The sequence below is a fragment of the Olsenella sp. AGMB03486 genome (genome assembly GCF_040884255.1).
GTDB classification, from domain to species: Bacteria; Actinomycetota; Coriobacteriia; order Coriobacteriales; family Atopobiaceae; genus Olsenella_L; species Olsenella_L kribbiana.
On record NZ_JBEVTM010000008.1, the window covers coordinates 57,672 to 109,508 of the forward strand.

General features: G+C 57.2%; 46 protein-coding genes, 2 tRNA genes and 1 other RNA gene (1 of these 49 cut by a window edge). 14 read left to right on the plus strand and 35 right to left on the minus strand.

Annotated elements, in window-relative coordinates; translation table 11 throughout:
- The 5 genes from ABVS03_RS05585 to ABVS03_RS05605 all read right to left on the minus strand — a co-directional run.
- Positions 1-945, minus strand: partial view of a glycoside hydrolase family 3 N-terminal domain-containing protein gene (locus ABVS03_RS05585; protein ID WP_368018368.1) — the start only. 2,037 nt of this gene lie to the left of the window's left edge; the window shows 945 of its 2,982 coding nt (coding positions 1-945); it begins with the start codon at positions 943-945; the stop codon falls past the left edge of the window.
- A gap of 57 nt (positions 946-1,002) precedes the next feature.
- Positions 1,003-1,854, minus strand: coding sequence for a PRC-barrel domain-containing protein (locus ABVS03_RS05590; protein ID WP_368018369.1), 852 nt, complete (start codon positions 1,852-1,854; stop codon positions 1,003-1,005).
- 84 nt (positions 1,855-1,938) lie between these two features.
- Positions 1,939-2,379 carry a YtxH domain-containing protein gene (locus ABVS03_RS05595; RefSeq protein WP_330972835.1) on the minus strand — a complete coding sequence of 147 codons (441 nt, stop codon included), beginning with the start codon at positions 2,377-2,379 and terminating at the stop codon, positions 1,939-1,941.
- 368 nt (positions 2,380-2,747) lie between these two features.
- Entirely contained in the window at positions 2,748-3,386 is a 639-nt protein-coding gene (locus ABVS03_RS05600; RefSeq protein ID WP_368018370.1) for a hypothetical protein, read from the minus strand.
- Positions 3,387-3,404: 18 nt separating this feature from the next.
- A complete protein-coding gene (locus ABVS03_RS05605; protein ID WP_368018371.1) occupies positions 3,405-4,763 on the minus strand; it encodes a hemolysin family protein in 1,359 nt (452 codons plus the stop codon).
- A 632-nt stretch (positions 4,764-5,395) separates the two neighbouring features.
- On the opposite strand from ABVS03_RS05605, the gene ABVS03_RS05610 reads away from it, so the two are divergent.
- Positions 5,396-6,859 carry an RNA-binding domain-containing protein gene (locus ABVS03_RS05610; RefSeq protein WP_368018372.1) on the plus strand — a complete coding sequence of 488 codons (1,464 nt, stop codon included), beginning with the start codon at positions 5,396-5,398 and terminating at the stop codon, positions 6,857-6,859.
- 603 nt (positions 6,860-7,462) lie between these two features.
- On the opposite strand, the gene ABVS03_RS05615 is transcribed toward ABVS03_RS05610, so the two are convergent.
- The 4 genes from ABVS03_RS05615 to crcB form a co-directional block, all read right to left on the minus strand.
- Positions 7,463-8,656 carry an FprA family A-type flavoprotein gene (locus ABVS03_RS05615; protein WP_368018373.1) on the minus strand — a complete coding sequence of 398 codons (1,194 nt, stop codon included), beginning with the start codon at positions 8,654-8,656 and terminating at the stop codon, positions 7,463-7,465.
- 532 nt (positions 8,657-9,188) lie between these two features.
- Positions 9,189-11,255: an elongation factor G gene (gene fusA / locus ABVS03_RS05620; protein WP_368018374.1), complete on the minus strand. Its 2,067-nt coding sequence runs from the start codon at positions 11,253-11,255 to the stop codon at positions 9,189-9,191.
- 170 nt (positions 11,256-11,425) lie between these two features.
- Positions 11,426-12,013, minus strand: coding sequence for a sugar O-acetyltransferase (locus tag ABVS03_RS05625; RefSeq protein ID WP_368018375.1), 588 nt, complete (start codon positions 12,011-12,013; stop codon positions 11,426-11,428).
- Positions 12,014-12,373 carry a fluoride efflux transporter CrcB gene (crcB, locus tag ABVS03_RS05630; protein WP_368018376.1) on the minus strand — a complete coding sequence of 120 codons (360 nt, stop codon included), beginning with the start codon at positions 12,371-12,373 and terminating at the stop codon, positions 12,014-12,016.
- A gap of 213 nt (positions 12,374-12,586) precedes the next feature.
- Between crcB and ABVS03_RS05635 the strand changes: the two genes are divergently transcribed.
- The 3 genes from ABVS03_RS05635 to ABVS03_RS05645 all read left to right on the plus strand — a co-directional run bounded on the left by ABVS03_RS05635 (position 12,587) and on the right by ABVS03_RS05645 (position 13,699).
- Positions 12,587-12,799: a hypothetical protein gene (locus ABVS03_RS05635; RefSeq protein ID WP_368018377.1), complete on the plus strand. Its 213-nt coding sequence runs from the start codon at positions 12,587-12,589 to the stop codon at positions 12,797-12,799.
- Between the two features lie 63 nt (positions 12,800-12,862).
- Entirely contained in the window at positions 12,863-13,096 is a 234-nt protein-coding gene (locus tag ABVS03_RS05640; RefSeq protein ID WP_368018409.1) for a type II toxin-antitoxin system RelE/ParE family toxin, read from the plus strand.
- 129 nt (positions 13,097-13,225) lie between these two features.
- Positions 13,226-13,699 (plus strand): HipA domain-containing protein, encoded by a 474-nt coding sequence (locus tag ABVS03_RS05645; protein WP_368018378.1) that lies wholly within the window; start codon positions 13,226-13,228, stop codon positions 13,697-13,699.
- Between the two features lie 90 nt (positions 13,700-13,789).
- Here the strand turns inward: ABVS03_RS05645 and ABVS03_RS05650 are convergent, their stop codons facing one another.
- The 3 genes from ABVS03_RS05650 to ABVS03_RS05660 form a co-directional block, all read right to left on the minus strand.
- Positions 13,790-14,221, minus strand: a complete 432-nt coding sequence (locus tag ABVS03_RS05650; protein ID WP_368018379.1) for an Hsp20/alpha crystallin family protein — start codon at positions 14,219-14,221, stop codon at positions 13,790-13,792.
- Between the two features lie 239 nt (positions 14,222-14,460).
- Entirely contained in the window at positions 14,461-14,961 is a 501-nt protein-coding gene (locus ABVS03_RS05655) for a GtrA family protein (RefSeq protein ID WP_330972618.1), read from the minus strand.
- A gap of 35 nt (positions 14,962-14,996) precedes the next feature.
- Positions 14,997-17,540, minus strand: a complete 2,544-nt coding sequence (locus tag ABVS03_RS05660) for a beta-glucosidase (RefSeq protein ID WP_368018380.1) — start codon at positions 17,538-17,540, stop codon at positions 14,997-14,999.
- Between the two features lie 390 nt (positions 17,541-17,930).
- Here ABVS03_RS05660 and ABVS03_RS05665 point away from each other — a divergent pair, with 390 nt between their 5' ends.
- Positions 17,931-18,650 (plus strand): GntR family transcriptional regulator, encoded by a 720-nt coding sequence (locus ABVS03_RS05665; protein ID WP_368018381.1) that lies wholly within the window; start codon positions 17,931-17,933, stop codon positions 18,648-18,650.
- Positions 18,651-18,731: 81 nt separating this feature from the next.
- Here the strand turns inward: ABVS03_RS05665 and ABVS03_RS05670 are convergent, their stop codons facing one another.
- From ABVS03_RS05670 to ABVS03_RS05705, 8 genes are all read right to left on the minus strand, one after another.
- On the minus strand, positions 18,732-19,055 hold the full coding sequence (locus tag ABVS03_RS05670; RefSeq protein WP_368018410.1) for an MFS transporter: 324 nt from the start codon (positions 19,053-19,055) through the stop codon (positions 18,732-18,734).
- Positions 18,952-19,926, minus strand: coding sequence for an MFS transporter (locus ABVS03_RS05675; protein WP_368018382.1), 975 nt, complete (start codon positions 19,924-19,926; stop codon positions 18,952-18,954). The genes ABVS03_RS05670 and ABVS03_RS05675 overlap by 104 nt, the downstream gene beginning before the upstream one ends.
- A gap of 522 nt (positions 19,927-20,448) precedes the next feature.
- Positions 20,449-20,994: a hypothetical protein gene (locus ABVS03_RS05680; RefSeq protein ID WP_368018383.1), complete on the minus strand. Its 546-nt coding sequence runs from the start codon at positions 20,992-20,994 to the stop codon at positions 20,449-20,451.
- Positions 20,995-21,140: 146 nt separating this feature from the next.
- The gene (locus tag ABVS03_RS05685) at positions 21,141-21,800 is read right to left on the minus strand and encodes a DedA family protein (RefSeq protein WP_368018384.1); all 660 of its coding nucleotides are present in this window, start codon (positions 21,798-21,800) and stop codon (positions 21,141-21,143) included.
- Positions 21,801-21,876: 76 nt separating this feature from the next.
- Positions 21,877-21,972, minus strand: an RNA gene (ffs, locus tag ABVS03_RS05690) — signal recognition particle sRNA small type.
- A 109-nt stretch (positions 21,973-22,081) separates the two neighbouring features.
- Positions 22,082-23,245 (minus strand): pyridoxal phosphate-dependent aminotransferase, encoded by a 1,164-nt coding sequence (locus ABVS03_RS05695; RefSeq protein WP_368018385.1) that lies wholly within the window; start codon positions 23,243-23,245, stop codon positions 22,082-22,084.
- A 179-nt stretch (positions 23,246-23,424) separates the two neighbouring features.
- The gene (gene pgi / locus ABVS03_RS05700; RefSeq protein ID WP_368018386.1) at positions 23,425-25,119 is read right to left on the minus strand and encodes a glucose-6-phosphate isomerase; all 1,695 of its coding nucleotides are present in this window, start codon (positions 25,117-25,119) and stop codon (positions 23,425-23,427) included.
- A 178-nt stretch (positions 25,120-25,297) separates the two neighbouring features.
- Positions 25,298-25,846: a hypothetical protein gene (locus ABVS03_RS05705; protein ID WP_368018387.1), complete on the minus strand. Its 549-nt coding sequence runs from the start codon at positions 25,844-25,846 to the stop codon at positions 25,298-25,300.
- 173 nt (positions 25,847-26,019) lie between these two features.
- Here ABVS03_RS05705 and trxA point away from each other — a divergent pair, with 173 nt between their 5' ends.
- From trxA to ABVS03_RS05720, 3 genes are all read left to right on the plus strand, one after another.
- Positions 26,020-26,337, plus strand: coding sequence for a thioredoxin (gene trxA / locus ABVS03_RS05710; RefSeq protein ID WP_330972631.1), 318 nt, complete (start codon positions 26,020-26,022; stop codon positions 26,335-26,337).
- A 71-nt stretch (positions 26,338-26,408) separates the two neighbouring features.
- Entirely contained in the window at positions 26,409-27,068 is a 660-nt protein-coding gene (locus ABVS03_RS05715; protein ID WP_368018388.1) for a phosphatase PAP2 family protein, read from the plus strand.
- 27 nt (positions 27,069-27,095) lie between these two features.
- Complete coding sequence (locus tag ABVS03_RS05720; RefSeq protein WP_368018389.1) at positions 27,096-27,557, plus strand: winged helix-turn-helix transcriptional regulator; 462 nt, start codon at positions 27,096-27,098, stop codon at positions 27,555-27,557.
- A 61-nt stretch (positions 27,558-27,618) separates the two neighbouring features.
- On the opposite strand, the gene ABVS03_RS05725 is transcribed toward ABVS03_RS05720, so the two are convergent.
- The 4 genes from ABVS03_RS05725 to ABVS03_RS05740 all read right to left on the minus strand — a co-directional run bounded on the left by ABVS03_RS05725 (position 27,619) and on the right by ABVS03_RS05740 (position 31,516).
- The gene (locus ABVS03_RS05725; RefSeq protein ID WP_330972633.1) at positions 27,619-28,116 is read right to left on the minus strand and encodes a metallophosphoesterase family protein; all 498 of its coding nucleotides are present in this window, start codon (positions 28,114-28,116) and stop codon (positions 27,619-27,621) included.
- Positions 28,117-28,128: 12 nt separating this feature from the next.
- Positions 28,129-28,848, minus strand: a complete 720-nt coding sequence (locus tag ABVS03_RS05730; RefSeq protein WP_330972636.1) for a LytTR family DNA-binding domain-containing protein — start codon at positions 28,846-28,848, stop codon at positions 28,129-28,131.
- A 102-nt stretch (positions 28,849-28,950) separates the two neighbouring features.
- Positions 28,951-30,297, minus strand: coding sequence for a sensor histidine kinase (locus tag ABVS03_RS05735; RefSeq protein WP_368018390.1), 1,347 nt, complete (start codon positions 30,295-30,297; stop codon positions 28,951-28,953).
- On the minus strand, positions 30,278-31,516 hold the full coding sequence (locus ABVS03_RS05740) for a glycosyltransferase (protein ID WP_368018391.1): 1,239 nt from the start codon (positions 31,514-31,516) through the stop codon (positions 30,278-30,280). The genes ABVS03_RS05735 and ABVS03_RS05740 overlap by 20 nt, the downstream gene beginning before the upstream one ends.
- Before the next feature lie 604 nt (positions 31,517-32,120).
- On the opposite strand from ABVS03_RS05740, the gene ABVS03_RS05745 reads away from it, so the two are divergent.
- Positions 32,121-32,777, plus strand: coding sequence for a helix-turn-helix domain-containing protein (locus tag ABVS03_RS05745; RefSeq protein ID WP_368018392.1), 657 nt, complete (start codon positions 32,121-32,123; stop codon positions 32,775-32,777).
- A gap of 36 nt (positions 32,778-32,813) precedes the next feature.
- A complete protein-coding gene (locus ABVS03_RS05750) occupies positions 32,814-34,550 on the plus strand; it encodes an ABC transporter ATP-binding protein (protein WP_368018393.1) in 1,737 nt (578 codons plus the stop codon).
- Between the two features lie 119 nt (positions 34,551-34,669).
- Here the strand turns inward: ABVS03_RS05750 and ABVS03_RS05755 are convergent.
- Positions 34,670-34,745 (minus strand) — tRNA-Ala (locus ABVS03_RS05755).
- A 60-nt stretch (positions 34,746-34,805) separates the two neighbouring features.
- Positions 34,806-34,882: transfer RNA gene (locus ABVS03_RS05760), tRNA-Ile, on the minus strand.
- 625 nt (positions 34,883-35,507) lie between these two features.
- On the opposite strand from ABVS03_RS05760, the gene ABVS03_RS05765 reads away from it, so the two are divergent.
- The gene (locus tag ABVS03_RS05765) at positions 35,508-36,047 is read left to right on the plus strand and encodes a bifunctional nuclease family protein (RefSeq protein ID WP_368018394.1); all 540 of its coding nucleotides are present in this window, start codon (positions 35,508-35,510) and stop codon (positions 36,045-36,047) included.
- A gap of 185 nt (positions 36,048-36,232) precedes the next feature.
- Here ABVS03_RS05765 and ABVS03_RS05770 read toward each other — a convergent pair whose 3' ends face one another.
- From ABVS03_RS05770 to ABVS03_RS05790, 5 genes are all read right to left on the minus strand, one after another.
- Positions 36,233-37,489: a hypothetical protein gene (locus tag ABVS03_RS05770; RefSeq protein ID WP_368018395.1), complete on the minus strand. Its 1,257-nt coding sequence runs from the start codon at positions 37,487-37,489 to the stop codon at positions 36,233-36,235.
- Positions 37,428-38,129 carry a CAP domain-containing protein gene (locus ABVS03_RS05775; protein WP_368018396.1) on the minus strand — a complete coding sequence of 234 codons (702 nt, stop codon included), beginning with the start codon at positions 38,127-38,129 and terminating at the stop codon, positions 37,428-37,430. The genes ABVS03_RS05770 and ABVS03_RS05775 overlap by 62 nt, the downstream gene beginning before the upstream one ends.
- Before the next feature lie 235 nt (positions 38,130-38,364).
- Complete coding sequence (locus ABVS03_RS05780) at positions 38,365-39,345, minus strand: hypothetical protein (protein WP_368018397.1); 981 nt, start codon at positions 39,343-39,345, stop codon at positions 38,365-38,367.
- Positions 39,346-39,630: 285 nt separating this feature from the next.
- Positions 39,631-42,270, minus strand: coding sequence for a hypothetical protein (locus ABVS03_RS05785; protein ID WP_368018398.1), 2,640 nt, complete (start codon positions 42,268-42,270; stop codon positions 39,631-39,633).
- Positions 42,271-42,357: 87 nt separating this feature from the next.
- A complete protein-coding gene (locus tag ABVS03_RS05790) occupies positions 42,358-42,759 on the minus strand; it encodes a hypothetical protein (protein WP_368018399.1) in 402 nt (133 codons plus the stop codon).
- 458 nt (positions 42,760-43,217) lie between these two features.
- Here ABVS03_RS05790 and ABVS03_RS05795 point away from each other — a divergent pair, with 458 nt between their 5' ends.
- Positions 43,218-45,125, plus strand: coding sequence for a glycosyltransferase family 2 protein (locus ABVS03_RS05795; RefSeq protein ID WP_368018400.1), 1,908 nt, complete (start codon positions 43,218-43,220; stop codon positions 45,123-45,125).
- Between the two features lie 83 nt (positions 45,126-45,208).
- On the opposite strand, the gene ABVS03_RS05800 is transcribed toward ABVS03_RS05795, so the two are convergent.
- The 3 genes from ABVS03_RS05800 to ABVS03_RS05810 all read right to left on the minus strand — a co-directional run bounded on the left by ABVS03_RS05800 (position 45,209) and on the right by ABVS03_RS05810 (position 48,482).
- Entirely contained in the window at positions 45,209-45,556 is a 348-nt protein-coding gene (locus tag ABVS03_RS05800) for a DUF2304 domain-containing protein (RefSeq protein WP_368018401.1), read from the minus strand.
- A gap of 11 nt (positions 45,557-45,567) precedes the next feature.
- Positions 45,568-46,248: a glycosyltransferase family 2 protein gene (locus ABVS03_RS05805; protein ID WP_368018402.1), complete on the minus strand. Its 681-nt coding sequence runs from the start codon at positions 46,246-46,248 to the stop codon at positions 45,568-45,570.
- Positions 46,249-46,436: 188 nt separating this feature from the next.
- Positions 46,437-48,482, minus strand: a complete 2,046-nt coding sequence (locus tag ABVS03_RS05810; protein WP_368018403.1) for a DUF6541 family protein — start codon at positions 48,480-48,482, stop codon at positions 46,437-46,439.
- 294 nt (positions 48,483-48,776) lie between these two features.
- Between ABVS03_RS05810 and ABVS03_RS05815 the strand changes: the two genes are divergently transcribed.
- Together ABVS03_RS05815 and ABVS03_RS05820 are read left to right on the plus strand one after the other, a co-directional pair.
- On the plus strand, positions 48,777-49,826 hold the full coding sequence (locus ABVS03_RS05815; RefSeq protein WP_368018404.1) for a glycosyltransferase family 2 protein: 1,050 nt from the start codon (positions 48,777-48,779) through the stop codon (positions 49,824-49,826).
- Between the two features lie 6 nt (positions 49,827-49,832).
- Positions 49,833-51,074 carry a lipopolysaccharide biosynthesis protein gene (locus ABVS03_RS05820; protein ID WP_368018405.1) on the plus strand — a complete coding sequence of 414 codons (1,242 nt, stop codon included), beginning with the start codon at positions 49,833-49,835 and terminating at the stop codon, positions 51,072-51,074.
- An 88-nt stretch (positions 51,075-51,162) separates the two neighbouring features.
- Here the strand turns inward: ABVS03_RS05820 and ABVS03_RS05825 are convergent, their stop codons facing one another.
- The gene (locus ABVS03_RS05825) at positions 51,163-51,723 is read right to left on the minus strand and encodes a hypothetical protein (RefSeq protein ID WP_368018406.1); all 561 of its coding nucleotides are present in this window, start codon (positions 51,721-51,723) and stop codon (positions 51,163-51,165) included.
- Between the last annotated feature and the right edge of the window lie 114 nt (positions 51,724-51,837).

A 51,837-nucleotide genomic window follows, 5' to 3' on the forward strand; every position in this document is an offset into this window, starting at 1 on the left:
GTTCGGATAGCTTGCAGCAGTCGAAAGGTCGTAGGCATAGGTATCGCTTGTCCTGCCTGAAGGGTTAACGTCACCCCAGAGGAGCTTGGGGATTGCCTTCGTACCGACAGAGCCCGTGCAGCCCACCAAGAGACATGCATCCACACCGGGGATGGACTCGATGGGGCCAAGCTCCATCGCGTTCGTGGAGTTCACGAGCACGACCACCTTGTCATAGTTCGCACCCACATACGTCAGAAGGTCGAGCTCCTGCGTCGAGAGCTCGAGATAGCTCCTGGTGTCGTCTGTCGTGACATAGCCGGTATTCGAGACCTTCGGCTGCGTGCCCGGGCAGTCGATGGACTCTCCTGCCACACGGGAGATGACGACGATGGCGGCATCGGAGTAGCTCTTCGCATTGTCGAGCATGCTCTTCGTATACCAGGCACGGTTCTGGATGGAGGGCTCCACGAGCTGGCAAAAGTCATCCGCAAACGAGTTCAGCGAGCCATTGCCAGAGCGCGGACGGGCGCTCGAATAGCGCTTGTACATGTCCGTGAGCTCTTCATTGTAGGAGATGCCGTAATCGACAAGGGCATCGAGGAGGCCTGTCGTCTTTCCGGCCACCTGTCCAGAGCCAGATCCTGAAGCCACCCACTGGGTGGAGCTCCAGCCGAAGACATTGACCTTGTCCACATCCTTGGAAAACGGCAGGACATTGTCTTTGTTCTGGAGGAGCACCGCTCCTTCTGCTTCCTCTTCCTCGGCCAGCTTCTCGTCCTGTGCCATGCGGGCATTGTAGTCGGTGGTGCTCACATCCACATAATCGGTGCTGACCCAGGAGTTCAGGGTCTTGCCGAACTTGGCCACCGCCACATTGGCAGCGACCGTGACGCCGATGAGCAGGACCATCCCCACTCCACGGACTATCTTCTTCGTGCGGGGTGCGAGCTTGGGTATAGGCATTTCTCTCCAGCCTGGGCAGCATGCGCTGCCCTTAGAACGGCCTGGCGTGAGTCAGGCCTACTTGCTTGCCTTCTTGTATTCATCCATGAAGGAGCCGAACATCGATCCCATCTTGCCGAGCTGCTTGCCGACAGCACGGGCTGCCTCCTGGCTGGATGCACCCTTCTTGGCGGAAGGCTTCTTCTTGGGCGTACCCGATGCCTTCTCGAACTCTTCCTTCGACTCTTCCATGGCCTTGGCAGTACGGCTGATGGCGCGACCAAGCTCATGCGAGCCCTTGTCCACCGCCTCGGTCGCAGCCTTGCCAGCCTTTGCGGCACCTTCCTTGCTTGCCACCTTGGCCTTTGCAAAGTCCTCGCCTGCCTTGGCAGCAAGGCCGCCATTGAGTGCAAGCTCTGCTGCGGCTGGATCTACCAGCATGAAGCCCTTTTTGTAGCCGCGAAGCATAGAGACTGGAATCTCGACTGTGCCGACAAGCTTCTGGGAGAGTCCGCCATCGCCTACATAGAAGGTCTGCGCTTCGCCGGTCGCTGGGTCAAAGGCCACGTCGTCGATGTAGCCGAGCTCCTTGCCATCCGTGGTCTTGGCATCCATGCCGCACCAGATGATGCAGGAGTCCCAAGCGATGCCAAGGCGCTTGCGCGCCGCATCGTCGAAGCTCTCCTTGCCCTTCGTGGCAACGAGGCCACGCTCGCCCACCTCGAAGGCATCATAGGCAATGAAGAGGTCTGGCCTCTTCACCATGCCTGCGATATCGGGCTGCGTGATCGTGAACCCCACGACGTGCCTGCCGTCCGGCGCGAACACCGTCATGTGCACACGGCCCAGGCTCTTGAGCTTCTCCTTGCCGGAGCGCCCTTCCTTCTTGTCATAGACATGGAGCCTGTAGAGCTTGCCGACACGAAGCATGCGTGGATTCCCCTCTTTCACAAAAAGGGGCGCAGCCACTGGCGCGCCCCTTGATACGTACCCCTACTATGAGCTTGCCAAGACCTACTCTTCGGCAGGCTTCGTCTCGGACTCGACATCCACGTGCACCGGATCGGAGGCAGCTGCAGGAGCAGCAGCGGAGCTCACGGTATCTGCAACAGAGCTTGCAGCAGAGGTGACCGTGTCGGAAGCCGTGGAGACAGCGTCGTTCAGCGTGTCGCGGAGCTGGTCCATGCGCTCGCGGGCAAGATCGATCTTTGCACGGAGCTCATCGGTGTGGGCATCGACCTGCGGACGGAAGTCGTTGAGCTTGTCGGAGACGACGCGCGACCCACGCTCGTAGGAATCGACTGCACCATCCCATGCGTCATTCATTGCATCTGCTGCCATGGCGCGGCTCTCGGCACCGGAACGGGGAGCGAGCAGAAGGCCCACGACCGCACCTACCGCAGCACCCAGCATGCTGCCGACAACAAAACCAAGACCTGCGCTCTTCTCGCTCATGTCAAATCCTTTCCATGCAGGTGCGCACTCCATGCGCAGACATTCCAAAGCCGCGCGGCATACTGCCGCCCTGTCTGGCAGATTATACCCATCCCTATCATAGCTAAGCGAGGCGAACCCTGCCAGAAGGATGCAGAAGAAGCCAAGCGGCGCAGGAGCGCTCTGAGAGCCGCCTATTCCCCTGCCAAAACTCCCTTCCCTGGGCAGGCATGCTGTGAGGATGCAGACAGGACATCTCTGCTGCCGCATCAGATAGACTGCCTTGGGCAGGCATATCTAGAAGAATCCCCGGCAGAGGGGCTGAAGCCACCTCTGCCGGGGATGGATGTCTTCTTGCGGGATGCCTGAGGCCCGCCCAGGCAAGACGCCTAATCCAGGCCTTCCCTGCCCTCGGCCCACTGGTCGACCATATCGTCCGGAACGACGGTCCAGGGCTCGCGCTCGGCGCGCTCCTTCGCAAGGCGCTTTGCCTCCGCACGCTCCTGCTGCTCCGCGACCGTACGGTCGAAGGCAGCACGCTCCTTCTCTTCCTTATCCACACGCTTCACCATGCCGACAAGGCCCTGGACGATTGCATCGATATCGGGCTCAGGGAAGCCGCCGCCTGAGAAGGCCCACTGGAGGATCCAGGCAGCAGAGGAAAGAGCTCCCACGCAGAGCACGTCATCCGGACAGACGAGCTGCACATGGTAGGTACGGGCAACGCCTTCCACAGCCTTCGTGCGCCCATAGCTGATATCGTCGCCGAGGTTCGTCCTTGCCATGAGCTCGACAGCTACATGCTCGAGAAGGTGTGCGACTTCGGTTCCGCCCATAACATCGCGGAAGGTCTTGCCGCCGTCGCCCACGCAGGCATGGCTTGCAATCTGCGGCATGAGACGCCAGACCCTCGTCGTGGCATCCAGGTCCTCGTTTGTCATTTCCGGATAGCCATCGCCTATGCGCACACGGGCCGTCAGGAACTCCGGTCCGATCGAGATCTTCTGGAACTCTATGATGTTGGACACAGCGAAACCTCCTGCACCTTAGTCCTCTTCGTGGTCCTTCGGCTGCTTCTTCTCCTCTTCGGAGGGTGCCTCTTCAGGCTCTTCCTCCTTGGCAGGCTCGGGCGCCGTGACACGCAACAGGGCGATTCTCCTTCCGCGCATGGACTGCACGCGGAACGTATACCCATCCTTCGTGTAGACGTCACCCGGCGAGGGCAGCTGGTCGGCAAGCTCCAGGATGAATCCAGCCACGGTCTCGTATTCCTCGTTGTCAGGGATAGGCCAGCCGAGGTCTGCTGCATCGTCCACCGAGAAGCGGCCATCGACAAGCCATTCGCGATCGGAGAGCTTCGTCAGGTACTTGTTATCGGGGTCGAACTCATCCTCGATCTCTCCGACAATCTCCTCGACGATGTCTTCGATCGTTATGACGCCAGCCGTTCCGCCATACTCGTCGACGACAATGACCATCTGGTCATGGGAGGACTGCATCTCCTGGAGAAGCGGGATGATGTCCTTCGTGTCAGGCACGAAGTCGGCGTCACGCATGAACTTCGAGATGCTCTCGTCCTTGTTCTCGCCGTCCATGAGGGGGCTGATAATGTCCTTGATATGGGCGATGCCGACGATGCGGTCCACGTCCTCATGGTAGATGGGGATGCGGGAGTAGCCCGTGCGGCGCATGACCTGAAGGACCTGCCCCATGGTCGAGGTGTCCTCCATCGCGGTCATATCGACACGAGGGACCATGACCTCACGGGCAATGGCATCGCCGAGGTCGAAGATCTCATGGATCATCGACTTCTCCGAATCGGAGAGGTCGTCTGCATCGGAGACCATGTACTTGATCTCGTCTTCGGAGACGTTGTTGCGGTCCTCCGCAGACTTCACGCCCAGAAGATGCGCCAGGCCATTTGCGCTTGCCGATGTGAGCCACACGAGCGGCTTCACGATCGTGGCGAAGGTCTTCAAGGGGCCTGCGACCTTCTTTGCCATCTTCTCGGCGTCTGCCATAGCGATGCGCTTGGGGACAAGCTCGCCCACGACAATCGAGAAGTAGGAGACGATGAGCGTGATGATGATGGGAGCGAGGACAGAGGCGGTCGCTGCGCTCATGCCGAGCGATACCATCCATGCTGCAAGCGGCTCAGAGAGGCTCGTGGCAGCAAATGCCGAACTCGCAAATCCCACCAGCGTGATCGCGACCTGAATGGCCGCAAGGAAGGCTGTGGGGTCCTCTGTCATCTGGGCAGCAAGTGCCGCACGCCTGTCCCCCTCCTCCGCCTCATGGTCGAGCATGACCTTCTTGGCAGTGGAGAGTGCCATCTCCGACATCGAGAAATAGCCGTTAACGATAGTCAGAAGTATCGTGACGACGATGCTAATTGCTATGTCCATGCGCGTAGGCGCTTGCCTCCCGGATACGTGCGAATCTTAAAGCCCAATTCTACCAAAACGTACTGTCCTGTTCTGGCGGAGCCCACCAGCAGCGTAAGACCATCCTGGCGGGCTGCCGAGAAATCCTGCATGCATACTTCGTTTCTACCCAAGAAACAGCTGTTCTGCCGTATTTCCGCCTCGCCAGAGACCCGGCAGACGAGAAGATGCAGCCAGCCTCACACAGAAGCCCTCTATCCGCCCTGTGGCAGACAACGGAGAGGAAGACACCTGCCCGCCGCGGCTTGCTCTCCTGAAACTGATTGAGTCTCACGTTTGAGTATCATCTTTGGATCACATAAGATGCAGAGATGATACTCATGCTGCCTGCCCAGCCGCCCTTCAGGCGTAGGACCGAAAGATCAGCACAGAATCGATCCATTCCTTTGCCAATAACATAGCCAGTCTCATCAGAGTGCAGGTCCATGCAGCCTTCAGGACCCGCGCCGATATTTGCCTGCTGTCCGCACGGTCTCATCCTGCTCAGGCCCCGCGTCTTCAGCCCTGTATTTGGGTCTCACGTTTGACTATCATTTTTGAGTATCATGAGACTCAAAAATGATAGTCAAAAATGAGACTGAAAGGCTCCGCAGATGGCTATTCCAACCACTATCGAAACGCTGCTGGACGGACAGGTCGTTGAATGGGCAAGAATCGAATTCAAGGAGACTTGGGATCCGCAGGCCTCCCTGAAGACCATCTGCGCCTTTGCCAACGATATCGATAATTGGGGAGGCGGCTATATCGTTATAGGCGTGCACGAAACCCGAGGCAGGCACGAAGCGATAGGTGTCCCTGAGGAAATGGTCGATGGATGGCTGAAGGACATGCTCAACAAATGCAAGCTCATCCAGCCTCCCTATATGCCCATCACCGAGGTCTGCACATACAAAGGCAAGACCTTCATTGTGATCTGGGCGCCCGGGGGAAGCCAGAGGCCCTATTCCTCTCCAAAATCGATGGGCAAGAAGTCAGAGAGGGTCTGCTGGATCCGGAAGATGGCAAGCACAGTCGAGCCGACGCATGAGGAGCAGGTCGACCTCTACAACCTTGCAAACAATGTCCCCTTCGACGACCGCATCAACCACGCCGCCGATATCAGCGACCTGAGCCTGCCACTCATCAGGTCATATCTCAAGAAGACCGGAAGCTCGCTCTACAGCCGTGCCGACACTATGGACTTCATCGAGCTCTGCAGAAGCATGAATATCGTCGATGGCCCGACGGAATATGTGAAGCCCAAAAATGTCGGGCTGCTGTTCTTCTCCTCGAATCCGGAGCGGTTCTTCCCCTATGCAGCCCATATCGATATTGTGGAGCTCCCTGACGGAGAAGGCGGAGACCGCATATTCGAGCATTCCTTTGCAGGTCCTCTTGATGCACAGCTGGAGGGGGCCCTGCGCTATCTGCAGAACAACGTGATCGAGGAGGCCATCACCAAGCTGCCAGACAAGGCTGAGGCCGAGCGGTATTTCAACTATCCCTATCAGGCCATCGAAGAGGCGCTCGCCAATGCTGTCTACCACAAAGGCTACGATACCCGCGAGCCCATCGAGGTGCGCGTGCTTCCCGACCGCATCGAAATACTGTCGCATCCTGGAGCGGACCGTTCCATCACTATCGACAATCTCAAGCAGTTCAGGGCGGTCAGCAGGAGATACCGCAACCGCCGTGTCGGAGAGTTTCTGAAGGAGCTCCATCTCACCGAGGGCAGAAATACCGGCATCCACAAGATGCTGCAGTCCCTCGCAGAAAACGGATCTCCTGAGCCTCTGCTCGAGACCGATGAAGACAGGATCTATTTCCTGACGACCATCTATAAGCGCAACCTTGCAGAACGGCAAGATGCCCCTTCGCCACGCTCGCAGGCAATCGCAGAGCGTCGGGAGAGGCTGCTTGTCTATCTGTCAGAGCATCCCGCATCATCTCTCGCCGAAGCCAGCGTCAGTCTGGGTGTCAGCAGGGCAACGACGAACCGTGACATGGCCGAGCTGCGTGCACAGGGGCGCATCCGCCATGAAGGTGCATCCAGGACAGGAAGATGGATCGTTCTTTGATTCTCTCAGCTATCTGTCAACGGCATGTTTTGAGTCTCATCTTCAGGCATCGCTTTGCGATGCCCTGGGTGCCAGAATGAGGCTCAACATGGGTCTGGATGCTCATGCGCCAGCATCCGCAGTGCGCTGCAGCCAGACGGACGGCCATCCACGATACGGGCGCTGAGCTGGGAGGATACGCAGCCAGCCCAGTGTCTCCCCAGCTGGATGCAGCCTTGAACCTGCATCTTCGATTCTGTGTTTGGGTCTCACGTTTGACTATCATTTTTGAGTATCATGAGATTCAAAAATGATAGTCAGACCTCTCGTACGCGAGCTCTGCTTCCACCTCTTGCCATGCCCTATGGACAGGCCCTGGTCTCTTCGCCCCCTGCCGCTATCCTGCATGATGCCCAAGCCAGCCGGATGGGGGCAGATGGTCCAGCACAGCTCCAGGCATCCCACAAGATTTCCTTCTGGCGGCACGGCCGGGAGCCTGCACCACACATCCATGCCACTCTTTTCGGTCCGACAGAGATGGAGCCGGGACAAAAGTCCCGGCTCCATTGGCAGCAGGCGCATCTGGCATGCAGTACTGCTTTGCCTCCTTCTTGATAGGAAGCCCTATGCCTCTGCCTTCACGAGGGCGATGACCTTGTCGCGGATAGCGGCAAGGTGCTCTTCGGAAGGAATCCAGTTCTCGGAGATGGTCTCGCGCACATCGAAGCCGACAGAAGACATCTCGGAAGCGATCTGCTTCTGTGCAAGCGGAGCCCAGCCATAGGAGCCGAAGGCAATGCCGATGCGACCCTGGTTCTTCGGGGAGAGGCCCTTCATGTAGCACAGGAACCCTGCGATGGTCGGAAGCATCTGGGAGTTGAAGGTAGGCGATCCCACGCAGACATACTTCGCATCGAGGAAGGCATTCATCACATCAGAGTTGTCGTTCGCCTTGATGTCCATGAGCTCGACCTTGACGCCAGCTGCAAGGAAGCCGTCAGCGATAGCATGGGCCATCTTGTCCGTGGAGCCCCACATCGAGTCATAGACCACGACAGCAGAATCCTTGAGGGTACCGGAGGTGTACTCCTCCTCGTACGCCTTGAGGATATCCTCCACATGCGAGCGCCAGATGACGCCGTGAGCAGGGGCGATCATATCGATTGCGTCCGCACCGAGGGAGCGCACGGCCTTGACGGCGGCAGCTGCCTGCGTGCGGTAGGGCTGGACGATGTTCGCATAGTACTTGCGTGCCTGGTTCAGGACGACAGAGAGCTCGTTCTCGTCGTCGAAGCGGCCAGAGGATGCATAGTGCTGACCAAAGGCATCGTTCGAGAACAGGATCTTGTCATAGGCATCGTAGGTGACCATGTTGTCCGGCCAGTGGACCATGGGCGTCTGCACAAAGGTCAGCGTGCGCTTGCCGATCGAGAGGGTATCTCCCGTCTTCACGCCATGATAGCCGAGGTCGCCGTAGTGTGCCGTGAGGCCACGGACGCCCTGGGGTGCGGAGGCATAGATCTCGACGTTCGGGGAGAGCTGCTTGATGACAGGGGTGGAGCCAGAGTGGTCCATCTCCACGTGGTTGCAGATGAGGACATCGATCTTGGAAGGATCGATCACGGTTGCGATGCGGGAGATGAGCTCGTCCTTGAACGTGATCTTGGCCGTATCGATGAGCGTCACCTTCTCGTCCATGATCAGATAGGCGTTGTAGGTGATGCCGTCCTCGGTCTTGTAGCCGTGGAAGCTGCGGGCATTCCAGTCGAGCGCGCCCACCCAATAGACATCGGGCTTTACCTGAATTGCAGTGAGCATGGGAACCATCCTTAGTTGAATGACATCTGGCATATCTGAGCATATCACGCGGCAGAGAGACACAGATATGCATCTTTGCTCTCAGATGCTACCGTTTTTCAGATGGTTCCGGAAGGCTACAATCGATAAAAGCTATCAAATAGGTGATATTTGCTTGGCGCAGAACGAGGTGCAGAAGAAATGCTTCAGCCTCCTGTCGAAGGAAGCCCATAGCAGGATGTGCGACCCGACGGGACAGGCTCTCGTGACACGCCTGATGCCATCCTTGTCCCATCTGGCTTCGACTCGAACTTGTTTAGTTCTGCTCCCGCTTGTTTACTTTTAGACCCAACTTGTTTAGCTCTAGCCCCTATTTGACTACTTTTCGTGCCTATTTGACTACTATTCGAATAGTAGTCAAATAGTAGTCAAGCAGTTGCCGAGCATCTGCGGCCATGTTTGTCCCTTGGGGCCCCTCAAAACGCTTCGGCAGCAACAAGGCCTGCAGGCTCGGATGGACCTGCAGGCCTTCTGTCTTCCTGTGTGCATGTGCCTACTTAAGGCCGGCAGCACGCCTTTCCTGATACTCCTTTGCAAGCTTCTCCTGCACGTCGTGCGGGACCTGCTCATAGCCGGAGAGCTCGATCGTGAACTCGCCGGTACCGCGGGAAAGCGAGCGCAGGCGTGTCGCATAGTCGACGACCTCGGCATATGGCACGGTCGCCGATATCGTTGTCATCCCTGCCGCTGCGCCCTGGCCTGCCTCCATGCCCTCGACGCGGCCACGCGATGCCGAGATGTCGCCCATGATGGAGCCGGCGTAGGACTCAGGCACCGACACCTTCATCTTTGCCATGGGCTCCAGAAGCACCGGCTCTGCCTGCTCGACGGCCTTCTGGAAGCCGATCCTCGCGGCCGTCTTGAAGGCCATCTCATTCGAGTCGACCGGATGGTAGGACCCGTCATAGACGGCGACCTTCACGTCGATCATCGGGTAGCCTGCCAGCACGCCTTCTGCCATGGTCTCCTGGACGCCCTTGTCGATGGCAGGGATGAAGTTCCTCGGGATGTGGCCGCCGACGACCTCGTCGACGAACTCGTAGCCCTTGCCCGGGTTCGGCTCGAGCCTCAGCCAGCAGTCGCCGAACTGGCCGGCGCCGCCCGTCTGCTTCTTGTGCCTGCCCTCGGCAGACGCGACACGGCGGATCGTCTCGCGATACGGAATCCTGAGCTTCACGGTGTGGGCAGTGATGCCGACACGGTCCTCGAGGCGGTCAAGAAGCACGGAGACCTGTGCCTCGCCGATAGCGGAGATGACGGTCTGGCCCGTCTCCTCGTCGCGCTCGACCTTGAGGGTAGGATCTGCATCTGCTGCCTTCTCGAGGAACGTATAGAGCTTGTCTTCGGTGCCGCGCTTGTCCGGCTCGATAGCAATGCGGTAGAGCGAGTTCGGGAAGCGGAAGGCAGCTGCCTCGACCTTGCCGGTGACAGAAAGGGTATCGCCCGTCTGTACCTCGAGCTTCGGCACGACGACGATGTCTCCTGCCGATGCCGACTTCACTTCCTGGGTCTCCTTGCCCATCATGCGGAAGAGGTGCGTGAGGCGCTCTGTCTTCCTTGTGCGGGCGCACACGAGCTCCAAGCCCGGCGTCACGGTGCCGGCCAGGACCTTCAGGAACGAGAGGCGGCCGTTCGAAGGATCCTGAAGAGACTTGAACACGAAGGCGACCGGACGGTCGTCATCAGGCGAGATATCGAGCTGCTCGCCGTTCACGAGCGGGATGCGGCCGAAGTCCGCCATGGCCGGGAAGTAGTCCACGACATTGTCCATGAAGGAGATGACGCCCTCCTCCTTCACGCAGGAGCCGGCAAAGACCGGCACGAAGATGCGCTCGACAAGCGCCTTGTGAAGCAGGCCTTCGAGCTCTTCCTGCGTGAGCTGCTCTCCATCGAGGTACTTCATCATGAGGTCGTCGTCTGCCTCGACGACAAGCTCGCAGAGGGCATCGCGCGCTTCCTGGAGCTCGTCTGCATACTCTGCAGGCACCGGCCCCTCGACGGGCTTGCCGTTCTCGAGATGGCGGGCTACCTGGTGCACGACGTCGATGACGCCGGAGAAAGCATCTCCTGTCCCCATGGGAAGCGTGACCGCAGCAAGACGCGGGCCGAAGTGCTCCTTCAGGCTCTCGAGCGTCGTTGCGAAGTCAGCTTCTGCGCGGTCGATGCGGTTCACGAAGACCGCACGTGCAAGGGAGAGGTCTTCTGCGGCAAACCAGAGACGGGTCGTCACGGCAGCAGGGCCGCCTTGGGCATCGACGACGAAGAGCGCCGTCTCGCAGGCGCTCATGGCTGCATAGGCGTCGCCGACGAAGTCAGGATAGCAGGGAGCGTCGAGCACGTTGATGCGGGTGCCCTTCCACTCGATCGGGGCGATGGTCGTCGAGATGGAGAATCCGCGCGATGCTTCCTCGTTATCGTAGTCAAGCGTGGGCTTGGTGCCTGCATGGCCTCCGAGACGGGTGGTCTTGCCCGTCAGGTGCAGCATGGCCTCTGCCAGCATGGTCTTGCCCACGCCGCCTTGGCCCACAAGGACAACGTTTCTGACCTTCTCATCACCCATGATGTGCCTCCTTGGTCCAACGGAGAGCAAGGCAAGTCCCCGCTCTTCCGCAGCGAGTCGCTTGCCACACACCTTACCCACAAGAGCGGGATAGAGACGCTATATATCGGGAGGCGTGAGGCTTCGCGTGCCAGACGGCACAGGAGACGGCATAAGCGCAACGAAGGAGGCTATTTCTTGATGCGATCTTCGTCTGTGATGGGACGCACGACCCTGGCAGGGACGCCTGCCGCAAGGACATGTGCCGGGATGTCCTTCGTGACGACGGCACCAGCAGCTATGACCGAGCCCTCGCCGATATGGACGCCAGGCAAAAGCGTCACGCGGGCACCGATCCAGACGTTGTTGCCGACCTCGATCGGAAGCGCGCGCTCGATGAAGGAGTTCCTTTCTTCTGCCACGAGCGGGTGCTGTGCCGTGTAGGCACCGAAGTCAGGACCGATGAAGCAGTGCTCCCCTATCGTTATCTTTGCCCCATCCATGAAGTACGCACCATGGTTCACGAAGGTATGGGCACCGATATGCACATTGAAGCCATAGTCCACCTGAAGCGGCGCCCAGAGCTCCATATCTTCGCCGACTGAGCCCAGCAGGTCTTCCAGGAGCTCCTTCTGCCGGGGAAGGTCGGAGGGCCTTGCCTGGTTGAACTCGTATGCCATGTCCTGGGCACGCTCGCGGAGCTCTGCGAGCTCCTCGTCTTTCCCGGCGTCGTACCAGACGCCTTCTGCCATGAGTTCCTTAGCGCTCTTCTTCTCCATCTATGCCACGAGCCTTTCTCCTGCGACGACAGCAAATACACCTGCAACAAGAGAGATACCCATATAGAACGCCGCTGCACCGTAGGCGCCCTTGTCGATGAGTCCCTGCGACTCGAGCGCGAACGTAGAGAACGTCGTGAAGCCGCCGCAGAAGCCGGTCTTCAGGAGCAGCTCCCAGCGCGGCGCAAGCGCACCTTTGAGGATGAGGCCGGTAAGGATGCCGATAAGGAAGGAGCCGAGGAGGTTGATGGCCAAGGTCTTCCAGGGGAATCCTCCCTGGGTGCCTACGGGCAGAAGCCCTATGAGGTAGCGGAGGATAGCTCCTGCAGCGCCGCCGAGTCCTACCATGATGCATTCCATAGCAAGCCTTTCTCTCAGATTCAGTGCATACCAGCATAGAGAAGAAGGCTTTTCCTGCATGCTCTGAGCCAGCAATCCGACAGAGTGCACGCATTCCATCCAGAGAAAGATGCTGCTTCAGGCAATCACGCAGAACTCTGCATATGCTGTGGACACGCAAAACTTTGCGGCTCTATTATATATGCGGAGCTTTGCGTAATGAGGAGCCATATTATGGATGCACATCTGATTGCATCGCCCCTTCAAGCAGGCAGTGCTGTTCGTCTGGAGCGTATGAGCATTGAGCAATGCTCCGAGCTCACAGATGGCATCGAACGAAAGCTGGATGAAGCTGATGCCGCCGCGGAACAGACCGCTGTTCGCTACTCTTCATCGGAGGTCTTTGGCAGAGCAAGGAGCAGGATCGATGGGCGCGCAGAGATATAGGCTGCTATTCAATCCCATCTTTGAGAAAGACCTGAACGAGATTACGGACTATATTCCATCCATCTGCAAAATCCAGAGGCAGCACTCCGGCTGGTCGATGATCTCGAGAATGCAATCTATAGACGGCTAGAGATTCCGCTAGCTTTCGCACCCTATCCCTCGTCAAAAGCCAGGCCCCATCCTTACTATCGAATGAATGCAAGGAACTACTCAGTCTTCTATGTTGTCATAGACGACACGATGGAAGTTCGTCGTGTCCTATATGCCAGACGCAATCTTGACAAGCTGCTGCCATGATTTTCAGCTGGACCATCTCCTGAATCAGCATGTCCGGCATCTGCCGCTGCGCACCTGGCATATGCTCTCGCAGCAGCCTTCATGTATTCAATGGGCTTTCATTGATCCGCCGTTCCCGAGATTGCCACATTGCTGCTCGGGACCTTTGCACCGCGCGAGAACATGGAGCACTTCGTCGAGGACTTGTTCTTCTGCTGCCACATTGGCGCTACCTGTGCCCATGCGAAGAACTATGCCCTGCTTTTGGGCTCGAAAAACGTTGCCTTCCTGTCTCCGCTCTATGATGTGGCATCTGTGCTTGGCTGCAGCGAGATGCGCAGGAAAGCACGTCTCGCGATGAGCATCGGAGCAGAGATGCAACTGGGACGCATGAGCAGGCAGGCTCTCGAGCGCCTTGCTGCAGCAGGCAAACTCGAAGAGCTCGGTCTGGACGTCAGCTGGTGCATCTCCCCCATGCAGGACATTGGCAAGAAGATCCTTGCAAAGGAAGCCAGCCTCTTCGACGAGCTGGCATGCATTCCAGAGATGGAAGAGCTCAGGGCACATCTCGAAGCTCCGCTTGTCGAGAATGTCTTGTCCATTCTGGCATGCATCGAGTCATAAGCTTGGCAATCTGCTTCGCCCGGCACGCGATACAAAAAAGAGGGGCAGCGCCCTGAGACGCTGCCCCTCCTGCACAGGCTACGGAAGAGATTACTGGATCTCGACCTTGGTCGCATTGGCCTTCTGCTCTGCGATCTTGGGGACGTTGACGGTGAGCACGCCGTCCGCAAGCTTTGCCGTGATGCCCTCGTTGGCGGCATCCTTCAGATACACGCCACGGCTTGCCTGCCACTCCGAGGTCTCCTTCTGCAGGTAGTTCTTGCCCTTGTCCTCGTCGGACTCCCTGTGGTCCACGGAGATGGAGAGCCTGCCCTCGTTGAGCTCGACGTCGACCTCATCCTTCGAGACGCCCGGAAGATGGGCCGTCACCGCGTAGTGGTCGCCTGCATCCTCGACGTCCATCGGGAATGCGTCGGACGCATCCACCGAGAGCACAGGCGCGAAGAAGTCATCGATCGCGCCGAACGGCCATGCCCTGCGGAGAGCCTTCTCGTAGTCGCTATAGGGAACCATTCCTGCCATCGTTACCACTCCTTCAAGTGTTCCGGAGGCCCTTCTGGACCTCCTCGGGTTTCGCTTATATATATTGCCGGCTGAGATAGTTTTATACATATAATCTCAGTTTTTCTAAGTTTTCTTAGCTCACTATATCTAAGTGCCTATTACTTAGATATAGGCCTTCCCTATAAAGGTGGAGGCCCTCCTGCAGCAATGCCACAGAAGGGCCCAAAAAGGGAGGTGTGGGGAGATACCAGGAAGCCTTATTTGTCCGGAGCGATCCAGAACTTGAGGAGCGGGAAGCTCACGATGACGGCGAGGAGAGTGTTGACGACAGAAGCGACGGTGCCGGCAAGCTCGGCGCCCATGCCCCACGTACTCTCGCAGAAAGCCGTGACATGGCCCGGCAGGATCAGGTTCACGACGACGATGACGACAGCGAGGACCGCATACTTCGGTGCGGACTTCGAGAAGTCAGCCGTCGACTTGAAGACCCACTTCATCTGGACGAAGAAGTTCACGACCTGTGCCAGCACCTCAGCGATCAGGAAGGTGATGAACCCGCCCAGGCCATGGGAGCCCGGCGTCGTGTAGTCGAAGATGAGGAACGAGAACGGGCTCGTCAGCTGCATCGCATTGATGAAGAGCGCCGTGCCGATCCAGGTGCAGATGAAGCGCGTTGCCGTGGAGATGTTGCTCAGCACCTGGAACTTGATGAATTCCCAGAGCGTCTCATGTTCCTGGGTCCACGTCTTGAAGCTCATGAAACGAATCCCTTCTCTCGGGGTGGCTGCCTATATCAGTTGCGGTCCTGCGCTGCGAGGAGCTTCTCGCCCCGTGCGTTGAGCACGAGATTCTTGATGAGCTCGTAGGCAAGCGGCGCGAAGAACCAGAGGAACCAGACGAGCAGGAAGAAGTCTCCTGCAAAGATCTGGACGATCGCTGCAGGCACAAGGCCGCAGAGTCCCCAGCCCTGGATCTCGCGGACAAGCGCATCGACAAGACCCATCGACACGAACTGTCCGGCGTTCTTCGCAAGGGCGCGAAGCGGCATGTTGTAGATGAAGAGGACATTCAGGTTCGGACGTCCTTCCTTGGCGCCCTTCTTCACGAGATGCTGGAGCACGAGCCAGACGATCCAGAAGATCGGGCTCCTGCCGTGGTTGAGGTCGCGGAAGCAGGTATTCCTGTCGAGCGTCACGCGCGGCTCAGGAAGCCTCCTGCCGAGGAGCTCCTCGAACTCCTCCTTCGCAATGCCGTGCACAGCACCCGTACGGTACTCGGGGATGTTTCTTCCCATGTAGGGATCGGGGGCATGCGTATCAGCCAGGAGCACGACTGCCTTCAAGGCCTGGTGCTCGCTCGAGCCGCCGACCTTGACCTCATAGTTGCCGCCTTCGACTTCCCAGGCACCCGTCGCCACATTGAAGTAGCGGAAGGCGCGCTCGTCGAGCTCGATGGTCACGGTCTTCTTCTCGCCCGGCTCAAGCGCGACCTTCGCAAATCCCTTGAGCTCCTCGGCGGGACGGAAGATGCGTGCCTTGGGCTTTGATATATAGACCTCGGCCACCTCGGCGCCAGCACGGGTGCCCGTGTTCTTGAGATCGAACGTGACCGTTGCGGTGGGGAGCTTTCCTGCCTTCACGTCGGACTGCTTCACATGGACAGAAAGATTGCTGTAGGCAAATGTCGTATAGGAGAGGCCATAGCCGAACGGGAACGCTACAGGGACCTTCGCCGTCTCGTAGTAGCGGTATCCCACATAGATGCCTTCGCGGTACTGGGCATCGGCATCGTCAGACGGGAAGATGCCATCGCATGGGGTATCTGCGAGAGCCTTCGGCCAGGTCTCTGCAAGCTTGCCGGAGGGGTTCTGGGCACCCGTGAGCACCTCGAGCGCAGCGCGTGCCCCTGCCTGGCCGCCGAGGCCGAGATAGAGAAGGGCCGGCACCTCGTCTGCCCAGTCGGTCGCGACCGCGCCGCCTGAGGAGAGAAGGCAGCAGATATTGCTGTTCACAGAGCTCAGCTGCTTCATGAGCGCGACCTGGTTTGCCGGAAGCTCGAAGCTCGTCCTGTCCATGCCTTCGGACTCTTCAGACTCAGGAAGTCCCAGGCAGAGCAGGACGACATCTGCCCTCTCTGCAAGAGCGACTGCCGCCTGGGCACGCTCGGCATTCTTTTCGCCCGAGCGCTCGAAGCCCGGCTCGTAGCCCACGAAGTCGAGGCCGGAGTCCTGGATGCATTCGAGAAGCGTCTCAAGCTTCGTCGGGTTCACGAGCGAGGAGCCGGCACCCTGATAGCGGGGCTCCTTTGCAAAGTCGCCGATGAGGGCAACCTTCGTCTTCGGAGCAAGAGGCAAAAGCGGCTTCTCCCCTGCCTTCTCGTTCTTGAGAAGGACGATGCCTGCGGCTGCAGCACGCTCTGCCACGGCATGGTGTCCCTCCTCGTCGAAGGAGGAGGCAGCGTTTGCTGTTGCATCATGCGTCGAGAGGATGAGCTCGAGCGCTTCGGAGACACGCCGATCGAGCAGGTCCTGGGAGATCTTGCCATCCTTCACGGCTGCGATGAGCTCGCGGGTGGAGTCGAGTCCCGGTGCCGGCATCTCGAAGTGCGATCCTGCGGCGACGCCTGCAACATGGTCGTTCGAGCCGCCCCAGTCGGTCACGACAGCACCCTTGTAGCCCCACTCGCCGTAGAGGATGTCCTGAAGAAGGTGCGTGTTCTCGTTTGCGTAGACACCGTTGACCCTGTTGTAGCTCGACATGACCGCCTTGGGCGCTGCCTCCTTGACCACGATCTCGAAGGCCGCAAGATAGATCTCGCGGAGCGTCCTCTCGTCGAGGATGGAGTCGGATGCCTGGCGGCGGGTCTCCTGGCTGTTCGCAGCAAAGTGCTTGACGCAGGCACCGACGCCCTTGGACTGGACGCCGCGCACGTAGGCAGCAGCCATCTTGCCGGCAAGGTAGGGGTCCTCCGAGTAGTACTCGAAGTCGCGGCCGCCCAAAGGGCTCCTCTTGATGCAGATGCCCGGTCCGAGAAGCACGTTCACATCCTCGACAGCAGCTTCCTCGCCCAAGGCCTCGCCGACCTCCTCGACAAGACCTGTGTCCCAGGTATCTGCCAAGGTCACTGCCGTCGGGAAGCAGGTCGCAGGAAGCGAGCCGCCGATGCCGAGGTGGTTCGCTCCTTCTGCCTGGCGCCTCAGGCCGTGAGGGCCATCGGAGAAGACAAGCGACGGCACCTCTGCATGCTTGATCTCGCGCGTGCCGAAGGCGGTGGCACCCACGAGCAGGGCGCACTTCTCTTCGAGCGTCAGCTTCTTGAGTATTGCTTCTGTATCCAAGAGTCTGCCCTTCCTCCCCTGGGCCGGTTGCATCCAGCCCTCTCTTTTTCTGATTCTCAAGATAGCCGAAGGAGCGGATGAGATGCCTCTTGCGGCACAAACGGTCACCTCCGCGACGCATGCTGCAGAAAAGAGCCTGAAAGCAGCCAGCAGCGGCTGCGGCATGAAAGGATGGATGGACCAAAGAGGAAGGAGCGGCCAGCGCAGCAGGCAGCCAGATTGCCGGATGCATCCCCTTCTCCCCACATCAGGCTATCCCGCTTTTTCCGTGTCATGCATCCAAAAGGATTCCTACTCTGCTATTCATGAGTAGAGAGAGCGGAGCCGTATGGATAGAGCAGAGCGCGGGTATGTGCGAAGCTGTCCTTACTATATGAGAGCAGGCAGAACGTGCTGAAATACCAAGCGGTCATAGACGATATCGTGGAAGGCATAGAGTCCGGCGCCTATCCACCCTACTCCCAGCTTCCCTCCACAGCGCAGCTGTGCGACAAATACGGCGTCAGCAAGATCACGATCAAGAAGGCCATGGACCAGCTCGAGTCCATGGGCTATATCTCGAGGCGCCGAGGATCGGGCTCCTTCGTGAAGAAGATTGGCGAGAAGGTGCCCGAAGCCCTCATGGGCGAGTACTCGAACCAGATGACGGGGTTCATGGCGGAACACAGGGCAAGAAGCGAGAAGGTCTCGACGAAGGTGCTGCAGTTCACGGTCGAGCGCCCCTCCGACAAGGTGGCCGAGGCTCTCGATACGGACAAGGATGGCTTCGTCTACCATATCGTGCGCGTACGCTCGGCAAACGATATGCCGCTTGCAATCGAGTACACCTATATGCCCATCGATGTCATCCCCGACCTCAAGACCGCAGCGGTCGAGACAAGCATCTATTCCTTCATCGAGGACGATCTCGGCCTCAAGATCTCGAGCGCACACAGGACCGTGCGCGCGGTGCTCCCCACCCAGCTCGAGGTCGAAGAGCTCCATGAGTCGAAGACGAGCCCCTTGCTCGAGGTGGAGCAGACGGCCTTCCTCGACGACGGCAAGGCCTTCGAGTACTCCATCTCCCGCCATGCCCATGGCTACGAGCTCTACGTGATCTCTGCGAAGTAGAAAACATACTCCAAGACGCAACAAGGCGGCAGGCAACGTGTGTGCCTGCCGCCTTTCTCATAGCGGGATATATATCTGGAGCTAGCCCTTATGCGCCTTCAGGATCTTCGTGAAGGACGTGTCGGAGTGACGTGCCCAGAAGAAGTAGATGAGCACGGAGACGACGCAGGCAAGAGACACCACGGACCACATCGTCGTGTAGCCGGCAGCCGTGATGAGCGAACCTGCGACACCGCCACCCAGGCCGTAGCCGATATCGTAGCCGCAGAGGAACGTGGAGTTCGCAGAGCCCCTGCTTGCGTCATCTGCCGTGTGCACAGCCATGGACTGGAGGCTCGGCTCGAGGCCGCCGAAGGCATAGCCTGCCAGGATAGCAGAGACGATGAATGTGGGTGTCGTCGGCACGAAGGCAAGGAGCAGGAAGGCCACAAGCATTGCAGCTATAGACGAAGAAGGCCTCGCCCTTCTCGTCCACGAGCTTGCCCAGGGTCACACGGACGAGCAGGAGCATCGCAGACATGACAAGAAAGTAGATGGAGCCAGAAGGAAGGCTCTCCTCCGATGCGAAAAGCGCGACGAAGTTCTCGAGGGCACCGAACGTGAACATGAAGACGAGCATCGTGACCGTGGCAGGAAGCGAGTCCCTGTTGATGATGGTCCTGAGGTCGAGCTTCTTGTGCGGCACATCGACCCTGGGCGCCTTGATGAACATGAAGAGAACAAGGCCAAGAAGCGCGATGCCTGCTGCGGTGGCATAGAGCACCTGGAAGCCGAAGCCATACATGAGCTCGAGACCGAGGGCAGGTGCGATAGCCGATGCCAGAGCTGTTGCCATCCCGAAGTAGCCCATGCCTTCGGCGAAGCGCGGACGGCAGATAACGTCAGAAGCGACCGTAGCGGTCGTGGAGTTCGAGAACGAAAGTCCCACGCCGTGGAGCATACGGAGAGCGATAGCCAGAGAGAGCGTCGGCACGAACACGTAGCCCAGAGGCGCCAGGCCGAGAAGCAGGAGGCCGATAACGAGGGCAGCACGCCTCACGCCGTTGTCGAGCCACCAGCCCACGAATGGACGGATGATGACAGCAACGAACGAGAAGACCGCGGCACAGATGCCGGCAATTGCCTCGGTCCCGCCCAGGCTCTGGATGAAGAACGGGAACGTCGAGAGGCTCATGATGTGATTCGTGAAGACGCAGAGATTCACGAGGATGATAAGGACAAGATCCTTCGTCCACAGCTTTGGCTGCGTGCCTTGAGATGCATTCTTCTGTGACATAGATTCCTTCCTCTACGAGCGATATTTGCCACAGCACAGGGCCGTGCCCGCAGAGGCGAGCGACCCTTTCATCAACTGGACTTACGCCAAAAGGGCCACTCATTGATTCAACTGCATTATACGACGCAGGCAGGCACTGGCCACGAAAAGCCCAGAGCTTGCCGGGGGCACGCTCGGACGAGGCGGGAATGCATCTGCACAGGAAAAGAAGCGCTGGTGCATCTGCCTGCCCGGCGCTGCGATATTCTTCGATGCCAGAACGTGCGCCTCACGCTGAAGGCTGAGTCCCAAGAAATAAGAGGCAGATATGCTTGCTTGCTGGCATCATGCGCAGGCATGGCATACGCAAAGAGGATACGAAGCGTGCCTGCAGACGGGCAGAGGTACTCATCGACGCAGCCAGATTGACCAAGAACGAAAAACACTCCGGAACGCAGGCGTCCCGAAACGATAAGAGGATGGCTCCCGTTGAGATACAGGAAGCGCATCCCGAATCGGCATGCGCTGTCCACTGCTGGCTCTTTAGGCCTCTGCTCCTTCAGAAGCTGCCTCTTCCTGCTTCTCCCCTGCATGGCTGAAGCACTTCGCAAAGACAAGGCGCGTGATGGGGCCTGCAGCAAAGAGGTTCCACAGCAGCGCCATCGGGAAGTTCTTGATGAGGGTGCCGACAAAGATGGCAGGAAGCTGCATGACCGGCATGCCGCCCAAGATGATATTGAAGAGGATGGATGCCACCATGCTCATGGTCGGGCACATGATGAGCACGGTGCAGGAAGAGCGCACGACCGTGCAGAGAAATGCGTTGTCATGGCTGGGATCGACAAGCCTGGCCGAAAGGCCTGCTCCCACACGGGTGCCCCAGAGATTCGAGAACAGGAACACGAAGAGCCACATGTAGGAAGCCTCGATGAGAGCTGCCAGGAACACGTCGTTTGTCATGTTCGAGAACCCTCCCGGCATGGTCGGGATTCCCATCTTCCAGGCAACGTTGTAGACCTCCATCCCGTATGCCATCGTCACGCTCATGAGCACTCCGAAGATGATTCCCTGCACCCTGTTTCTCGGCATGTTCCCATTCCTTTCCGCGTACACAAAAAGCGTGCAGGCCGAATCTTCGGTCTGCACGCTTTGCCCTGCACTTTTCGTCTGTACGCTACACGCAGCAACTACTCTAGCACCCACGCATGGGCAGGTCTCAGAAACGACACAGAAGCCTACTCGCCTTCAGGTGCCTTCTTCTTGCCGAACTTCGCCTTCAAGGCTCCCACGACAGCCGGGATGACAGAGACGAGGATGATGCCGACAATGACAAGCTCGAAGTGCTCCTGCACGGCGGGGATGCCGCCGAAGAAATAGCCCAGAAGCGTGAAGAGCGTGGACCAGCAGACGCCCCCGAGGATATTGAAGATCACGAAGTTCCTCCAGTGCATGCCTCCCATGCCGGCGAGGAACGGCACAAACGTGCGGATGAACGGGAAGAAGCGGCCCAGGAAGATCGCGAGGTGACCCCACTTGTCGAGGAAGTCCTCCGTCTTCTTGACGCGCTCTGGCGTCATGGCCTTCACCTTGCCGGAAGCGACGATCTTGCGTCCGAAGAAGTGGCCAATCATGAAGTTGCACTGGTCGCCGAGGATGGCGGCTGCCCAGGCGCAGGCCAGAAGCAGGTAGATGTTGAAGCCCCCGTTATGGGCAAAGAAGCCGGCAGCAAAGAGAAGCGAGTCTCCCGGCAGGAACGGGAAGAAGACGATACCCGTCTCGATGAAGACGATCAGGAAGATGAAGCCATAGGCATAGAGCGGACCTGCTGCGATCCAGGCAGCGATGGCAGTACGCGGATCGTGGATGAGCTCGGCAATCGCATTGATGAACGACACTGACCTTCTCCTTACAGAAGCCCTTTATACAGAGAATGCCTCGCAGGGCAGAAGTCCTGGAGGCACTCATGCAGTGCATTCGATGGGAACGGGCGCCCGCCCGAGGCTCCTTATGGCTGCTGCCTCCCGGCCCTGACCAGGTTCGGAACAGTGCGTCGCCCGAACCCATCGAATGCACTCGCGATGAAGAAGTATAGCGGAAAGGCTGCCTGCCACAAAGAGGATGCCTGTAGCAAGGCCAGAAGCTCCACGAGACTTCCGCTTTCAGCGGCGGAGAGCGCCTAGTCGAGGAGGCGCTTTGCCGGCACCATGCGCTCCAGGGCATCGTTCAGGATGCGGTCCTCGCGTGCAAAGTGGAAGCGGATATAGCGGCGCTCCGGATGCTGGAAGAAGTAGGAGGCAGGAACGCCTGCCACGCCGACCCTGCGTGCAAACTCGAGCGCGAAGCGGGTGTCTGACCCCATGGAGAAGCCGGAGATGTCGCAGAGCACATAGAAGGTGCCCTGTGGCTGGATATAGGGGATGCCAAGAGCATCGAGCCCGCTGCAGAAGAGACGGCGCTTTGCCGTATACGTGGCCTTGAGCGCCTCGTAGTAGGCATCGGGGAACATGAGACCGGCCACCGCTGCCTCCATGAGAGGGGCAGAAGACGAGTTCGAGAAGCGCTCGTGCACCCGCTTGGCCGTATCCACGATCTCCTTCGGCCCATAGAGATAGCCCAGGCGCCAGCCCGTGATGGAGAACGTCTCGGAAAGCGAGCTGCACATGATTGTCCGCCTGTCCATGCCAGGAAGCGTGCAGAAGTAGATATGCTCCATCGGCTCATAGACGATGTGCTCATAGACCTCGTCCGTGATCACATAGAGGTCATGCTTCTCTGCGATATGGGCGATAGCGGAAAGCTCGTCCCTATCGAACACCTTGCCGGACGGGTTGTGCGGGTTGTTGAGGATGAGCGCCTTCACGGCAGGGTCTGAGCAGGCACGATCCAGCTCCTCTTCCGAGAAGCTGAACGAAGGCGGTGTGAGCTGGACAAAGATGGGCTCAGCTCCTGCCATCCTGATATCGGGCACATAGTTCTCGTAGCAGGGGTCGAAGACGACAACCTTGTCTCCTGGCGCGACAACCGTGAAGAGCGCGACGAGCAGCGCCTCTGTGCAGCCATTGCAGACGACGACATTCTCATCGGGGTCGAAGTCCATCTTTGTGAAGCGGTTGACCTTCTGCGTCAGCGCCTCGCGGAAGTTCGCTGCACCATAGGAGATGGCATACTGGTTCGGGCCTCCGTGCGTGACCTCGGAGAGACGGTCGGTCAGGGCTTTCGGCGGCGTGAAGGACGGAAATCCCTGCGAGAGGTTGATAGCGTCATATTCATAGGCAACCTCTGTCATCGTATGGATGGCAGAGACCGGTATCTCTCCTGCACAAGGATTGAGGCTCTTCATGGGACAGCACATCCCTTCTCCGCTGGCCGAAGCGCACGCGCGCAACTTGTTCATCATACTAAAGCGCCTTATCCATGGATACAGCAATCGGGCAGACGGATGAAGCAAGGCTGTTACCGAAAAGGAGCCTGGCAGATCAAGCTGCCAGGCTCCCCAGACGGATCTTTTTGTATCTTGCCTTACTTGCGATGTGCGCGGTAGAAGGCAATGAGCTCCTTCGTGGAGCTGTCCTGCTGTGCAAGTGCCTCGTCGTCGTGGAAGGCAGGGGTGATCTGCTTTGCAAGCTGCTTGCCAAGCTCGACGCCCCACTGGTCGAACGAGTCGATGCCCCAGACCGTGCCCTCGGTGAACGTGATGTACTCATAGAGGGCGATGAGCTCGCCAAGTGCATGCGGCGTCAGCGCCTCGCCGAAGATGGAGGTCGTCGGACGGTTGCCCTCGAAGCAGCGTGCCGGCACCATCCACTCAGCCGTGCCCTCTGCACGGACCTCATCAGCGGTCTTGCCGAAGGCAAGGGCCTTTGTCTGTGCGAGGAAGTTGCCGAGGAAGAGCTCGTGGATGTCCTGGTCTCCGTCCTTCGTCGGATTCGGGGTATTCACGAAGGCGATGAAGTCAGCAGGAATCAGGCGCGTGCCCTGATGGATGAGCTGGTAGAAGGCGTGCTGGCCATTCGTGCCCGCCTCGCCCCAGAAGATCTCGCCCGTCTCGGTCGTGACAGGGGTGCCATCCCAGCGCGTGGACTTGCCATTCGACTCCATCGTGAGCTGCTGGAGGTAGGCCGGGAAGCGGTGCAGGTACTGGTCGTACGGAAGCACGGCGTGGCTCTCAGCCTTGAAGAAGTTCACATACCAGACGTTCAGGAGACCCATGAGGGCGCAGACGTTCTGCTCGAGCGGCGTGGATGCGAAATAGACATCCATATCGTGGAAGCCGGAGAGGAACTCCTCGAAGACCTCGCGGCCAAAGGCGAGGATGAGGGAGAGGCCCACTGCGGAATCGACGGAGTAGCGGCCGCCGACCCAGTTCCAGAAGCCGAAGGCGTTGGAAGGATCGATGCCGAAGGCCTCGACGCCCTCGAGGTTCGTGGAGACAGCGACGAAGTGGTGCCTGATTGCATCGGCAATGGAGGAATCGGAGCCATCGATAGCCTTCTGGGCCTTGAGCGTATCGATGAGCCAGGTCCTGACCTCGCGTGCGTTCGTCATTGTCTCGAGCGTCGTGAATGTCTTGGAGACGATGATGACAAGGGTGGTCTCAGGATCGAGGCCCTTCAGCTTCTCAGCTGCATCATTCGGGTCGATGTTCGAGATGTAGCGGACCTGGATGCCGCCCGAAAGATAGGGCTTGAGAGCTTCATAGGCCATGACCGGACCGAGGTCGGAGCCGCCGATGCCGATGGAGACGACATTCTCGATCTTCTTGCCGGTGACGCCCTTCCATGCGCCGGAGCGCACCTGGTCGGCGAAGGCGAACATGCGGTCGAGCACCTCATGGACGTCCTTCACGCAGTCCTGGCCGTCGACGATGAGCTTTCCCTCGTCGGATGCCGGACGGCGGAGTGCGGAATGCAGGACAGCGCGGTCCTCGGTCGTGTTGATGTGGACGCCCTTGAGCATCTGGTCGCGGCGCTCCTCGAGGTGCACCGCACGGCCGAGAGCGACAAGGTCCTTGACCGTCTCATCGGTCACAAGGTTCTTGGAAAGATCGAAGTGCAGGTCATTCACATCGAAGCTGAGCTTGTTCACACGCTCGGAATCGTCTGCGAACCACTTCTTGAGGGAGATGCCCTCATCCTGCATCTTCTTGAAGTCCTGGGAAAGCTTTGCCCACTCAGGAGTCTGGGTCGGATCGACAGGTGCTGCTACATTGGCCACGGGAAACCTCCTTGCCTGCCCGGAGTGCGGGCGTGACAGTTATACCTACAGAGTACCGCAGCCGGAATGTGCATATGCCAAGCTTTCAAAAAGCATAGCGCACCTGCGCATTTGCCTGCTTTCTGCTAAGCAGGTTCAGGAGATTTCATACCAACTTTTAGGCAGTGCGGCAGAAGGCCTAGTACGGCTCTCCCAGGGGAGGAAGCTTCTTGAGATAGGCCCAGACAATCTGCTTCTTCTTGGGATCGGAAAGCGCTGCCTCGAAGCCGCCGAGATCCATGACACGCATGCCGCAGACCTCTGCCACATGCCCCGGCTCGAGCATGGCCGTCGCGAAGTCCTCGACGTGCGAGAGCTCCTCTGCATAGGCCTCCTTCACGCAGGCCGATGCCGCCTCATCGGAAATGACAAGCGTGGCAGGATCGAGCACGGCGATGGCTTCCCTCAGAAGGTCTGGCTCCACATCTTCGCCGGTTATGGTCTTTGTGGAAAGCGCACACCAGTCTTCCGGCGCATAGCCAAGGCGCGCGAATGCTGCAGCAAGGGCCTTGCCGTCAGGGCCTGCCAGAAGCGTGCGACCGCCCTGGTCGCCCGGTCCAAGCTCGCCTTTGAGTATCAGGAGGGACGAGAAGGCATTGCCGGACATCTGGAGCCCACGCTCGGAGAGGCTTGCAATCTCTGCCTGCGATTTCGCTATGTAGCGCTTCCTTACGTCTTCCCGCTCCACGGATACACCTCCAGCCTTCGTGCATACGCATCTAAGCTTACCCCTTATGCACTGTCTGGTTCCTGACAGAAAAGAAGACGTTCGGGGTATAAGCGCTGCAAAGACTCGCGAATGCACCGCGGCAGGAAGGCTCTGGGCCGCATAGAATGCATCCACAATGAAGGAGGAAGCTGATGGCAGAAGCTATCACAGCTGAGACATTCGACAAGGTTCTGGCAGATTCTGCCAAGCCTGTCCTCGTTGATTTCTGGGCCAGCTGGTGCGGCCCCTGCCGTGCTCTTGGACCTACGGTCGAGGCGGTCGGCAAGGACCTCGAGGACCGCATGAGCGTCTACAAGTGCAATGTGGACGAGGAGGAGAGCCTGGCGACCCGCTTCCACATCGTGAGCATCCCGACGCTCATCCTCTTCAAGGATGGCAAGCCGGTCCATACGCTTGTAGGAAACATGCCTAAGGCGTCGCTCGAGAGCGAGCTCGAAGCGAACCTGTAAGCAGCTGAGCCAAGGGACTATGATGTGCGTGCATGCAGATGCACGCACATTTTTCTTGAGAAGGGCATGCCATGAGGTGGATCCAGGCATTCGGACGCGAGGTATGCGCACACAAGCGCATGACCATCGTCGTCGTGGCGCTCCTTGTCCTTTTTGCCATCGTCGAGGATCTCTTCACGGGAGAGGCCCTGAAGGTCGATGCTGTCGCCTACCGCACCATCGTGGAAGGCATGCGTGCCGACTGGCTCACGCCCTACATGGAGCAGTTCTCGAGCCTTGCCTCCCCTGTCGTCCTCTTTGTCATGTGCCTTGTCATCACCGCCTTTGCTCCGGGCAAGCAGCCAGGCAGATGCGCCCTTCTGAATCTGGCGCTCACGCTTGTGCTGAATATCCTTCTCAAGAACCTCATCCAGCGTCCCCGTCCCGATGGCTTCCGCCTTATCGCGGAGACAGGCTACAGCTTCCCTTCGGGCCACTCGATGGTGAGCATGGCATTCTATGGGCTCATGCTCTGGATGATCTGGCACTACGAGAAGGACAAGGTCCTGCGCTACGTGCTCTGTGCCCTCTTTGCCCTTGTCATCGTCATGGTAGGCGTAAGCCGCATCTATCTGGGCGTACACTACGCATCGGATGTCCTGGCAGGCTTTGCCGTCTCTCTTCTCTGGCTTGCCTTCTATACGAAGACGATCGTCCCGCTCTTCATGGATGCACACCAAGGCAAAGCCTAATCAAGGGACCGAATATTTGGGGCACCCATGGACGCTTCCGCATCGCCGGCCCAGACTTCCGCATCGGCCCAAAACACTTCCGCATCGCCGGTCCAGACTTCCGCATCGGCCCAAAACACTTCCGCATCGCCGGTCCAGTCTTCCGCATCGATTGCGTATGACTCGAAGCCACACAAAGAACAGTCGGGGTATGGAGACGATGCCCATAAACAGGAAGCCAACAATCTTTACGGTATTCTGCGTTCAAATGAATTTGCCGCGTACGAATACATCAAAGGCGAAGGGGAGGCCAGTTCAGCCCAAATTGCCAAAAAGCTTGGCCTTACTACACGCGCAACAAGAAACATCCTTCATAAATTGATGGAGAAGGGGCTCGTTGAGGCAGAAGGGTACGACAGCACCCGCAGGTATGCCATTACAAAAATAGGGCAGAGAATCATACAGCTAATTTCGGACGGATATGGAATGAGCCTGAACGACAGCAACTAAGGCCAGTTCCATATGGATTAGCCGCCTGGACTTGTACTGCTGCAGCTGATTATCTTGTCTCTTATCGCCTGAAGAAGTGCCGGCGTTCTTCCTTGTCTTCGGGTTCGAGACGCTGGATATGGGCATCGAGAATCTTTCCATCCTCTATCTCAACCCATCCCATGGTCGGGCCCTCCTGGGTCCTTGGGTAGGTCGGCGATCCCGGATTCATGAGGAGATGGCCCGATTTCGAGAGCTCGCAGATAGGCTTGTGGGTGTGTCCGCAGATGGCAATCTTGCCCCAGGACATGTCAAGCTTCTCGCGGTAGTGGCAGACCTGCCAGAGCGCCCCCTCATAGAGGAAATGGATATGGCGCTCGACGCCGGGGCCGTAATCATAGCCCCAGTCGTTGTTGCCGAGGCAGAGCTTCAAAGGAGCCATGCCAGAGAGGGTGCGGAAGTCGCTGGCCGAGCAGATATCTCCTGCATGGACGATGAGGTCTGCCCCTCTGAGAGCATGGATGAGCTCTTCGGAGAGATAGCCATGCGTATCGGATATGACCGCGACCCTCTTTGCCATGGCCCCGCTCTCCTACAGTCCGAGAGCGCGCTTGAGCTGCACGACGCGGCGCCTCGAGACGGAGATCTTCTTGCCTTCGATGCCATTGACGCCGAGCTGCAGGATCCCGCTCGGAAGCACCTCGACATCCTCGACGTACTGGAGGTTCACGATGTAGCCACGGTGCACGCGGAAGAAGCCATGCGGCGTGAGCTCGTTCTCGAGGCGGGCAAGGGAGATCGTCGAGAGATAGCGCTCCGTATCCGTATAGATGCAGGAGTAGTCGTCCTTGGCCTCGATGTAGCGAATCTGGTCGATCGGCACGAGGACCTTGCGGCCGCCCTTCTCAACCGGAATGCGCTCCACGGAGGCGTGGCTCTGCACCTGCGGCTTTGCCATCGACTGCACCTTGTCGAGCGCCTGGTTGAGCCGGTCGGTCTCGACCGGCTTCATCAGGTAGTCGACCGCGTTCACATCGAACGCCTCGAGGGCATACTCGCTGTAGGCCGTCACGAAGACGACAGCAGGAGGATTTTTGAGCTTGTGCAGGGCCTCTGCAAGCTGCATGCCGGATGTCTTCGGCATCGAGATATCGAGGAACATCACGTCAGGACGTCCCTCCATGAGCTTCTCGACCGCTTCGCGGGCGCTCGAGGCCTCCGTAATGCTATCGACCCTGCCAGTCTCCTCCAGCAGGTACTTGAGCTCCGAACGTGCCGGAGCCTCGTCGTCCACAATCATTGCCCTGAGCATCGGCATGAAACCTCCCACATCCGCTTTTCTGCATCAACCATAGCAAATATCTGCCCGGAGCAGGTCATGCATTATGCATCTTTCATTCCGGGCGCTCCCCTGTCATGATTCCAGCATCGCTGCAGCTCCCCCAAGCCTCAGCGCTATCTGGGTGCCCTGGTCGACCTTGCTCACAATCTCTATACCCGAATCGGCTCCATAGAAGCGCTTGATGCGCTCTGCCACATTGTGGAGCGCGATGCCAGTCCCCTTGGAAGATGGCCCGTGCTCTATCGTATGCGGCTTCTCGACCGTCTCCGTAAGCTTCTGGAGGGTCTCCGGATCCATTCCGACACCGTCGTCCGTGACAGCGATCAAGACATCGTCTCCATCCCTCACGGCGTGCACATCGATGTGGAGCGCCCCCTCGTCGCGCATAGCGTGGCGGACGGCATTCTCGACGATGGGCTGGATGATGAAGGAAGGGACAAGCATGCGCTCGAGTCCTGGCTCGATATGCTCGGTCTCGACGATGCGGTCCTCGCCGAAGCGGGCATGCTCGAACGTGAGGTAGCGCCTCGTCTGCTCGAGCTCGCGGGAAAGCGGCAGCATCTGCTCGGATCCTTCGAGCGTCTGGCGGTAGAAGGCCGCGAAGTCGCGCAGCAGCACACGGGCCTTTGCAGGGTCGGTCCTGATGAGCGAGGCGATCGTATTGAGCGTATTGAAGAGGAAGTGCGGGTTGATCTGTGCCTGGAGGGCCTTGACCTCGGCACGTGCCGTAAGCTCTGCCTGAAGATCCAGCTCATAGGACGTGAGCTGCGTCGAGAGGAGGTTTGCAAGTCCTCGGGCAATCGCGATCTGCGTGCGGTCGATCGTCCTGCCGTAGCGGTAGTAGAACGTGATGGCGCCTACCGTCTTTCCCTGCACGACGAGAGGGGCAATGACGCCGGCAGGAAGGACCTCGCCCTCCTTGATGCGCCCCTCCTCCTCGAGCCGGCGGATCTCGGTGCGCGTGTACTGGAAGGTCTGGAGTCTCCCCGACTTCAGGGTCTCGGCGACGCGGACCGAATTCTCGCTTCCCGACGGGTAGGCTGCGGCATCCTCGCCGACATAGGCCAGGACCTTCTTCGTGTCGCACATGGAGATGGCCTGGGCGGCCGTCTCCGGGAGCAGCAGCTTGCAGACGGCCTGGCAGGAGTCCGGCATGAGGCCATAGCGCATGTGGTCCAAGGTATTCGAGGCAACGCGCAGGGTACGCTCGGTCGCGCGCGAACGCAGGGTATCCGGATAGACGAAGGAAAGGCTTGCCAGCACCACGACGATAGCGAGGGCGGCGCCCACCAGGCCTGTCGCCACGGTGCTCTGGATCGTGATGCCCCAGCCCAGGACGATCATGAGGGTGATGGCGACAAGGAGGAGGATCAGGATGAAGAGAAGGACGAAGCGCCTGCTAGTGTTCCGTTCGTCCATCCTGCCTGTCCTTCCTTGATGCTGGAGTGCCTGTTGCCAGGACCTTCTCTGCGAGGTCCTCATCATCCCAGAGCGATGCCATGATCCTCGGCCAGAAGGTCTGGAACTCGAGGTAGGTCTTCGCATGGTCTTTTGCCCACCTCTGGGCATCCTTCCTGCCCTTGAGCCATATGCGCAGATACGCAAGGTGCTCAGGCTCGGCAAGAGCACGCCGGAAGGACGTCTTCCTGATGCGGTCGAAGACCTCACGGGAAAGCCAGGGGGCTGGATAGGGCTCGAGAGACTGCCTCGTGATCACGCGCAGGTCGTGCTGCGTGTTCGTGAAGCGCACCTTCTCGTACTCATAGGTCCACCTGTAGACATCCTGGAGGAACCTCGAGGCATGGGAAGGGATCTCGGGCGGCAGATGCCGCACGTACCACTGGTTGTCGAACCACACCTCGCGTCCATGCATGCGCATGTTGATGAGGTAGTCCATATCCTCGCCGCGCGTGATATAGGGGTCGAATCCCACCTGCGTGAACGCATTCGCATGCACGGCAAAGCAGCCGCCGCAGACATAGTTCGAGCGCGATATCCTCGTTGCCTGCTGGGCAGCGCGCATCCACTGGTTGAACTCGCTCCTCTTTGCCCAGTAGCGGTCAGACCAGCGGGGATGGTCCTCGTCTGCAAAGCAGGAATCGGCACGGTCGATGAAAAAGCCGCTCTTCGCGTCGATCGCAATGTCCTGGCGGTTCACGTTCCCCAGGCCATATACCGCATCGATCAGGAAGTTCTCGTCGAGCGCCACTTCGTCGTCGTCGAGAAAGACCACGATGTCATGCCCCAGGACGGCTGCGACCGCAAGGCCCATGTTCCTGATGGCGCCATAGCCCCGGAGCGCCACGGGGTCTCCCTCCACATCGGGCGCGATCGCATTCACCGTATCCTCGATGTGCTGGGCTTCAGGCTCGCCTACGATGACAGGAGAGAGGTTCGGATGCGTGCGGCAGATGGCCGTAACGCGGGCGCGCGCCGACTCCTCGCATTCCGGCTCTGCAACAAGAAGGACGATGACACGCAGGACCCCTCGCACCTTCTCGAGCGATTCCAGGCATGTCTCGAGCTCGGGCATGGGCTTTCCAACCGGCGTTGCATGGTCATAGGTGCCCACCTCGCCGATAGAGCGGGGCCTGTCATCTGCAGCCCAGTATGAGGGGATGACAATAGCGGGATTCAAGGCCTCAGTGCCTCCTTGCGCATAAGCTCGTCTGCCTGGATCTAGCCTCTCAGAGGGAATCCGGAACACTCTTAAGGGTACTACCGCTTTGCAGAAACTGGTAGCACGCATAAGAACAAACATGCGCAATATGCTTTGGAACGCCGCCTCGAAAGGCCATTTATGCATGCCTTGGAGCATTCAAGAGGAGCGCAGGGTCACTAAAAGATCTATTGGCAGCGCTGCGGCCCCAGGAGCAAGGGGATTCTAAGCCATTCGGCCTGCTCTCATTCAAGACACCAGCCTTGTTCCACCCGAGCCGGCGCTGCCGAGCCCCATTCTATCAGAGCCCCTGGAACTGCTGTGCGATTGCATGCGGCACAAGGGCATCCCCTGCCGCATGCAGCATTCACCGATATGCGGAAGATTCGGCATATCAAGCCTCTGACCTGCAGATTCAACCTGGAGTTGAGACGCAGTTGAGTACATCTCCACCCATCTCAACTCTTCCGTCATTGTTTCGCCTCCCCAGGCGGGCAGAATGGAAAGCGTAAAGGACGTCGCCCGAAAGACCATTCATCCGGCCTGATGATGAAATCTCAGGCCTTCATGCAGGGAGAGAACGATGGACGCAAAAGAGACCATGGGAAGGCGCATCGCAAGGCTGCGCATCGAGCGGGGCATGACACAGGAGAAGCTTGCACGCGAGATGGGCGTGAGCGCCCAGGCTGTGAGCAAGTGGGAACATGACCAGAACTATCCCGATATCAGCCTGCTTGTGCCTCTGGCAACATTCCTCGGCACGACGACAGATGAGCTCCTTGGCGCCAGCACTACCCCTTCCAAGACAGCTCCTGCCAAGCCGGCAGAGGAAGAGAAGGAGGAAGCCCAGGCAGAGTCTGCTCCAGAAGAGGCATCATCCGAAGAGGATCCCCAGCATGTGGAAGTCCAGGCTGTCCCGAAGAAGCACAAGCATCCCATCTCCCTCATCCTCTCCGGCAGGGACAAAGTTGAGGACAGCGAGATGAAGACATCTGGCAAGGGACCCAAGACCATGCACATCCAGTGCATCGACGGTGACGATTCAGACGAGGTCGTGAACCTCAATATCCCGCTCTTCCTGGCAAAGGGATTCCTCAAGAGCGGCATCTCGAGCATCTCTGGCCTTGAAGGCCTCGGCGTCGACCTTTCGAGCGCCGCCTCCGCCCTGGACTTCTCCGAGGCAGGCACGCTCGTCGATGTGGAAGATGGCGGAGACCGCGTCCGCATCTGGATCGATTAGCCAGATTCCCTTCGCTCTCATCAGAAAGGCATAGCCATGAAACATGCAGCCTCTGCGGCAGGCAGCAGGCTCGAAGATGAGCTCTGGGCATCCATACTCGAGCACAACCGTCTGCTCCTTGCCGCTGTCACCATCCTCTGCATCCTCGAAGGACTCTTGGGAAGCTTCTTCTCCTGGGTCGTGAAGCTCATCCTCGACGCTATCGCCACCGCTTCCATAGAGGGCTTGAGGTTCTCAGCCGCACTCGCAGCCTTCGCAATCGTCTTCGAGGCAGCGATCTGCCTCCTCCTCAGGGAGGCCACGCCCGCATTCCTGAGGCGTGCTGTCACGAACTACCGGATGCATGCCTTCGCAAAGCTCCTCGACAAGGGCATCGGCGCCTTCGATCAGGGAGGTGCCTCTGTCTACGAATCTGCCTTCACGAACGACATCACGACGATCGAGACGACCTACCTCGAGAAGATAGAGACCCTGGCAAGAGACATCCCGATGTTCCTCTCTGCCGTGATCCTGCTCTTCGTGGAGAGCGTGCCTCTGGCCACCTGGGCCATCGTCTGCGCCCTGCTGTCGCTTTGGGTCTCTGTCGTATCCGGCAAGCGCCTGGCTCCCCACCAGCAGGCCGTCTCGGACAAGATGGGGCGCTTCGTCGCCGCAGTGCATGACATAATCGCAGGGTTTGCCCAGATCAAGAGCTTCAAGGCAGAAGGGCCTGCAGAGAGGCGCTTCCTCGCCTCCAATACGGAGCTCGAGGATGCCAAGCAGGCGAAGCGCCGCTGCGAGAAGGGCATCTCCGTCATCGCAGAAGCCGCAGGCTCCATCTCGCAGATCACAGTCCTCTTCTTCGGTGCCTGGCTCTGCGTCTCAGAGCATGCCATCACGATCGGCGGCATCATGATGGTGACACAGCTCATGAACTACATCCGCATCCCCATTGCCGAGCTTCCTTCCATCTTTGCCGCCCGGAAGGCCTCCGTTGCGCTTGCAGGAAAGCTGGCCTCCGAGCTCGGGCATGCAAAGGCAGAGGAAGGGACGCTCCTGCTTGCACCGGAGCATACGCAGGATATCGAGCTTCAGGATGTCTCCTTTGCCTATGAGGAAGGAAATCCTGTCCTCAGAGGCATCACGGCCGAGTTTGAGGCCGGGAAATGCTACGCCGTGGTCGGTGCTTCGGGTTCGGGCAAATCCACCCTCCTCTCCCTTCTCATGGGCGCACGCAGGGATTATGAGGGAAAGGTCACATTCGATGGATCCGAGCTCCACGACGTCAGCCTCGATTCCCTCTATGGGACCGAGTCGCTCGTGAGCCAGAAGACCTTCCTCTTCGATGCCAGCCTGAAGGACAACATCACGATGTTCGGAGATGCAGACGCAGAAGCTCTCTCCTCTGCCATAGAACAGGCGGGGCTCAAAGACTTCGTGGCAGCGCATGGCCTCGACTACGCATGCGGCGAGGAAGGCGCGAACCTCTCGGGTGGCGAGCGCCAGCGTGTCTGCATAGCAAGGGCATTGCTCCATGGAGCGCGTACGCTTCTCTTCGATGAGGCGACCTCTGCCTTGGACCAGAAGACTGCAGACCAGGTCACGAGAGCGGTCTTGAGCCTTTCTGGGACGACGAGAGTCATGGTGACACACAGGCTCGATGCGGGGCTTCTCAGAGGCTTTGGCGGCATCATAGTGCTCAAGGACGGAAAGGTATGCGAGTCCGGCACCTTCGACGAGCTCATGGCAGAGCCAGACGGCTACTTCCATGCCCTCTATACCATCGGCATCTGATTGCGAGACCCTACACAGAGACGAAGCGCCATCGGAACAGCGGCTCCGGTGGCGCTTCTTGTATGCAGCCCCTAGATATGAATGAAGCCAGGACATGATGTCCTGGCTCGCAGAATTCATGGTGGAGACGATGGGGATCGAACCCACGACCTCAGGCTTGCAAAGCCCGCGCTCTCCCAGCTGAGCTACGTCCCCGAATAATAACCGCCCCAACGGCGACTCGGCTAGCGTTGGGGCGACTATTCGCGAAGGAAGTGGTGGGCCCGACAAGGTTCGAACTTGTGACCTCCCGGTTATCAGCCGGACGCTCTGACCAACTGAGCTACGGGCCCAACGCGAGAAAATATATTATGCTCATCCCCCCTTCTCGTCAACAACTATTTTGAGAAAAGTCGAGAAAGTTTGTAGCAGGTCTTCTACCTGCAGATATGCTGCATAAAGATGCTCGGGAGGAGACATCCTGCGAGAAATTGCGTGCAGGCATGGGCGTAGAGGAGCCTCATTGGATACCCCAAATGACCCCACCCCCGCATATCCGAAAGCCTGTGCGTCGGATGGATGCTCCAGGTGTCTTCAGTGCAGGCCGTTCGTCCATAGGGTGCGTTGTTCGTTCATGGGACGGGTTGTTCGTTCATCGGACGTTTTGGGCGTCCATCGGACGGGTTGGGACGTCCATGGGGCGCATTGTTCGTTCATCGGACGTTTTGGGCGGCCGTATGGCACTGTATCTTCCTGGCGACATCATGCCCTTCTCTATTCTGGTGAAGCCGCTTTGGCGGCGCAACGCCGCTGGAATGTTGCTTTATATCCCCTTTCGCTGCCATGGCAGAGGCGGTCCCTGCACTTTGACAGACACGCCAACAAACGACATTCAGCAGTTTTCCCGTTCCCTCTTGGCAAAAGCGTTGAGACGGGTACCATATGCACGCAAAGAAGCATATGAACGAGGCTGGTAGCATGGCATTGATACAGATGGACATACAGACGATCGTGGTAGGCGGAGGCCCTGTGGCATCGCTTCTGGTCCTGAAGCCCCGCATTCCTGAAGAGGCTCCTCATGACGCACAGCTGCCAATCAAGATCGGCCCTGTGGAGGCCATGGCCATCGGCATGGGCGTAAACGACTCCCATCGCACGACAGATAGGCCCATGACGCACGACCTTCTGAACAATGTAATCGAGTCCCTTGGCGCCCATCTCGATTCCGTCATCATCAGCGCCGTCTCCGGCACGACCTTCTTCGCCCAGCTGAGGATCGAGAAGGAGGATGGAGAGGCCATCTTCATCGATTCGAGGCCTTCCGATGCTATCGCTCTTGCAGTGCGCACCGGCGCTCCCATCTACGCAAGAAGTGACGTCTTGACGACAGCGTCCTACCCTGACTTCAAGGGCGTTGAGAAGGAAGAGGAAGAGCACGAGATGGAGGAGTTCCACAAGTTCGTGGAGAACCTTTCGCCCGATGACTTCGCGAACAACAGCAACAGCAGCACAAAGTAGTGCTTGGCTGTATTTCATGACACTGCCCCCAGACAGGTGACACTGATTCCTATCTGGGGCAGCTTTATTGTCAGGCCCATCAAAGAGGGAACCTGTACGCATAACGCTGCTGCAACGCCATTACAGAGACAGCCTGATCCCATCAATAGGACCAGGCTGTCTTCATTCAAGATCGGACCAGAGCGCTACAGGGAATAGAAGGCAACGCCTTCCTGGTTCCAGCCAATTGCGCCGAGCTGCGTGTACTCGCTCTTGCTGGTCGTGAAGAGATGCGTGCCCTGGGTCAGCCACCTGTTGAAGAGGCGGTAGATTGGCTTGCGGCCTGTGCCGGTCGCCGAGTAGAACGCAACGCCTTCTTGGTTCCAGCCGATAGAGCCAAGATGCTCGTACTCGGACCAGCTGCCTGTGTAGAAGTGGTCGCCGCTGTAGGGATTGTAGAGGCGATAGACCGGGCTCTCCGACCAAGAGGGTGACTGCCAGGCAATGCCTTCGTACCTCCAGCCGATGCTGCTGAGGCTGTTCATCTCGTCCTTGCTCAGGGTAAAGAGATGCTCTCCGGACCACGGGTTGTAGAGGCGGTACATGGGGACAGAGGAGACGGTGATCCTGAATTGCGCCTCCACGGAACCGGAGTAGTTTCCATTGCCGGTGAGAAGCACTTTGCCGTAGCCCACTTCGTTGTTGTCGTAATAATCGAGGTCATAATCCCTGCCAGCCACAAGGACCTTTCCCGCAAACCTCACTGTGACACTCGGCGTCACAGCCTTGCCGGCATACAGCTGATCGGGGATATCGTCAATCTGCACCTTCGTGAAGTCTCCGTAGATGGTGAAGTACGTCTTGACGGTACCCTTATAGCTGCCGATGCCCGTGATCACGACCGTCGCTTCGCCCATCTCGATATTGTTGGCATAGGAGACCGTATAGTCGGTACCCTGAGTCAGCGTCTTGCCGCCTACGGTCACCTTCACTGCAGGCGTGACGGCAGAGCCGGTATATTTCTGGTTATCAATGCGCGCCACATCTTCGCTCGAGATCTTCTGGGTCCGTGTGACCTGGACCGTTTGTGTCCAAGTCCTGCCCTGGGAAGCCAGAGTCAGCGTGGCTGTTCCAGCACCCACTGCCCTGACAGTGCCATCGGAAGCGACAGAGAGCACCGACGAGTCAGATGAAGTCCATGTGCCATGGATCTGGTAGGTATCGACACCGGCAACAATACCCTGATCGGCCGTTGTGAACTTGAGCGTTGCGGTCGGCGTAAACGTATAGCCGACATCCATCGTCGTGGGGAAGTTCATGTTGACGCCCTCGTTCACCTCGACGTTCGAGACTCCGACAGGGAACTCGAAGGTGCCCTTGAGGTTGAAGTGCGTTGGATCGTTAGACAGGGAATAGGAAGCTGCTTCGCCCGCCTGCGTTCCGAGACAGGCGGGCGAAGCCATACTCCTTGTATTGCGGGTCGATAAGGAAGAGATAATGCCCGGTCACCCCATGCGGTTGGCCATTGACCTCCTTGATGTAATCGTCCTTCTCCCATGACCACATGGTTATGGCGCCACTGACATCGGCAGCCCACGCAAGGACCTCATGATTCGACGAATAGCCGTTATAAGTTGCGGTCCAGCAGCTGCCGCCGGTAAGGCGTATATGGATACGGCTGTAATCTCTGTTCTCGATTGCACGCTGAACTGCTATGCGCTCAAGCGCGTTCGACCATTTGGGATTCAGGTAGTCTGACTCGCTGACACCTATCTTTGCAAGGTATTCCCTCACCGTGACATAGGTATTGCCGTACTGCAGCTTGACATTCGTGTCGTTCAATGCATCCTGACGCCACTTGATGACGCCAGCCAGTCCATCATCGGGAACAGACGTCTGGTCGACCGTTCCCTCGGTATATACGACGAAGTCACCGTCCAGGGCAACGCCAGTGATACTCGAATCTGTCGCCTGTGCTGGAGATGCAGTGAGAAGAAGCACGAAAAGCGCCGCTGCCAACGACACGAAGGTAGCAAGCATTCCTTTCTTGATCCGCTTTCTGCTGCGGGGCCAGCCATCCTGCGCATATATGGCACCGAACATAAGAGCCTCCATTCCCGATGATTACTTTGCCTTAAGGCGAATTGTAGGGAGATGAAAGCAAAGGGTGTTGTGCAACTTTATCTGCGGCTCTGCATCATAGGACGACGGACGGAGGCGGCAAGTACCAGCCGATGATTCGCAGGATATGTCGCTTAACAGACCTCGCCGGCATAGCAAAGCAGCCTGGCCCGATTGTCCGGACCAAGCTGCACTTACGCGAAACTGTGCTAGAGCCTTACAGGCTATAAAACGCTATGCCTTCCCTGTTCCAGCCAATGCTGCTCAGATATGCATACTCGTTGTAGTCGGTCGTGAAGAGATGCGTGCCCTGCGTGAGCCACTTGTTGAAGAGGCGGTAGATGGGCTTGCCAGTCACGCTGCTTGCCGAGCAGAACGCTATGCCTTCCTTGTTCCAGCCAATGAAGCCAAGACGCTCATACTCAACCAGGCTTCGTGTGTAGAAGTGGTCGCCGCTGTAGGGATTGTACAGGCGGTAGACCTTGTCAAGCGACCAGGCCGGAGACTGCCAGGCAATTCCCTCATACTTCCAGCCGATGCCCGTAAGATTGTCCACCTCGTCCTTGTTCAGAGTAAACAGGTGCTCGCCAGACCACGGGTTGTAGAGACGATACATTGGGACAGAGAGGATGACGATCTTGAAGGTCTTGGTCACAGAGCCACGGAATTCCTTGCCATTGCCGGTGATGGTGACAGTGGCTGTGCCTTCTCCATCATTGTTCTCGAAGGAGACAGTGTAGTCCCTATTGAGCACAAGCGTCTTTCCCGCAAACTTCACCGCAAAGTCCGGCATTACAGGCACACCCGTGAAGGACTGGTCCGGGATGTTGTCGATATCTGCCTTGGAGATATCTCCGTAGATGCAGAAGCTTGTGGTGACCGTGCCTGAATAGCTGCCAATGCCCGCGACAGTAGCCGTAGCAGTGCCCGGATCGACGTTGTCGGTGTATGTGACCGTATAGTCCGTGCCCTGCTTCAGCGTCTTTCCGCCTACGCTCACGGTGACGGCAGGCGTGATGGCAGAGCCGGTATACTCCTGGTCTGCAATAGGCACCACATCTCCTCTCGAGATGTTCTGAGCGGTCGTGGCCTGTACCTTTGCAGCATCGCCCAAGCCGGTCGATTCTTCAGCAAGAGCAGGAGAGGGAGCAGCTGCCATCATGCAGAATGCCATAGCAAAAGATGCCAGGACTGCCAATGCACGCCTTCCCATCTGTTTTCTGCTTTGGGGCGCGCCATGCCCCACACATGCATTTCCCAACATAGAAGCCTCCATTTTCCATGGACACTGGGCCTGATTCAGATTGTAGGAAAACGCAAGCGGAACGAATCATCCAATTCCATCTGCGGTCATTGCAGCAGATAGCAGAAATGCCGGACTGGCGGATAGCATCCTCGAGCCCGGAATCTTTCTTCCTCTACAGAAGCAGCCTGGTCCGACTGATCGGACCAGGCTGCATCCAGCCAGATATGGATCGGAGGCCTACAGAGAATAGAACGCTATTCCCTCCTGGCTCCAGCCGATCGCGCCGAGCTGCGTGTACTCGCTCCTGCTGGTCGTGAAGAGATGCGTGCCCTGCGTGAGCCACCTGTTGAAGAGGCGGTAGATGGGCCTGCCGGTCTCCTTGCTTGCCGAGTAGAACGAGATGCCTTCCTGGTTCCAGCCGATGGAGCCGAGATAGTTGTATTCATCCACATCCATGGTATAGAAGTGGTCTCCGCTGTAGGGGTTGTAGAGGCGGTAGACCGGGCTCTCCGACCAGGATGGGGACTTCCAGGCGATGCCCTCATCCCTCCAGCCGAGCCTGACAAGGCTGTCCGCCTCAGACTTGTTCTGCGTGAAGAGATGCTCTCCGGACCATGGGTTGTAGAGGCGGTACATCGGGACGGGAGATACGGCAATCCTGAACGTCTTGCTCGTGGAGCCGCGGAACTTCACGCCGCAGCCGGTGACGGTCACCTTGGCCGCGCCCTCATGGTCATTGTCTTCATAGGAGACCTTGTAGTCCGGACCCTGGGTGAGCACCTTGCCATCGATTCGCACCGTGACAGCCGGAGTCACGGCTTCGCCCTTATAAGGCTGGTCAGGGATATCGTCGATCTTGACCTCGGAAATGTCGGCATAGATGCCGTAGTTTATGAAGTAGATTCCCGTATAGTCGCCGATGCCGGTAATGACAGCCGATGCGGTACCCGGACCAACAGTGTCTATGTAAGAGAGCGTGTAGTCTGTCCCCCGCACGAGCGTCTTGCCCTCAAACTTCACCGAGACAGGAGGAGTGATCGGCGAGCCCGTATAGGTCTGGTCATTGATCCATGTCATCTCTACGTAGGGATAGCCGATCTTTCCGATGATATGGAAGGTCTTGGTGGCTGTTCCGGCATAGCTTCCCTTGCCAGCAATCGTGACTGTCGCAAAGCCTGGATTGACGTTGTTGGCATAGGAGACGGTGTAGTCTGTATCCTGCACAAGCGTCTCGCCTGCAAGCGTCACCACGATGGCCGGCGTGATCGAGGAGCCGGTATAGGACTGGTCAGAGATGTCGCCGATCTTGGCGCCCGAGATGTCACTGCAGATGTGGAAGTCCTTTATGGCCGTGCCAGTATAGCGGCCAATGCCCGTAATCCTGACCGTAGCCAGTCCCCTATAGACGTTGTCCTCATATGAGACCGTATAGTCCGTGTCCTTTTTCAGCGTCTTTCCGCCCGCAGTCACCGTAACGTCGGGAGTGATCGGAGAGCCGGTGTAGATCTGGTCGGGAATGTCACTGACCTGTGACTTTGAAATGTCAGTACGGATGCGGAATGTCGTCGAGACAGTGCCTTTATAGTCTCCCTTGCCAGTCAAGGTGACGGTCGCGGTACCCGGATCGACGTTGTTGGTGTAGGAGACGGTGTAGTCATAGTTTGGCACGAGTCTCCAGCTCGCAAATTCCACCATGAAATCCGGAGTGACCGGAGAGCCGGTGTATACCTGGTCCGGAATGCTGCCAATCTTGGCACCCGAGATATCGCCGTAGATATGGAAGTCCTTGCTGACTGCACCGGTATAGCTGCCCTTGCCCGCAATACTGACCGTGGCGGTGCCTGGCCTGAGATTTCTGGAGTACGTGACGGTGTAGTCTGTGTCCTCTGTCAGAGCCCTTCCGCCTGCAGTCACCGTGACTGAAGGCTTGATCTCGGAACCGGTATAGAGCTGTTCGGGAATGTCATCCACCTGAAGCTTCGAGATGTCGGCAGTGATGCTGAAGCTCTTGGTGGCTGTGCCTTTGTAGCAGCCGATGCCTGTGACAGTGACCGAAGCAGTTCCTGGATAGACATTGTTTGCGTAGACAACGGTGTAGTCCGTGCCCTGCACGAGCGTCTTGCCTGCGAATGTGACCGTGGGAGCAGGCTTGACCTCAGAGCCGGTATAGGACTGGTCGGCAATAGTGCCAATCTGAGCCTGAGCGATATCTCCGCAGATGGTGAAGCTCTTGGCAATCGTACCGTCATAGTCGCCTATGCCTGTGATGGTGACCGTAGCAGTGCCTGGGTCTACGTTATTGCTATAGGAGACGGTGTAGTCCGTATCCTTTGCAAGTGTCGTCCCATTCAAGGTCACAGCGACAGAAGGCGTGATGGCAGAACCGGTATAGGACTGGTCTGCAATGGGAGACACTGTCGCGCCAGCGATGCTCTGGACCTGCTTGACCTGGACCGTATACTGCCAGGTCTTGCCCTGAGAGGTCAGCGTCAATGTTGCTGTGCCCGCGCCTGCCGCTGTCACCGTGCCATCAGACGCCACAGTAAGCACCGAGGAGTCAGACGAAGTCCAGGTGCCATGGATCTGATAGGTATCCGTACCCGATGGCCATTCTCTCGTCGTAAAGACCAGCGTAGCGGTCGGAGTGAAAGAGTCCCCCACTTTCATCGTCGAGGGCACATTCGCATTCACGCCCTTGTTCAACACATCATCGGATACTGCTACTGGAAACTCGTAAGTCCCTTTGAGATTGAAGTGGGCCGAATCGTTTGTAAGGGAACCTTCCTGAGCGGCCTCGCCTGCTGCCGCTTCGCCACATACTCCGAACCCGTATTCCTTGTTGGCGGGATTGATGAGGAAATAGTAATGTCCAGTCACTCCATGTGTCTGGCCATTGACCTCCTTGATGTACTCGCCCTTCTCTCCTGCCCATATATCAACGAAGGAGGAAATGTCGCTTCCACCCTATGCAATGACCTCGCCCCACGACTGATGGCCATTGTAGGTAGCAGACCAGCAATCATCTCCATTCAGGCGAATGTGGAAATGGCTGGCATCCCTGTTCTCGACCACGCGCTGGACCGCAATGCGCTCGAGTGCATTCGACCATTTGGGATTCAGGTAGTCCGACTCGCTGATGTTGTTCTGTGAAAGGTAGTCCTTCACTGTCACGTAGGTAGAGCCTGACTTCAGCTTGATGCTCGTGTCGTTCAGCGCATCCTGACGCCATTTGACAACAGCAGCCAGGCCCTCATCAGGGACTGACGTCTGATCTACCGTTCCCTGCGTATATACCGTGAAGCCATTGCCCAGAAAGACGCCGGTAATGCTGGAGTTCTCTGCCCATGCCAGTGATGCAGTAAGCATAAGCACACAGAGCATTGCAGCCAAGGCCACAAGGAGGCTCTTCCCTATCCTTCTCTTTCCACGAAGCGGAACATGCCGTACAGATGCAGTGTCCAACATTGAAGCCTCCATTTCCCGAGGGACTCCGGTTTAAGGTAGATTGTAGGGAAATGAAAATCGAGGACCTTATCAATTCTATCTGCGGTACTGATTTTGGTTCTCAGCCGCCATCACATGGATAGATTGCAGAAGGATGGGTGGCAGACTCTGGTCAGAGCTTATCTTGGAGGCACGCTGACGGTTTGGCTTAAATCTCGCGATGACGGCTCTGCCTGGCCCGTGCATCGGTGGAAAAGTATCTCTTTGCTCGGTCCGGCACAATCGAATCCGTAGCTTCTCGGTATACTTGTCCCTGATGCTAACAAGGCCAGAAACAGCCATATAGCAATGCTGTTCCCCGTTGCTAGTCAGAGGTGACCATGAAAGACTTCAAGATAGCCAATGTTCTGCTCGATGAGTCGCGGCAATTCTATACAACGCCACTTCTCTACTACCGCTCTGCAAGGGCCATTTTCCCCTCCGATAAGGAGAGCGGCGCCTGGAGGCTCGTAGGTCCCGGCTCCTTCGATTTCACGACCTTCTTCAATGCACTCTCCATCAACAAGTGGAGGGAGTACACGGTTGCCGAAGGCTTCACACTGCACCTTGAGCTCAGAGGAGCAGCCTGCACCATCACGCAGACCCGCACTGATGCATTGGACTATTACTCTCACAAGCTTCCCAATACGTCAAGGACGATCGAAGCCTCCAAGGAGTGGCAGACCATCGAGATGCCATTCGTGCTCCACGACAACGACGTAATGGATTCCTTTGTGATCGATGCCGAGGGAGAGGTCGAACTCAGGAACTCCTACTACACAGCCCAGGTTCCCGATGGCAGCATACGTCCGATAGAGCTTGCGCTCTCGACGACAACGTTCAAGAAGGAAGACTTCATCACCCACAATATCGAGCTTGTCCGCACGAAGATAGTCGAGACCGACGAGCTCATCGCGAAGCACTTCCGTATGTATGTAGTGGACAACGGTCGCACCCTCGATGCAGAGAAGCTGAGCTCGAAGAACATCACAGTCTTCCCGAATGACAATGTCGGCGGCTCGGGCGGCTTCACGTTCGGCATGATCAAGGCTCTCGAATCGGGCGATGTCACGAACATCCTTCTGATGGATGACGATGTGGAGGTCTCCCCCGAGAGCATCATCCGTACCTTCAACCTGCTTTCCATCACGAACGACAAGTACTCCGAGGCGTTCGTCTCAGGCTCGATGATGAACTACGACGAGCCGGACCAGCACTGGGAAGATACAGGACACATGACGGTAAAGGGCAACTATATGCCCGACAAGCCGCCTCTGCGTGTCAGCGCCTTGAACGAAGCCATTTCCTGCGAGACATTCTCTTATGAAGGGGAAATCTTCGCAGACCTCCAGCAGCGCTATGCTGGCTGGTGGTTCTGCTGCATTCCTGTCTCCACCATCAAGAGGATCGGCCTCCCACTTCCCTTCTTCGTGCGCTTCGATGATGCCGAATACGCGCTCAGGGCCAAGCCAAGGTTCATGTCCATGAACGGCATCTGTGTCTGGCATCTCGTCTTCTTCATGCGCTACAGCGCAGCAGTCGAGAGATACCAGGTCACCCGCAATGGCCTCATCGGACAGTTCACGACCGGCGTCGCCCCTCTCACGGACTTCTTCAAGGAGATCGACCATGAGATGATGATCGATCTCTGCAAGTTCAACTACGACGACGCAGAGCTCGTTCTCGAGGGCATCGAAGACTTCTTCAAGGGTCCGAAGTTCATTGCTCAGAAGGGCATCGGCAAGAAGACCTTCATGGCAGCAAACAGGAAGAAGGAAAAGCTTCTTCCGTTTGACGAGCTGCGAGAGCAGGCACTGAAGGAATGCAAGGTCGATATCTACGACCTTTCCCCCAACGCAATCACCGACGATATCCCGATGAAGAAGGCAAACGTCGGCCGCGTCGAGAATGTGGCGCTCCGTGCGCTCGAGCGCAAGTCGCTCAATGGCCAGCTCTGGGGCAATCTGAAGCCATTCACGAACTCCGTGCCCGTCATCCACGGCGTAGGCTGGTCCTACCAGGAAGGCAAGCTCTTCGGTGCCGATACGCTCATCGCTATCGACAACTACAACAAGAAAGGCATCATCCGCCACAAGAATGCCGATAGGGCAAAGCAGATCTGGAGCCGCTACCAGAATGACCTCAAGTACTACAACCAGAACAAGGACAGGCTCAGAAAGGAATACCAAGGCGCAAAGGATTATCTGACCTCCATTGACTTCTGGAAAGGCTATCTCGGCATCGACTAGCACAGAGGCAGACACAGGATAAGCAGAAGGCCTCAGATCAGACGGATCCGAGGCCTTCTCTTCTTTGCATCAAACAGCCGCTTCTACATTCCCTTGTCTTCATTCTCTTTCTCATGAAGGGCGAGTTCCTGTGCCAGCTGCTCTACCTTGTCAGTCAGCTTGGAGATATCGCAGGCCATGTTGAAGAGCTTCACAAGCATGAGGACGATGATCATGCAGAAGACAAAGTTGCTTGGCGAAAGGAAGCCCAGAAGGCCGGCAAAGAAGAATGCAATGCCCGGAAAGACTGCGAAGAGAATCATGAGTACAGCGCAGACGACCCAATAGACGGAGTCTGCAATGCGAATCTTCTTCTTGCGCACACGGTTGATAACAACCCAGAGAGCAAGGAGCGATCCGACTATAAGCACGACACGCAATACAGGAGACATATCAGGCAATCCTATCTAAACCATTGGAAGAGCAGCAGGGACAGGCAGGTGCGCGCCATGTAGGAGATGGCACTGAAGTACCTGAGATAGCTGGTTCCGCCTTGGCGCTCACGCATCTCGGCGGGAATCTCGATGACCTTGGCACCCTTCCTGATAAACAGGGAGATGGTATCCGGCTCAGGAGAGATATCGAAATCACGTGTAAAAATCTCGATCATCTTGCGGTCATACATGCGCATGCCGGAGGTTGGATCTGTAATAGTCTGCTTCGTTGCATGCTTGATGAGCGCTGTGATGAGCTTGGCACCAGTACCACGGGCACCAACCGCGCCACCACCCGCAAGATTGCGGGAAGCGATGACAATGTCAGCATTCTGCTCCTGCATGGCATCAGCCATCTTGCTGATGTATTCAGGCATATGCTGTCCATCGGCATCGAACTGTACGGCGGCATCGTAGTCGTGGCGGTAGGCATACTTCATGCCTGCCTTGACGCCTGATGTAAGACCGCAGTTGACCGGTATATCGATGTGGTTCAGATGCAGCTCATCGCATATCTCAGGCGTCCGATCATGCGAGCCATCGTTCACGACCAGATAATCGATATCTGGACAGACGGATGTGAGCTCTGAAACAGTATTTGCCAGACATTCCTCTTCGTTGTAGGCGGGAATGATAGCAAGGATTTTCAAGACATTCTCCTTATGGCATGAAGCTATTCCATGGAAGCATTTATGGGCACGCCATTGCGTCTTTGACAATGCAGACCTCAGGGTATTCTATGCCACAGGATGCTGCCGTTTCAATATCTTCAGGATTGATGCATACATGTCCGATTGCCAGATTGAGCCAGGCAAAGCCAGTACCGGCTTTGCCTCCTCTACTCCTCTATCTCATATAGGCGCATCTGGCCATCTGACAGCAGCAGCTTGAACCCTGGCGTCTCATCATTTATAGACGAGATTCCTGCCCACTCATCAGCCACAAATTTGTTCGTTGCCGACGTATCCCCATCGTCCCTGGAAAGCAGAATGATGTATTTGGCTCCCGTATCGGCCACAGCTTCTTTCACCGCAGAATTGTTTGCTATGTCAACGAGAGAGCTGCGGATAATCTGACTTTCGGAAGAATCCGCAGCGGCCGAGGCATTCACTCCCGTTTCGACCTCATCGTACATGACATGAAGACCATCAAAGCCATATGCAATGACACTGCCATCGCCCGGATTATTGATAACAAGGGCATCTTGAGGAAGAATCTCCAGGCATTGCCGCGCGAAAGCTTCTTCGGACTCCGTATACGGTGACAACTTTTGATATGCAATCTCGTATTGACTGCGAATCTCGCCAAAAGCAGTAGTCACAGCAGCGCCATCTGAAGGATTGATATAGTTTGGATAGTAATTCATCAGGAGAAAAACTGCAGCGACGCATAGTGCAGGCAAAGCACCATGCAGCTTCTCAGGCACATCCGAATATCTGGCGATAATTGCTCGTACCCACATGTACAGAAGCGAGAGTCCAATCACTGCAAATGGCATTGCCATGATTGCGCAGATTGCAGCTATGCGATTCGGATCCGAGTACCAGAATCCAGTCAGATAGCGCTTGAGGAAGCCATCCGTCGATACGTTGATGATGAAGGCGATGCAGAAAAAGCTGTATGGCGCAGCAAGCCACCTTGTCTCTCTGCGCAGGAGTGCTGTAGCAAAGCCCAGCAACACAACTGCCGCCAGACACAGCTGCGGAAATGTGTAATATCCCATCCCCATCATGTAAGACTGCGTGAGGATATTTACAAAAGCCTGTACTGCAGTTGTGTACGCAGTCCAATCGCTGTAGGAAACTACTCCATGCATGAAAGAACTTCTATACAGCAACGTCCAAACTACAATGCAGGCAACAAAGAGCAGCAGCGACAATAGCCTGCGATTGCGAGCGGCGTGATTCTTCCCCCTGGAATGCATGGCCAGCCCATTGGCGTTCTCTGGGCTGTTCATGATATGCATTATGTAGAAGACAACGAAGACCGCAGCTGCAAAGACGGCATTTGGCTGCAGCATGCCAAGCCCGGCAATTCCCACGACACCTGCCGCAAGAAGTTTCCCTTTGCCTATCGCAATGCCATCCGATGAAAAGAAAAGCATGAAGGCAACAGTTACTGCCGGCATGCAGCAGAAAGAAGCCGTATTCGGAAAGATGGGCCCCCACAGCAAGTCTCTCCATGGAAAAGCTGTAAAGGCGAGGGGAGCTATCGAACCAATTAAAATCTTCTGTCTGTCATCCTTGAAGACGACCTTAAAGAGTCCCAGCATGCCGGCTGGGAACACCACACTGCAATAGACCCAATTCACTGCATTCATTGCCATGGTCAGCGGTATGCCAGTAGATATCACTACCAGAGCCACCACTTCATGCCACGCAGCCGGATAGAATCCAGTGGCGCTACTTCCATAGAAGGAAGCATCAAGCGTCCCGACATTTACCCCAATGCACGAGAAATTGCCGGTTTCGATGAACTTCCGAATAAGGTTGGCGTGGAAAACCACATCGTACTGTTCAACCATTCCGCTATGGCTCGTGAGCGAGCGAACAAATACATACCAGCCAATGAGAACTCCGACGGCTGCATATAATACAATCGCCGCTGCTTCATCTTTCTTGATGAAAGCGCGACGATTTCCGTCCTTCAAATACAGGACAAGCTCGACAGCAAGCAGAATCGCAATAGGAGCCAACAGAGTAGCTGGAGATGATTGAATGCCGGCTATGGTATATGCCGTGCCAAGCAGACCATAATATGCCGCGCTCACAACTGGGGCCATGATGATTGCGAGCGGCAACTGCACTTTAATATTGAGCGCCTGCACCAACACGCATCCAGGAAGAAACAGAAATACTATTGCAAGCAAAAAGCCGATGTACATTTCCCTTATTCCAATCGAGATATCTGGTTCCCTATTGCTTAAAGCAGGCTCTGTAAAGTCGGAAATATTATATCGAATGCTATTCTTGGTTCTTTTCAGCGGGTTCCAGATAAGGGATACAACAATCCGCTGCAGTCGAGTGGGGTGCCAATAGCAGCACTTTCTTGTTGGCAGAACAGTATAGGCATATCTTCTGTAGTTGTTTCACCTGCACGTTTCTTTTGCAGTGCGGTCTCTGTAATATTGTTTGATGCTATTTAAATCCTTTGCCTTCGCTGTTCAGGAGTATTTGCCATGATTAATGGAAGCCCGAAAGTCAGCGTCATCATTCCCTGCTACAAGGTGGAGAAGTATCTCCCGAAATGCATCGCTTCGCTCGTAGGGCAGACGCTTGATAGCTATGAGCTCATCTTCATCAACGATGGCTCTCCCGACCACTGCATCGATATCCTGAAGGAGTGGCAGTCCCGCTATCCCGATCGCATCGTCATCATCGACAAGAAGAACGAAGGCGTCTGGCGTGGCCGCTGGGACGGCATCGCAAAGGCCCGAGGCGAATACATCGGCTTCCTCGACAGCGATGACTATGCAGAACCGAACTTCCTCCAGGACCTCTATGACGCAGCGAAGGGTGCAGATGCAGATATCGCTGTCTGCGGCTTCTCGAGAACCGACCTTGCAACCGGCAAGGTCCTCTCCCGCGAGATGTGCGACGAGCGCAGCCCCTTCAAGATCAGCCAGGATCCAGGACGCCTCCTCGAGCTCAATGGCGCTCCTTGGAACAAGATCTTCCGTGCAAGCGTGCTCAAGTCCCTCGAAGACCTGCCGACAAAGCCTCCCGTGCTCGACGACCTCCTCTTCCATTGGCTTGCCTATCTCGAGATGAATGGCGAAGTCGTCTTCGTGCCGGAATCCCTTGTGAACTATATGGTCCGCTCCGATTCCATCATCCAGACGGTAAAGCCCCAGCAGATCGAGCCGACATACGAGGCCTTCAAGGAGGTCAAGGAGCGCTATACCGCGCATCATGCTCCGAAGGGCAAGCAGGAGGCACTCGATGCTGCTGCTTTCCTGCATCTCGGCATCTCGTTCAACTACCGCCTTGCCGCCTCTCCTGACTGCGACCTTAGGGCAACCATCCAGAAGTGCACAGAGTTCCTGAACGAGAACTTCCCCACCTGGCATGATTCCCCCTACATCAATGGTCAGTACGCACGCCTCCACGGCAAGACATTCAAGAGGCTTCTGACAGTCTCGAGGTTCTACAAGCTCGGGCTCCTTCCTGCCTTCCTCTCTGTCTACAGTGCTGTCATCAGCCATTTCGGCATCGATATCAAGTGGTAGTAGCCCATGGCGGACAACCAGCCAAAGCCTCTCGATATCAAGAAAAACATGCTCTACAACACTATAGGCAGCCTTACTTATCAGGGCTGCCTATGGATTACCACGGTCCTTGTAGTCATCCTCTCTAATGGCTACAGCGACTCTGGCATCCTGTCGTTTGCCATGACCATTGGCAATATGTTCTCGGCAATCGGCACTTACAGCATGCGGACCTATCAGGTATCGGATGTCAGGGGGAAATACCCCCAGAGAAACTATGTAGACTTCAGGCTCATCACCCTTCTCATCGGCCTTGTTGTCATCGGCATCTATTCTGTAGCCGTCTCTCCAGACAGTCTGACTCTCATCGCCGTCTTTGCCTATCTTCTCTTCAAGATCGATGAATCGTTCTGCGATGTCCTCTACGGCGTAGACCAGCGTGGTGAGCGCATGGACTATATCGGCATCTCCCAATTCATCCGCGGTGTCATCATCGTTCTCGCTTTCTCGCTCAGTCTCTACTTCTCGCAGAACATCGTCCTCGCGATTCTTGCCATGTTCCCCGCCGGTCTCATCGTAACGATCTTCTATGACATCCCTCACGCAGGGCGCATCGATGACATCCACCCCAACATCAAGGCAGAACAGGCAAAGAACCTGCTTGTCGAGTGTCTCCCCATCGTGCTCGAGATCCTCTTCCTCGGCATGATTGTCTCGGTTGCCCGCCAGTACTACGCCAATGCCTATGGCAGCGAGCGCCTTGGCATCTATGCTGCCGTAGCCACTCCTGCTGTTCTCATCCAGGCAGCGGCACGCTATCTCTATGCTCCGGCTCTTGTGCCTCTGTCAGAGAAGTGGAATGACTCCCCGAAGGAGTCTTTCCTCCCCTTCTTCAAGAAGACCTTGCTCGTTATGGCAGTGCTCATAGTTGCATGCGTAGCGCTCCTGTCCTTGATTGGCCCTCCGCTCCTGAATCTTGTCTATGGGCAGAAGGTCGAAGGCTATACCTATCTCTTCACGAACGTCCTCATCAGCACAAGCGCCCTGGCGCTACTCTATTACCTGTCTGACGTCCTTGTCCTTTGCCGTGATATCAAGGGCGCGTTCATCAGTGCTGCAGCAGCGCTCATCATCACGCTTGCAACCATGATTCCTCTGGAAGCAGCCTTCGATATGCAGGGCATCAACTACGTCGTGATCATCGCCTCTCTGGCGGGGGCTGCGATGTCCCTCTTCCGGCTCTTCCACAACAAGAAGCTGAAGGCATAGAGTCAGATAGCATATCTGCAGCAGAAGCATGCAGCCCCCTGGCGATATCGCCAAGAGGGCTGCATTTCTCGCATCTGTCTCCAGAGAGCTATTCTTTTACGACACCCTTGCAGTAGAAGCTTGCAAAGACGCCCATAAGATGTAGCTTGGTCAGGATGACATAGCCCTTGACAGCAAGGCGTATCTTGAGGGGATCGGAAGTGGCGATGCTGGTCACCGGGTATCTGAGAGGCACATTGTGCTGCTTGTACCAATTGATGAGCTTGGCATGCTCTTCCATGAAGCGCTCTTTCGTGGCAAGGCGGCCTGAGTGAAGCATGTAGTAGACACCGAGCTTCAGATAGTGCAGATTCAGCAGCTCGTCGTGCTTGTGGACATCAGCATCGATGCGATCGAGCAGCTCAGTGAGCTCGATATCCCTGCGCAGGCCCTTGTGCTTCGTATTTGTGATGCTCTCCGTATTGCAGATGAAGTTGTAGCCGGCATACGGAAGGATTGCGACCTTGTTTGCATAGGAGTAGGCAACCGTCACGAAATGGTCGTCATCGCCAAGCACAAGCGGAACGAACTTCAGATTGTTCCTGCGGATGAAATCGAGATTGAAAATCTTTGCCCAGGGAGCAAGAATCTGGAACCTTGCCCAAGGCACATCCTTCGGAACGACGGTAGTGTCGGCAATGTTGGTGTAAGCACCTGATTGCCTGAAGGCACTCCTGCGGGAAAGAAGGAGGCCTCCGTCCTAGAATCTGGAATCGCGGAATTG

Bases quoted from the DNA above. Each gene is read 5' to 3' on its own strand.
- ABVS03_RS05750 (WP_368018393.1), top strand. From the start codon at position 32,814: ATGAAACATGCAGCCTCTGCGGCAGGCAGCAGGCTCGAAGATGAGCTC.
- crcB (WP_368018376.1), bottom strand. From the start codon at position 12,373: ATGGAATGCATCATGGTAGGACTCGGCGGCGCTGCAGGAGCTATCCTC.
- ABVS03_RS05790 (WP_368018399.1), bottom strand. From the start codon at position 42,759: ATGCTTACTGCATCACTGGCATGGGCAGAGAACTCCAGCATTACCGGC.
- ABVS03_RS05775 (WP_368018396.1), bottom strand. From the start codon at position 38,129: ATGTTCGGTGCCATATATGCGCAGGATGGCTGGCCCCGCAGCAGAAAG.
- ABVS03_RS05595 (WP_330972835.1), bottom strand. From the start codon at position 2,379: ATGAGCGAGAAGAGCGCAGGTCTTGGTTTTGTTGTCGGCAGCATGCTG.
- ABVS03_RS05695 (WP_368018385.1), bottom strand. From the start codon at position 23,245: ATGAAGAGCCTCAATCCTTGTGCAGGAGAGATACCGGTCTCTGCCATC.
- ABVS03_RS05605 (WP_368018371.1), bottom strand. From the start codon at position 4,763: ATGGACATAGCAATTAGCATCGTCGTCACGATACTTCTGACTATCGTT.
- ABVS03_RS05655 (WP_330972618.1), bottom strand. From the start codon at position 14,961: ATGAGCTTCAAGACGTGGACCCAGGAACATGAGACGCTCTGGGAATTC.
- ABVS03_RS05770 (WP_368018395.1), bottom strand. From the start codon at position 37,489: ATGGCTTCGCCCGCCTGTCTCGGAACGCAGGCGGGCGAAGCAGCTTCC.
- ABVS03_RS05725 (WP_330972633.1), bottom strand. From the start codon at position 28,116: ATGGCAAAGAGGGTCGCGGTCATATCCGATACGCATGGCTATCTCTCC.
- ABVS03_RS05765 (WP_368018394.1), top strand. From the start codon at position 35,508: ATGGCATTGATACAGATGGACATACAGACGATCGTGGTAGGCGGAGGC.
- ABVS03_RS05820 (WP_368018405.1), top strand. From the start codon at position 49,833: ATGGCGGACAACCAGCCAAAGCCTCTCGATATCAAGAAAAACATGCTC.
- fusA (WP_368018374.1), bottom strand. From the start codon at position 11,255: ATGGGTGATGAGAAGGTCAGAAACGTTGTCCTTGTGGGCCAAGGCGGC.
- ABVS03_RS05590 (WP_368018369.1), bottom strand. From the start codon at position 1,854: ATGCTTCGTGTCGGCAAGCTCTACAGGCTCCATGTCTATGACAAGAAG.
- ABVS03_RS05675 (WP_368018382.1), bottom strand. From the start codon at position 19,926: ATGTCACAGAAGAATGCATCTCAAGGCACGCAGCCAAAGCTGTGGACG.
- ABVS03_RS05650 (WP_368018379.1), bottom strand. From the start codon at position 14,221: ATGGCAGGAATGGTTCCCTATAGCGACTACGAGAAGGCTCTCCGCAGG.
- ABVS03_RS05810 (WP_368018403.1), bottom strand. From the start codon at position 48,482: ATGTACATCGGCTTTTTGCTTGCAATAGTATTTCTGTTTCTTCCTGGA.
- ABVS03_RS05815 (WP_368018404.1), top strand. From the start codon at position 48,777: ATGATTAATGGAAGCCCGAAAGTCAGCGTCATCATTCCCTGCTACAAG.
- ABVS03_RS05730 (WP_330972636.1), bottom strand. From the start codon at position 28,848: ATGCTCAGGGCAATGATTGTGGACGACGAGGCTCCGGCACGTTCGGAG.
- ABVS03_RS05610 (WP_368018372.1), top strand. From the start codon at position 5,396: ATGGCTATTCCAACCACTATCGAAACGCTGCTGGACGGACAGGTCGTT.
- ABVS03_RS05745 (WP_368018392.1), top strand. From the start codon at position 32,121: ATGGACGCAAAAGAGACCATGGGAAGGCGCATCGCAAGGCTGCGCATC.
- ABVS03_RS05635 (WP_368018377.1), top strand. From the start codon at position 12,587: ATGGATGCACATCTGATTGCATCGCCCCTTCAAGCAGGCAGTGCTGTT.
- trxA (WP_330972631.1), top strand. From the start codon at position 26,020: ATGGCAGAAGCTATCACAGCTGAGACATTCGACAAGGTTCTGGCAGAT.
- ABVS03_RS05680 (WP_368018383.1), bottom strand. From the start codon at position 20,994: ATGCCGAGAAACAGGGTGCAGGGAATCATCTTCGGAGTGCTCATGAGC.
- ABVS03_RS05625 (WP_368018375.1), bottom strand. From the start codon at position 12,013: ATGGAGAAGAAGAGCGCTAAGGAACTCATGGCAGAAGGCGTCTGGTAC.
- ABVS03_RS05715 (WP_368018388.1), top strand. From the start codon at position 26,409: ATGAGGTGGATCCAGGCATTCGGACGCGAGGTATGCGCACACAAGCGC.
- ABVS03_RS05615 (WP_368018373.1), bottom strand. From the start codon at position 8,656: ATGCTCACTGCAATTCAGGTAAAGCCCGATGTCTATTGGGTGGGCGCG.
- ABVS03_RS05795 (WP_368018400.1), top strand. From the start codon at position 43,218: ATGAAAGACTTCAAGATAGCCAATGTTCTGCTCGATGAGTCGCGGCAA.
- ABVS03_RS05720 (WP_368018389.1), top strand. From the start codon at position 27,096: ATGGACGCTTCCGCATCGCCGGCCCAGACTTCCGCATCGGCCCAAAAC.
- ABVS03_RS05735 (WP_368018390.1), bottom strand. From the start codon at position 30,297: ATGGACGAACGGAACACTAGCAGGCGCTTCGTCCTTCTCTTCATCCTG.
- ABVS03_RS05800 (WP_368018401.1), bottom strand. From the start codon at position 45,556: ATGTCTCCTGTATTGCGTGTCGTGCTTATAGTCGGATCGCTCCTTGCT.